A 57,260-nucleotide genomic window follows, 5' to 3' on the forward strand; every position below is an offset into this window, starting at 1 on the left:
GAGCCGACGGTGGCCACCGTCCAGGTGCAGTCGATCATTCGGCCCGGCGATCGCGCCATCGGACAGATCCAATGCCCCTTCTGCGGGGGCCTGCACCATCACGTGGTGCCGACCGCCGGCGCGGTGCTGTACACTGCGCGCTGTTCACCGGAGTCCCCCGTGCTGCAGTACGTCCTGCGCCCCGGGTGCGCCCATGAGCGCCCCACCCCTCACGGCCGGCGGGCGCTGCCACCGGTGCCCGCGAGCGCCGTACTGGAGCGCCGGCCATGAACGGCGCCGCGCTGCTCCCGCTGGCAGAACTCGAGGTGCTCTACCTCGCCCATGCCTTCCTCGACCGCGATCTCCTGGACCGGTCGCTCCAGACCGCACTCTCACCAGCGGCGGCCGGGATCCGCAAGAACTGCCTCCAGGCGCCGGCGTTCACCCGTGCCCGCGCGCGCGACTATGGCCTTTGCGCGTTGGCCTCGATCATGGGCGCGCCCGACGACGCGGTGCGCATGGCCCGCGAGGTCGACGGCGTCACCACGGCTGAACTCGCGCGCTTTCCGTTCGACGAAGTCGTCCACGCCCTCGGCGGCACGCTTCGCCAGCGCGCCACCGCCGAGGAAGCATGGGAGCGCGAGCTCCGGCGGATGCAGCCCGGGCTGCACGGTCGGAACCGCACGCCATGACCCACGACGTCCGCCATTTCCCGCACACCGACCTCGGCAACGCTGAGCGCTTCGTCGCTGCACACGGGCATGCACTCCGGTATCTGGCGGCGGGGAACAAGTGGCTGTGCTGGGACGGGAGCCGCTGGGCGTTCGATGCCACGCTCGAGGTCCAGCGCCGGGCGAAACGTGTGATCCGAGACCTCCGCGCGGACGTTGCGGCGCTCCAGGAGGGCGGGCATCGAGACGACGCGAAGGACCTGGCGAAACATGCGGCCCGATCGGAGTCGGCCGCGAGCATGCGGGCGCTGCTGGAGTGCGCCCGCGCGGAGGCGGGAATCGCCATCACGCCCGCCGCGCTGGACGTCGACCCGTGGAAGCTCTCGGTCGCGAACGGCACGCTCGACCTCCACACGGGCACGCTCCGTCCACACCGTCCAGCCGACCTCATCACCAAGCTCGTGCCCGTGGCCTTCGATCCCGCGGCGCGGTGCGACCGGTGGGAGTCGTTCGTGCTGCAGGTGATGGAGGGCAACGAGCAGTTGGTCAACTTCCTCCAGCGCGCGGTCGGCTACTCGCTCACCGGGTCGACCGAGGAACAGTGCGTCTTCTTCCTCTACGGCTCCGGCGCGAACGGCAAGAGCACGTTCCTCGAGATCCTCCGCGCGCTGCTCAACGACTATGCCTCCCAGGCCGACTTCACCACGTTCCTCGAGCGCCAGTCTGATGGCCCGCGGAACGACGTGGCCCGGCTCTTTGGCGCCCGTCTCGTCACGTCGGCGGAGGTCGGCGAAGGCAAGCGCCTCAACGAGTCCCTGGTGAAGTCGCTCACCGGGTCCGACACGGTCACCGCCCGGTTCCTGCACCAGGAGCACTTCGAGTACCGGCCCAGCTTCAAGCTCTGGCTGGCGGCCAACCACCGGCCCGTGATTCGCGGGACCGACCAGGCGATCTGGCGGCGGTTCCGCTTGGTGCCGTTCAACCTGCAACTCGAGCCCGCCCAGCGCGATCCGCACCTCGCCGAGACGCTCCGTGACGAGCTCCCCGGCATCCTCGCCTGGGCCGTGGCGGGCTGCCTCCTGTGGCAGCGAGACGGCTTGAACCCACCCGCCGAGGTCGTGGTGGCCACGGACGCCTACCGTCGCGAATCCGACACCCTGGGGGCCTTCCTCGAGGAATACTGCGAGCTCGGTGCCGAATTCGTGCAGCCGGCCTCTGAGCTCTATCGCGCCTACAAGCAGTGGACGGAAGTCGCTGGCGAATTCCAGCTGTCGCAGACCGCCTTCGGTCGGCGGCTCGAGGAACGGGGCATCACGGCTGAGAAGCGCGGAACGGGCGCCGCGCGTACGAAATGGCGCCTTGGCGTACGGCTCACCGCGACCTTCGACCGCGCCGCCCACGGTCCGCCGCGCGAGGCGTACGATCGAGACGAGAGCCTGTTCGCATGACTCCGACCGTTCGCGAAACCCCGGGGAACTGTCCCAACTGTCCCAGATGGGCGCGGTCGGCCGGCCTGGGACAGTTTGGGACAGTTGCGATTTCCAACTGTCCCACCCGTAACTCCATACCAGATAATGTATTGAAAATTGTTGGGACAGTTGGGACAGTTATTGGAGGGATATTCGCTATACGCGCGCGCATGGAAGAGAATACCGCCTGGGACAGTTCGAACTGTCCCAACTGTCCCAAACTGTCCCAACTGTCCCCGCGACGGCCGGGCCGGAGCGTAACATTTCATCACCTCGGAGGGCTCCGCCGCGCAACGCGGATCCCCGGCGCGCACCGCCACGGGGACGCTCGGCCGATGGGAAGGCACGGGCCCGAGCCTTCTGACGGTGTCGGTCGCCGCCAGGCCTCCGAGGTCCGCCGTTGATGGCCACGCCCACGCCCCGCAACACGCGGGCGGTGCGGACGGCCGCCAGGCGCCTCCACGCCGCGTTGGAGGCCGCTGGTGCCACGGTGCGCGCCGACCATAGCGCGCTCGTGATCGAGGCCCCCTGTGCCCTCCTCGCGCGGCAGGCGCGCCGGGAAATCTATGCAGCGCGCCAGGCGCTCTTTGAATTCGTCGCGCCGACCGGAAGCGCGCTGACGGGCGACGGTTTCTCCCGCGGGCCGCAGCTGCAGCAGTTCCCCGCTTCCGGCCGAGCGAGGTCCACGTGTTTCCGTAACCTCCAGGTCTTGTACGCGCCCCCCCCTGGATTCGAGGCCGATGACGAGGACGAGGTCGACGACGAGTGGGCGGCGCCACTCCCGCCGGAGTTTGGGCCATGACGTCGGCCGACTTCCTCGACCGCGAGTTGCTCGAGCGACTCTACCTCGCGCACGGCTTCGCCGACCCCGACCGGCTCGCGCGGGCGCGCATCGGGGGGCTTTCGCCCGCCGCGCGCGAGGTCCGTGAGAACTGCCTCCACGCGCCCGCGTTCGACCGAGCCTTCGCGCGCGATCATGGGCTCCGCGCGTTGGCCTCGATTATGGGCGCGCCGGGTGCGGCCGTGCAACTCGCGGCGGCCGTCGACAGCGTCCGCGCAGCGGAGCTCGCTCGCTTCCCATTCGCGGAGGTCGTCCACGCCCTCGGCGGCACGGTGCGTCACCGGGCAGAGCCCGAGGAAGCGTGGGAGCGCACGCTCCGGAGGGCGACGGCGTGAATCACCCACCCGACCGCCAATCGGGCCCCGCATCCCGACCGCTGCTGGCGCCAGAGCTCGCCACGGCGTGGCGTGCACGAGCCGCGGACCTCGAGGAGTTCAGTCGGGGATCCGCCGCCGCCTTCCGGCGGTGTGCGGACGAGCTGGAGGCCAGCCTGCGGTCGGCTGCCCTGGAAGACCTCACGCTCGCCGAGGCGGCCAAGCAGAGTGGCTATAGCGTCGATCATCTCGCGCGGTTGGTGCGGGCGGGCCGCATCCCGAATTCCGGGCGGCCCCACACGCCGCGGATCCGCCGCAGCGACCTGCCGCAGAAGGTCGGGGCCTTGCGGACCACCGGCACCGATGGCCATGCTCTGTCTCGTCGGCGGATCGCGTTGGCTGTCGCTCACCCTGATTCAGGGAGGTGACGACGTGCCACGAGCGAAACGACAGCAGGGCTGGTCTTACTCCGCAGGCAAGTGGGGCGTGAACCGGGTGCGTGCCTTCGAGCGCCCGGAGAAGGGGATGTTCGTCGAGTGGTTCGAAGCGGAACCGGCGACGGGCGGGATTCGGAAGCGGCGCCGGTTGGCGCTCGGCCGGATCACGCGGGACGAAGCCGAGGCGAAGGCTGACGCGATCGCGTTGGCGTTCCGCCGCGGTGATGACCCGGTCCCGAAGGGCCTCACCTTGCGGGCGCTGTTTGAGATGTACGAACGGGAAGTGACGGTCTCCAAGAGCGAGACGACGCAGGCGCACGACCGCCGGTGCCTGGAGATGTTGCTCCGGGCGTTCGGGGCCACACGCGAGCCGGGGACGCTCTCCCGGCGGGACCTCGACCGGTTCGTGGCCGATCGGCGGGCCGGCAGGATCGCGCCGGCTGGGGTGGCGACGCGCCGGAAGGTGCGGGACCGGCCCATCGAGCAGGACTGTTCCCTGCTCAACGCCGTGCTCAACTGGGCCACTCGCGCGGGCGACGGGAAGGGCGGTGCGCTGCTCGACCGCAATCCGCTCAAGGGGTTGGCGATCCCACGGGAGGCGAGCCCGCGGCGTCCGGTGTGTTCGGATGCGCAGTACCAGGCGATGCTCGAGGCCGCGCGGGATGTGGGGCCGTGGGCGGCGTGCTTCACGATCGTGATGCACGAGGCCGGGCACCGTGCCTCCTCGGTGCGGCAACTCCGCTGGTCGGACATCGACCTCACGGAGAAGCGCGTGCACTGGCGCGGTGAAGTGGACAAGATCCGGTTCGATCACTGGACCCCGCTCACGGACGCCGCGGCGCAGGCCCTGGCCGCAGAGCAGGCCCGGCGTGCGGCGATCGGCGCGGCCTGGGTGTTCCCTGCCCGGCGCGACGCCCGGGAGCCGCTCTCACGCGATGGAGCGGCCAACCTGTGGAAGCAGCTCGCGAAGAAGGCGGGGCTTCCGAAAGACGAGCGGTACGGCTGGCACTCGACCAGACGGGCGTTCGCGACCGACCTCAAGGGGATGCCCCTCAAGGACCTCTGTCACCTGGGCGGCTGGAAGAACCCGGCGGTGCTGTTGACCGCCTACCAGGTGGCGGACGAGGAGACGCAGCGGACGGCGCTCAAGGAGCGAAAGCCGGTGGGCGTTCGGGCCGTTTCGGGGGCAAAATGACACCTCAATTTGACACCTGGGCCCCCGAGGCCGTGAAAGCAGACTGCCCCGCTCAGCACGAAGGCCAAGCGGGGCAGGCGGTTACGACGTGGAAGGAGAACCTTACCAGCGATAGTGCGCGAACGCCTTGTTGGCGTCAGCCATGCGGTGCGTGTCTTCCTTCTTCTTCACGGCGTTGCCCTCGCCCTTCGACGCGGCGATGACTTCCGCCGCCAGCTTCTCCGCCATCGACTTCTCACCCCGCTCGCGCGAGTAGAGGATGACCCAGCGCATGGCCAGGGCGGTGCGGCGCTCGGGGCGGACTTCCACCGGCACCTGGTACGTGGCGCCGCCCACGCGCCGGCTCTTCACCTCGACCACCGGCTTCACGTTCGACAACGCCTGCTTGAACACGTTGACGCCCGGCTGTCCGGTCTTCGCCTCGACGATGTCCATCGCACCGTAGAAGATGCCCTCGGCCGTCGACTTCTTGCCCTGCAGCATCATCACGTTGATGAACTTCGATACGGTCTGACTATCGTAGCGCGCATCCGCCAGGACGTTGCGCTTCACGGCACTCTTGCGACGGCTCATGAGTTATTTCCCCGCCTTGGGCTTCTTGGTGCCGTACTTGGAACGGCTCTGGTTGCGGCCGTTCACGCCCGAAGCGTCGAGCGAGCCGCGCACGATGTGATAGCGAACGCCCGGCAGGTCCTTCACGCGGCCGCCGCGCACGAGCACGATCGAGTGCTCCTGCAGATTGTGGCCTTCGCCGGGAATGTAGGCGATGACTTCGAAGCCGTTGGTCAGGCGCACCTTCGCCACCTTGCGCAACGCGGAGTTCGGCTTCTTCGGCGTCGTCGTGTAGACGCGGGTGCACACACCGCGGCGGAACGGATTCGACTTGAGCGCCGGAGACTTCTCTTTCTTGACGACGTCGCGGCGACTCCGCCGGACGAGCTGATTGATGGTCGGCATGTACCTGAACTGTTCGTGGATCTGCTTCTACGTGGATCGCCCCGATTGGACGGCACGGAACAGAACTGGAAAGGTAGCGGGGGCTGGTGGGTAGGTCAAGCCTGCTAAGTGCCTATCCGAAAGAGGGTTACCGCCGGCGTACAGCAGCACGTGCCGCATAGTGTCTTACGATCGCGCGACGGTCGGACCCCCGCCGATCACGCGGGCGTAGTCATCGCACCCCGACGGCAGACGGCCCGCCCGGAATCACCCGGGCGGGCCGCCGGCAATCAGCACTTCACCCGCGATTGTCAGAGCTCGTCGGGCACGCTCGGACGGGACAGGGGCAACGGTTCCTCTTCCTCGATCACCGGCGCGAAAACACCGGGCAGCGTTTCGGCCATCGTCGGGAGCGCGCCGAACCCTTCCGGCTGCTCCACGTCCATCTCGACCGCTTGGTACCGGTACATGCCCGTGCCGGCCGGAATGAGGTGGCCGATGATGATGTTCTCCTTGAGACCGAGGAGGTCGTCCTTGGCCCCGCGGATGGCCGCGTCGGTGAGCACGCGCGTCGTTTCCTGGAAGCTGGCCGCCGAGATGAACGACTGCGTGGTGAGGCTGGCCTTGGTGATGCCGAGCAGGAGCGGCTCGGCCACCGACGGGTCGTCCTTCTTCTTCTTGGCGCGGTCGTTCTCGGTGCGAAAGACTTGCTTGTCCACATGCTCGCCTTCCAGGAACTGCGTGTCGCCCGGGGCAAGAATGCGGACCTTCTGCAGCATCTGGCGCACGATCACACCGATGTGCTTGTCATTGATCTTCACACCCTGCAGGCGGTACACCTCCTGCACTTCGTTGAGCAGGTATTCCTGTACGGCGCGCGGCCCCTTGATGCGCAGGATGTCGTGGGGGTTCACTGGCCCCTCGGACAGGCGGTCGCCCGCCCGCACACGGTCACCCTCGTGCACGCGGAGGTGCTTGCCCGCGGGGACTTCGTACAGATGTGCTTCCTGCGTGTCGTCCACCACCCAGTTGCCGCCCTCGACGCGCACCGGTGAGACGTAGATCTCCCGCTTGCCGCGCTTGATCTCGCCGAACCGGACGATTCCGTCGACCTCGGAGATGGTGGCCGGATCCTTCGGCCGCCGGGCCTCGAACAACTCGGCCACGCGCGGCAGACCGCCGGTGATGTCGCGGGTCTTGTAGGCCTCGCGGCCGACCTTGGCGAGGATCGTACCGCCGAAGATCTTCTGCCCGTCCTCCACGGTGAGCTGTGCGCCCACGGGGATGACATAGTCGCGGATGCGCTTCTCCTTCCCGCCCTTCTCCTGCACGATCTCGATGTGCGGGTGGAGCTTCTTCTCGCGATCTTCGGTGATCACGCGCTGGCGCAGTCCGGTGAGTTCATCGAGCTCCTCGGACACCGATTCGTCGTCGATGATGTCGACGAACTTCACGGCGCCTTCGCAGTCGGCGATGATCGGGTTGGTGTACGGGTCCCAACTGAAGATGATCTGGTCGCGCTTCACCTCATCGCCGTCGTTGACCATGAGGATGGCCCCGAGCGGCACCTGCAGCCGCGCGCCGATGCCCGTGTTCTTGTCGCCGGCCGGACGGATGATGATCTCGCCCTCGTACGACGTGACGATGCGCTGACCGTCGGGGTTGGCGACGGCGCTGAGGCGATCGCCGTACTCCGCGATACCCGCCACCTTCGACTTGCGGGCCGTCTGTTCGGCGATGCGCGAGGCCGCGCCGCCGATGTGGAAGGTGCGCAGGGTGAGCTGCGTCCCCGGCTCGCCGATGGACTGCGCGGCGATGATGCCCACGGCCTCGCCCAGGTCCACCATTTCCATGGTGGCCAGGTTGCGGCCGTAGCACATGCGGCACAGCCCGCGCTTGGCTTCGCAGGTGAGCACGGAACGGATGCGCACGGTTTCGATGCCCGCCTCTTCGATGTTGCGGGCGGTCTCCTCGTCGATCAGGGTGCCGGCCTCGACCAGCAGCGTCCGGCGGCCCGTCTCGTCGATCTCGTGCGGATCCTCGACGTCGTCGGCAGCCACGTTGCCCACGATACGCTCGGACAGCGGCTCGATGATGTCCTCGCCTTCCTTGAGCGCCGAGATCTCAAGGCCCTGGATGGTGCCGCAGTCCTCCTCGGTGATCGTCACGTCCTGCGCGACGTCCACGAGGCGGCGGGTGAGGTAGCCGGCGTCGGCCGTCTTGAGCGCCGTATCGGCCAGACCCTTGCGCGCGCCGTGGGTCGAGATGAAGTACTCGAGCACCGACAGGCCTTCACGGAAGTTCGACTTGATCGGGCTCTCGATGATTTCGCCGATGCCGCCGGTGAGTTTCTTCTGCGGCTTGGCCATGAGGCCGCGCATGCCGGCCAGCTGACGGATCTGGTCGCGCGAGCCACGGGATCCCGAGTCGAACATCATGAACACGGGGTTGAATCCGTTCTTCGAGTCCCGCATGGCGCGCACCATCGCCTCGGCCACGTCGGAATTGGCGTGGGTCCAGGTGTCGATCACTTTGTTGTAACGCTCACCGTTCGTGATGTTGCCCGTCTGGTACGCGCGCTGGAAGCGCTCCACCCGCTCTTCGGCTTCGGCGAGCAGTTCCTTCTTGGCAGCCGGGATCTGCAGATCCTCGATGCCGATGGACACCCCGCCGCGCGACGCGTTGAAGAACCCGAACTCCTTGAGCCGGTCGAGGAACGAGACCGTCGCCGCGAGCCCCGCCTTCCGGTAGCTCTCGAACACCAACTCGGAGAGCGCCTTCTTCTTCATGTCGTGGTTCTGGTATCCGAGTTCCGGCGGGACGATCGCGTTGAACAGTACGCGCCCGGCCGTCGTCTTTTCCCAGCGGGCACCGCCGGCGTCCGCCACCCAGTACAGCACCGGGGTGTGCGTGTCCATGCGGTGCACGGCGATCTCGGTCTCCACTTCGGCCACCGACGTGACGTGCCGCAGGTTCTCGGCTTTGTCAAAGTTCGCCGGCGCCTTGGTGGCGAAGTAGCACCCGAGCACGATGTCCTGGCTGGGCTCGGCCACCGGCCGGCCGTCTGACGGCTTGAGGATGTTGTTGCTCGAGAGCATGAGCAGCCGCGCCTCGAGCTGCGCCTCGAACGACAGCGGCACGTGGACGGCCATCTGGTCGCCGTCAAAGTCGGCGTTGAACGCCGCGCAGACCAGCGGATGGATGCGGATGGCCTTGCCTTCGACCAGCACCGGCTCGAACGCCTGGATGCCCAGGCGGTGCAGCGTCGGCGCGCGGTTCAGGAGCACCGGATGGTCGCGGATGATCTCCTCGAGGATCTCGTATACCTCGGGGCTCTCCCGCTCCACGATCTTCTTGGCGCGCTTGACCGTCTCGGCGATCCCCTTCTCGACGAGCTTGTGGATGATGAACGGCTTGAACAGTTCCAGGGCCATCAGCTTGGGTAGGCCGCACTGATGCAGCTTGAGCTCGGGACCGACGACGATCACCGAACGGCCCGAGTAGTCCACGCGCTTGCCGAGCAGGTTCTGGCGGAACCGGCCCTGTTTGCCCTTGAGCATGTCGGACAGCGACTTGAGCGGACGTTTGCCGCGGCCACGAATGGCCTTGGATCGGCGCCCGTTGTCGAACAGCGCGTCCACGGCCTCCTGGAGCATGCGCTTCTCGTTGCGCAGGATGACTTCGGGCGCGCGGTGCGAGATGAGCTTCTGGAGGCGGTTGTTGCGGTTGATGACGCGGCGGTACAGATCGTTGAGGTCGGACGTGGCGAAGCGTCCGCCGTCGAGCGGCACGAGCGGCCGCAGGTCGGGCGGGATCACCGGCACGACATCGAGGATCATCCATTCCGGCTTGTTGCGCACGTCGCCGGCGTCGCCCGAGTTGCGGAACGCGTCGACGATCTTGAGCCGCTTGAGCAGCATCTTCTTGCGGTGCTGCGACGACTCGTCCACCACCTGCGCGCGCAGGGTGTCGGCCAGCTTGTCGACATCGAGGCGGCGGAGCAGTTCGCGCACCGCCGGCGCGCCGATGTCGGCCAGGAACGCCCCATCCTTTTCTTCCTTGGCCTTCTGCCGAAGGAGCAGGTACTCCTCTTCGTCCAGTAGCTGGTTGACCTGGACCTCCTGCTCGCCCGGGTCGATGACGACGTAGTTCGAGTAATAGATGACCTTCTCGAGATCACGCAGGGTGATGTCGAGCAGGTTGCCCATCGGACTCGGCAGCGTCTTGAAGAACCAGATGTGGGCCACGGGCACGGCCAACTCGATGTGGCCCATGCGCTCGCGCCGCACCTTGCTGAGCGTGACCTCCACGCCGCAGCGATCGCAGATCACGCCGCGATAGCGGATGCGCTTGTACTTGCCGCAGTGGCACTCCCAGTCCTTGACCGGACCGAAGATGCGCTCGCAGAAGAGGCCGTCCTTCTCCGGCTTGAACGAGCGGTAGTTGATGGTCTCGGGCTTGGTGACCTCGCCCCATGACCACCACGCGCGCAGCCCCTGCATCTCCAGCCGCTCGCGCTCCTTGGGATCCTTCGGTCCGCGAATCTCCTCGGGCGAGGCGATACGGATATGGATGAAATCGAACGCCGATGCGCGGGTCTCGCGCACGCTCCGGAAATCAATCATCGCTTACTCCTCGCTCCCGTCATTGGACCCGCCGCCGTTCTCGGCGAAGGCATCCACACTCTGACCCATCGTCACCTTGATGCCGAGGGCCTGCAATTCCTTCACGAGCACGTTGAACGACTCGGGCGTACCGGGCTCGGGCAGGTTCTGCCCCTTCACGATCGCCTCGTACACGCGGCTCCGGCCGTTCACGTCGTCGGATTTCACCGTCAGGATCTCCTGCAGGACGTGGGCCGCCCCGTACGCTTCGAGCGCCCACACTTCCATCTCGCCGAACCGCTGGCCGCCGAACTGCGCCTTGCCGGCGAGCGGCTGTTGCGTGACCAACGAGTACGGGCCGATGCTCCGTGCGTGGATCTTGTCGTCCACCAGGTGCGACAGCTTGAGCATGTAGATCTCGCCCACGGTAACCGGCGACGTGAACGTCTCTCCGCTGCGGCCGTCGCGCACGCGCACCTTGCCGAACGGCGTGAGGCCGGCCAGCCGCATCAACTCCACGGCCGCCGCGTCGATGTCGGCTTCGGACTTCTTGCCGAGCATGCCGGCCAGCGCCGGCAACTCCTCTTCCTGCAGCAGCGCGGTCGGTTCCAGGGCCCGACGATTCTCGAGCTCCTTGAGCGCCGTCTTCAATCCCGACTTCCTGAGCGTCGTCAGGTCCTCGTGCTCCACCTCGTGATACGCCACCTGGTTCGCGATCTCGGCCCGATCGCGCTCCGCCAGCTCGGCCGCCGCGGCGGCCAGGAAGTCGCGCACCCGGTGGAACACGTCGCGGGTCCCCTGCGACATGGTCCGGCCACCGAGATCGTTGATCGTGGACTCCTGCAGCAGGTGGAAGTGCTCCTCGGCCTGCGTGCGATCGGGCTTGATATCGACGAGAATCTGCTTGACGTCGACATCGGAGATGTCGGGCGCCGGCACGCGCAGCGACAGCGCGTCGCGCGCCCACACGAGGCCGGACAGCTTGAGCAGCAGCCCGATCTCGCGCTCGTTGGCGCCCTGGAACACTGGCGTCTTGGCGTAGAAGCCCAGAATGCGGGCTGCCCAGCCAAGGTGCGTCTCCAGGATCTGGCCCACGTTCATGCGACTCGGCACGCCCAGCGGATTGAGCACGATGTCCACGGGCCGGCCGTCCGGGAGGAACGGCATGTCTTCTTCGGGAACGACGCGGGCGACGATGCCCTTGTTGCCGTGGCGCCCCGCCATCTTATCGCCCACCGATACCTTGCGCTTCTCGGCGAGGTACACCTTGACCAGCTGGATGACGCCCGGGGGCAGTTCGTCCGGCTGCAGGATGCGGTCGATGCGTTCCTCGGCCTTCTCCTCGATCTTCGCCTTCTCGTCGGTGGAGAGGTCGATCACCGCGCGGACGCGCTCGTTCGCCTTCTTGTTGTCGACGCGGAACGTCTTGAGGTCGAGGGACGAGATCTTCATCTCACGGAGCTGGGCCGCGGTGAGCTTGGTGCCCGCCGGAATGGCCTCTTCGACCGTCCCCGCCCGGAGCGCCAGCGCCACCGTCTGCCCGTCGAGCAGGTCCGCCAATTCGGCGTCCCGCACGTCGTTCACGCGCAGCTTCTCTTCGGCCTCGAGCCGGCGCACCTCGCCGATCCGCTCGCCGCGGTCCTTCTCCACCACTTGGTCTTCGATGCGCGAGAAGATCTTCACGTCGATGACCACGCCCTCCATACCCGGCGGCACCTTGAGCGACGAGTCTTTCACGTCCTTCGCCTTCTCGCCGAAGATGGCCGTGAGCAGCTTCTCTTCGGGAGAAAGCTCGGTCTCGCCCTTCGGCGTGATCTTGCCCACCAGAATGTCGCCGGGCTTCACGTGGGCGCCGATGCGAACGATACCGCGCTCGTCGAGGTCGGTGAGCGCCTCCTCGGCCACGTTCGGGATTTCCCGCGTGATCTCTTCCTGTCCGCGCTTGGTGTCGCGGACGTGCAGTTCCAGCTCGGAGATGTGGACCGACGAGTACACGTCGTCCTTCACCACGCGCTCGGAGAGCACGATGGCATCTTCGAAGTTGTGTCCGTAGAAGGGCATGAACGCCACGGTCACGTTGGCGCCGAGGGCCAGTTGCCCGCGCTCCGTACCCGCGCCATCGGCCAGGACGTCGCCCACCTTCACCTTCTGCCCGAGCTTGACGAGCGGGCGCTGGTTGATGGCCGTGTCCTGGTTGGTGCGCCAGTACTTCTTGATGCGATACCGGTCATGCTGGGTGAGCCGCGCCAGCGGACGGTCGTCGTCCGGCTTGCGGCGGTCGCCCGAGCCCGCATCGACGATGACTTCGTCGGCGGTCACGCGCGTCACCACGCCGGCCCGCTTGGCGATCACCACGGCGCCCGAATCGATCGCCACCTTCTCCTCGAGCCCGGTGCCGACCAGCGGCGTGCAGGGATTGAGGAGCGGGACGGCCTGGCGCTGCATGTTCGAACCCATCAACGCGCGGTTCGCGTCGTCGTGCTCGAGGAACGGGATGAGCGCGGCGGCGATCGAGACGAGCTGCTCGGGCGCCACGTCCATGTAATCGATGCGGTCGGGCGGAGTGAGTGGGACGTCGCCCTGCATGCGGCACAACACCAGCGGATCGACGAACGTGCGATCGGGATTCAGGCGCGCGTTGGCCTGCGCGATCACCGCGTCCTCTTCCTTGTTGGCATCGAGCCAGGCGATATCGCCGGTCACGCGCCCGTTCTTGACCACCATGTACGGCGTCTCGACGAAGCCCAGGTCGTTCACCCGCGCGTAGCAGGCGAGCGACGTGATGAGCCCGATGTTCGGGCCTTCCGGCGTCTCGATGGGGCACATGCGGCCGTACTGCGAGTAGTGCACGTCACGGACCTCGAACCCGGCGCGCTCGCGCGTCAGGCCGCCGGGACCGAGCGCCGACAAGCGGCGCTTGTGCGTCAACTCGGCCAGCGGGTTGGTCTGGTCCATGAACTGTGACAGCTGCGACGACCCGAAGAACGCCTGGATCACGGCCGAAACCGTGCGCGCGTTGACGAGGTCGTCGAGCGAGATCTTCTCCGGGTCGGTATTGATCGACATGCGCTCCTTCACGAGGCGCGCCATGCGCGACAGGCCCACCGAGAACTGGTTGGCGATCAGTTCGCCCACCGACCGGATGCGGCGGTTGCCGAGGTGGTCGATATCGTCCACATGGCCGCGGCCCTCGTGCAACTCCACCAGATACCGCACGATCGCCACGAAGTCTTCGGTGGTGAGCACGGTGTGGTTGGCGGGCGTGTTGAGGCCGAGCCGTTGGTTGATCTTGTAGCGGCCCACGCGTCCGAGGTCGTAGCGCTTGGGCGAGAAGAACAGCCGTTCGAGCGCCTGGCGGGCCGTCTCCTCGTCGGGTGCATCGCCCGGACGGAGCAACGAATAGATCTGCGACAACGCCTCTTTCTGGGCGTGTGTCGGATCCTTGGCCAGGGTGTTCTTGATGAGCGTCGACTCGGCGCGACCGGAGACGACGAACACCTGGACTTTGTTGATCTCGGCGCGGCGGATCTTCTTGATCTGCGTGTCCGACAGCGCCTGGCCGGCTTCGGCGATCACCTCGCCGTCCTCATCGACGACGTCGACGGCGAGCACGCGGCGCACGGGGCGCTCGCCGCGCTCGATGGCCTCCTGCTCGTCGCGCAGGTCGATCGCCATGTACGACGCGAACACCTTGACCTTCCTGACGTTCTGGCGGCGGAGACGGCTGTAGACCTCTTCCGTCAGCTCGTCGCCTTCCCTGACGAGCAGCACGTTCTCGGCGCGTTCGCGTTCGGCGCGTGCCTTCTTGGTGCGCGCTTTGGGCGCGTCTTCCGCGGTGGCTTCGCCCGGGAGTTCGATGTCCTCGGCGATGATGGCGCCGATGACCTCGCGCACGTCGGTGCGGCTCTCCCGCTTCTTGGTGAGGTCGAGATCGCGAACGGCAAAGAAGAGGCGCAGGATGTCCGAGTTCGAGCCGTAGCCGAATGCGCGGAGCAGGGCCGTCGCCGGGAACTTCTTCTTCTTGTCGATATGGACGTAGATCACGTCGTGGATGTCGACCGTGAACTCGACCCACGAGCCGCGGAACGGGATGATGCGGGCCGAGATGAGCCGCTGGCCATTCGGATGCGTGGCCTCCTCGAACACGACGCCGGGCGACCGGTGCAACTGGCTGACGATCACGCGTTCGGCGCCATTGATGACGAACGTGCCGAGCGGTGTGAGCAGGGGCAGCTCACCGAGATAGACCTCCTTCTCGATGATGTTGCGCGGCCGCTTGGTGTTGTCGGGGAGCGTCTCGTTGATGACCAGCTGCAGCGTCGCCTTGAGCGGCGCCGAGTAGGTCATGTCGCGCTCGATGCACTCCTCCACCGAGTACTTGGGCTCGCCGAGGTTGTAGCGCACGAACTCGAGGGAGAAGTTCTCGTGCACGTCGGCGATCGGGAACAGGTCTTTGAAGACCCGTTCGAGTCCGATGTCCTCGCGATCGTGCGAGGCGGCATCCAGCTGGAGCAGGGCGTCGAACGCCCGCGTCTGGATGTCGAGGAGATGGGGCATCTCCATCCCCGGCTCGAGCTTTCCGAAGGAAATCTGCTTAATCAATTCAGGCATGGCTCACCCGCGCAAGCGAAAAAACGACCGGGACCCCGGGGCGCGCGAAAGGGCGCGGCCGGAGCAGGCCGACAGACTGCGGAACCAACGGTTGTGTTCCTGGGATGTGAATTCACTAATGGCAGACCGGCGAAGGGAACGGGAGGGCGGGCGGGGGCGCGGCATCGGCCGCGGCCCCACCGCGACCACCTCACTTCACTTCGACGACTGCGCCCTGCTCTTCCAACTTGGCCCTGACGGTCGCGGCCTCGTCCTTCGACACCGCGCTCTTCACGGTCTGCGGCGCGCCGTCCACCAGATCCTTGGCTTCCTTGAGGCCGAGGCCGGTGAGTTCGCGCACCACCTTGATGACCTGGATCTTCTTCCCACCGGCTTCCTTGAGCACGACGTCGAACTCCGTCTGCTCTTCGGCCGCCGGCGCGGCGGCCGCGCCGCCCGCCGCGGGCGCCGCGCCCACTGGGGCGGCAGCGATCGTGACATTGAACTTCTGCTTGAAGGCCTCGATCAACTCGGACAGATCGAACACCGACATGTTGCCGATCGCATCGAGAATTTCGTCCTTGCCCATCGTCGCATTAGCCATGGTCATGCTCTCCTCGTAGTTCCCAGGGTCCCCTGGGGCGTTGGTCAGGCGATACGCCTGGGAATATTCAGGCGCCCTCGCGCTGGGTCTTCAGCGCGTCGAGCGCACCCGCGAACGTGTACAACAGGCCGTTCAGCGCGCCCACGAAGGCGGCGAGCGGCGACTGCAGGCCAGCACCCAAGTCGGCGAGCATCTGCTCGCGCGACGGGAGGGAGGCCAGCTTCTTGACCTGAGCAGCGTCGATGGCGCGACCGTCCATCAGGCCGCCCTTCACCACCGGCTTGTGGTCGTTCTCCTTGGCGAAATCGGTCAACACCTTGGCCGCGGCCAGGGCGTCCCGCCCCATGACGAGGCCCGTGGGGCCCCGCAGCGGCTGGGGGGTGAGCCCGGCCTCGTTCACGGCGCGGAGCGCCAGAGTGTTCTTGATGACGACGTACTCCACCTTCGCCCGGCGCAGCCGGCGCCGTAGCTCCGTCATGCTCTTCACGTTGAGCCCGGTGAAGTCGGTGTAGTACAGCGTCGTGGCCGTCGCCATCTTTTCCTTCAGCTCGGTGACGAGATGTTCCTTGTCGGCTCGTTTCATCGCTCGTTACCGGTAGGGAGTGGAATCGACGGTGACGCCCGGCCCCATGGTGCTCGACACCGCGACGTTGCGGACGTACACACCCTTGGACGCGGTGGGCTTGGCGCGCATGATCTGATCCATGAACGCCGTGAAGTTCTGTTCCAGCTGGTCGAGCCCGAACGAGACCTTGCCGATCGCAGCATGCACGTTGCCGGCCTTGTCGACGCGGAACTCGATTTTACCGGCCTTGGTCTCCTTGACGGCGGCTCCGATGTTGAACGTCACCGTGCCCGCCTTGGGGTTCGGCATCAGCCCGCGCGGACCGAGGATGCGTCCGAGTTGGCCGAGTTGGCCCATCTGGTCCGGGGTGGCGATCAGCACGTCGAAGTCGAGCCAGCCGTCCTTGATCTTCTGGACGTACTCGACACCGACGTAGTCGGCCCCCGCATCCTGGGCCTCCTTGGCCTTGTCACCCACCGCGATGGCGAGGACGCGCACCGTCTTGCCGGTACCCGCCGGAAGCACCACCGTGCCGCGCACCACCTGGTCGGCGTGGCGCGGATCGACGCCCAGGCGCACGGCGACTTCCACGGTCTCATCGAACTTCGCGTACGCACCGCTCTTCACCAGCTCCAGGGCCTTACGGGCCTGGTACGAAGCGTTGATGTCGCGGCGCTTGGCCGCGGTGTTGTACTGCTTGCCGTGAGTCTGCATCAGTCGGATACCTCGAGCCCCATCGAGCGCGCCGCGCCGGCGACCATCGCCATCGCAGACTCGATCGAGTCACAGTTGAGGTCCGGCATCTTGATTTCGGCAATCTTGCGAAGCTGCGCCCGGGTCACCGTGCCGACCTTATTGCGGTTCGGCTGACCGGAGCCCTTCTCGATGCCCAACTCCTTCTTCAGGAGCACCGCGGCTGGCGGCGTCTTGAGGATGAAGGTGAACGATTTGTCGGCGTAGATCGTGACTTCGACCGGCAGGATCAACCCATCCTGGCTCTGCGTGCGGGAGTTGAACTCCTTGCAGAAGGCCATGATGTTGATGCCCTGCGGGCCAAGCGCCGTTCCGACCGGAGGCGCCGGATTGGCGCGGCCGGCCGGGATCTGCAGCTTCACGAACCCGATGACTTTCTTGGCCATAGCTCTCCTTCTTGCGTTGGCCGCGACTCAGCGCGCGGCGAACTCCCACTCTTGTTTCCGACGTCGGAGTGGTGGCCGACGGACTTCCCTTCCCCCCCACGGTCTGACGGTCGGACCGCCAAACCGCCGAGCGGTCAGTACGCCTTCAGCTGCAAGTAGTCCAACTCCACCGAGGTCGGGCGCCCGAACAGCGACACCGAGACCCGCACCTTGCCCTTGTCCGCCATCACTTCCTCGACCGTCCCGTTGAAGTCGGTGAACGGCCCTTCGGTGATCGCCACCGCCTGGCCCACGAGGAAGGGGATCTCCTCCACCGGCTCCTGCGCTTCGACTTCTTCGGTGATGCCGAGCAGCCGGTTCACTTCGTCCGGACGCAGCGGCTGCGGAAAACGGTCCTGTCCCACGAATTTGATCACGCCCTGGATGGAGTTGAGGACATGCAGGGTCTCCTGGTTCATGTCCATCTCCACCAGCACGTAGCCCGGAAACAGCTTCCGCTCCACGTTGACCTTCTTGCCGTTCTTGATCTCCACCACTTCCTGCGTGGGCACGAGCGCCTGTCGAACCGGGCGCTCCACGGACTGCCGCGGGTCCTGATCGATCTTGCGCTGGATCAACGATCGCACCTTGTTCTCGTGCCCCGACGTGGTCTGAATGGCGTACCAGTGGTGCTCCATTGCTCAGCGCCCCGCGATCAGGGACGGCAGGAGCCGCACCAGCAAGCCATTGAGGACGAAGTCCATGATCGTGATCACCATCCCGATGAGGAGCACGAAGATGATGATCGAGATCGTGGCCGACCGCACCTGCGGGAAGTCGGGCCACGTGACCTTGCGCATCTCGGCAACGACGGATTGGTAGTACGCGATGCTGCCGCGGATGAACCCGACTTTCGGTTCATCCCCGGCGTGCGTCAGGTCTGCCATGGTTACTTGGTTTCCTTGTGCAGCTGGTGCTTGTTGCAACGCGGGCAGTACTTCTTCCACTCGACCCGCTCCGGATGGACGCGGCGGTTCTTCATGGTGAAGTAATTCCGGTTCTTGCACTCGCTGCACGCGAGGATGATTTTTTCGCGGGCCATATGAAAATTCTCATGTTATCCGCGGGCGCTACCCGCGGGGTGCTGCACCTGCCAGTCGACCTGCCAGAGCTCGCGATCGGGATTGAACCGATGACCTCACCCTTACCAAGGGTGTGCTCTACCAACTGAGCTACGCGAGCGACGCTGCCCTCCCCCGCCCCGCCATCGCGGGCCCCACCGAAGCCACGAGCCGCCACGACTGCTGCGGCGGCCCGCCGAACTGATCCGCATCCGTCAATTGTCCGCCGCCCGAAAGCGACCCCCCAGAGCGGGAGACGGGGCTCGAACCCGCGACATCAAGCTTGGAAGGCTTGCGCTCTACCAGCTGAGCTACTCCCGCGTTGCCCTGCGCCCCCGCCATGGCTCTGCACCGCATCCCTGATGGTGGGGGAAGGATTCGAACCTTCGAAGGCATAAGCCGGCAGATTTACAGTCTGCTCCCGTTGGCCGCTTGGGTACCCCACCGCGAAACGCGCCCACCATCGCCCGCGCGCCAGACCTCGCGTGCCACGTTCGATCGAGAGCTGACGGCGAGAGTCGAACTCGCAACCGCCTGATTACAAATCAGGTGCTCTGCCAGTTGAGCTACGTCAGCGACCGAGCCGTTCTGCGCGAGACTCGTAGAATACCAGACGGCTACGCAAGTGTCAAGCCACGATCCCATGCTGACTTATCGGCAAACGCTTGATCCCGCGCTCACCCCACCCGCTTCCACTTCGTACCCGCCGGCGTGTCCTCGATCGCGATCCCCCGGCCCACCAATTCGGCCCTGATCTGGTCGGCCTCAGCGAAGTCCCGGCGACCCCGGGCCGCCTTCCGAGCCGCCAGACGATCCTCCACCCACTCCACCAACCCCGGATCGTCCATCGCTCGGCCTGGAATCAGGTCCAATACCCCATTCATGACCTCGAACACCCGCCGCGCCTCGACCAGGGCGCCAACATCCGCCCCGCCCCGATCCAACTCGGCATTGGCCGCCGTGATGAAACTGAATACCGCTGCCATGGCCCTCGGGGCGTTCAAATCGTCGTAGATCGCCGAGGTGAACGCCACCTCGGCCGCCGCAGACGCCGCGGCCAGCGCAGGCGTCGCTCCGCTGGCCCGGCTCAAGCGTTCCGCGAAGTCACCCACCCGGCGCACCGCCTCGGCGCTGGCGTCCAGCGCCTCGTCCGACAGGTTCAACTCTTTGCGGTAGTGCGCGCTGAACATGAAGTGTCGGATCGCGGCCGCCGATACGTTGGCCTCGCGCAACCCCTGCACGGTGCTCACGTTGCCCACCCGTTTGGCCATCTTGGAACCATCCGTAAGCAGGAAGGCTCCGTGGCACCAGCAACGAGCGAAAATCTTTCCGGTGGCTGCCTCGGACTGCGCGATCTCGTCCTCGTGGTGAGGGAAGATCAGGTCCACCCCGCCCGTGTGGATGTCGAGCGTCTCGCCCAGCAGGTCCATGGCCATAGCCGAGCACTCGAGGTGCCATCCGGGGCGCCCGCGCCCCCAGGGCGAGTCCCAGGCGGCGCCAACCCGCTCGTCCTCCTCCTTGGCCGCCTTCCACAAGGCAAAGTCCTGGGCGTTCTCCTTCGCGTAGTCGTCCTGCGCCACACGTGCACCCGACTTGATCTCGCGCGTATCGAGCCGCGACAGCCGGCCGTACAGCGGAAAGCGTCCGATCGCGAAATACACCGAGCCGTCCTCCGCCTGGTACGCCACGCCAGCCATCACGAGCCGTTCGACCAACCTGATCATCTGCGGGATGTACTCCGTGGCCTTGGGATACGCCTCGGCCTCCTCGATGCGCAGATAGCGGCGGTCGGCCTGGAAGATCTCGGTGACGGGCACCGTGATGTCGCCGATCATCTTGCCCTGCTCATTGGCTCGCTTGATGATCTTGTCGTCGACGTCGGTCAGGTTCATCACCTGACGCACCTGCCAACCCCGCAAACGAAGAGCGCGCCGCAGCAGGTCATTGAACAGGAAGGTGCGGAAGTTGCCCAGGTGCGCCGGGTTGTAGACGGTGGGACCACAACTGTAGAAGCGCACCGTGTCGCCGTCGGCCGGCGCGAACACCTCGACCCGGCGGGTGAGCGTGTTGTAGAGGCGGAATTCGGGCGTGGTCATGGCGGTCTTCACAATGTAGCGGGCGGCACAACGGGGACCGGTATGGTGGGCACCTCGTCGCGCTCGAACGCCACCTGCACGCGCTGCCGCAACTCCGACGAGGCCGCGTCGAGGTCGGCAGGTCTGGTGCGCCCGGCGATGCCCAGGGTCACCGTGCCCGCTCCGAATTTCTCGATGCCCGTGACCGCGGGCGGATCGAGGAACCGGGTCTTCCAACTCGCGTCGGCCGCCAGTTCGGCGGCCACGCGGGCCAAGCTCTTGGCGGCCGTCTCGGCGCCGGCCCAGGGCACGTCGATACTCACCCCGGCACGCCGCCACGTGCGCGAGAGGTTGGTGACCTGCAGGATCTGGCCGTTGGGGATGATGTGCAGCGCGCCGGTCGCGGCGCGCACGTACACCAGGCGCAGCGTGAGGTCCTCGACCGTACCCTCGACCGTCCCGATACGCACGCCGTCGCCAAGTCCGAACTGGTGTTCGAACTGGAAGAAGAATCCCGTGACGTAGTCGCGCACGAGGCTCTGCGACCCGAACGAGATGGCGAGCCCGAGCACACCCGACACGGCGAGCAGGGGATTCGTATCAAGTCCAAAGGCACGCATGGACATGATGACCACAACAACCACCACGACCACCCGCCCCGAATTGCGGAGCAGCACCGCCAAGGTCCGCGCGCGCTGTTCGCGGGCAGGCCCCCACTCCTCGCCTTTGGCAGAGCGTGCCATGCGCTCGATGCGCGTCGCAACGATGCGCACGGCGATCCAGGCGATGCCGCCGACGACGAGCGTCGCGCCGAATTCCCTCAGCGCGCCCATGAGCGCGTCGAACGTTTGCGGGAGGTGCGTGGCGGCCTGGAGGGGGAGCAGGTTCAGGTGGGGCATTTGGTGAAGCTAGGCGACCCCCTGCGCGACGGTCAACGGATCGACGGTGCGATGCGGCGCTCGGCGACGCGGGCCGCGGGCTGCCTGTCCTCGCAGGCTCCCCACGGGCGCAGGTATCCTTCGCGAAGCTCGTGTACATGGGGGGCGAGATCCAGCACCGCTTGCGAGTCGCGGCCGGCGAGTAGCGCCGCGCCACCGGTGGCGGCGTGGCCCTCGAGCAGACGCCGCACGATGGGGCGTGCCATGGCGGCGAAGGCATCGGGCGTGCCATCGAGCAGGAGCAGCGGGTGGGGAGTGGCGAGTCCGATGGCCAGGGCAAGGCGGGCGCGCTCATCGGTGGTCAGGCTCGCCTGCTCGGCGCCCAGCCGTGCGGTAAGTCCGAGCTCGGCCAGGACGGCGGCGAGCCGGTCCGGCTCCACGGCGGGGTCGCCACAGGCGCGATTGACCACGTCACGCGCCGTTTCGAAGGGGTAGGCAGCCGGTGCTAACGCGACGATTCTCGCCCGGCGCGCCGATTCGTGCCAGTGCAACGCGCCGGCATCAGGCCGCGCGAGGCCGGCTGCGCAGCGCACGAGCGTGGTCTTGCCGGCACCGCGGGCGCCGACGATGCCGATCACCTGCCCGCCGTCCAACTCGAGGTTCACACCGCAGAGGACGCGGGCAGTGGCCGAGCAGCCCGGCATTCCGGCTGCGTAGCCCTTCTTGAGGTTGCGTGCGGTGAAGAGCATGAGCAGGGCCCGGCTGGAGTGGACGCCGGCTGGCGCCGGGTACGCTCAGTGTGTCACGCCGCGCCACCGTGGATGGCACCGGATCCGTGCCTGAGGGCACAAAAAAGAACGGGCGCGCGAAGGCGCGCCCGTCTCGGGCCGGCGGGGCCCGCTGCAGATCATCGCGGGCGGCTGCGGTGGAAGGCGTCGATTGCGTCCACGACGGGCGCGGGATCGAAGCGGACTGGATCGGTGGCCGGCAGTCCGGTGTCCCGTGCCGCGCGCGTCACGGCGGCGCGCGCCGACGCGTCGTCCAGGTCATACGTATTCAGGGCCACGCCGATCACCGGCGCGGCGCGCAGCACGACGCGTTCGTGGAGCTGGATGAATTCGGCGAGGGGCGGGATCGGCACCCATTCGTTGTGACGGATGGCGGTGCGTGTGGGCTGGGCGCACATCACCTGGGCGTGGGGCAGTGATCCGTGCAAGAGCCCGTAGGTCACGCCCGAGTAGCTGGGGTGGATGATCGACCCCTGCCCCTCGACGAGCACGATGTCGGCGTCTCGCGCCGAGTCGAGGACCAATCGCTCGGCAGCGCCGGCGATGAAGTCCGCGACGACGGCGTCCACGGAGATGCCTTTGCCGTCGATGAGGATGCCGGTCTGTCCGGTGCCGGCAAAGGCAACGCGGTGGCCCTTGCCGCGGAGTCCATCGAGGAGCTGGAGGGCAGCCGTCATCTTGCCGATGTTGCAGTCGGTGCCCACGGTGAGCACGACGGTAGCAGCCACTTCGCGCACGCGGCCGCGGGCCACGTCGAGGTCCCTGGGTGGACGACGGAGATCGTGAATCTCGGCGCCCGAGCGCGCGGCGTGGGCGGCAAGGTCGGCGTCGTCGCCAAGCATCGCGTGGAGGCCACTCCACACGTCGAGCCCGTCGTCGAGGGCGCGCAGGACGATGCCGCGCCACTCAGCGGGAAACTGTCCTCCTTGCGGTGCGATCCCGATGAGGAGCGCGTTGGGCTTGCGGGCCAGCCCTTCATCGATCGATCCGACGACGGGAATCGCGCCGCCGAAGCCGAGCACCTGCTGGGCGGTTTTGCCGCGCTGCGTGGAGTCGATCACCGCGGCCACGCGCTGCGGAGAGTAGCGGATGCAGGCGTTGGCGGTCTTGGAGCGGAGGGGATTGAACGACCCCTCGGCCAGCACGAGGAATCGGGGGTCGCGAGTCATTGGGAAAGCGGTGAGGTCAGGGGGTGGGCAGCGGTGGTTGGGGCCCAGCCGCCGAGGGCACTCGGGCGGCGAGGGGATCGACGATGAGACCTCCCTCATAGATCCCGTGCACGAGCACGCGGCGCACGAGAACCATCACGATGGCGAGCGTGGGCATTGCGATGAGGAGGCCGAGAGCGCCGAGGAGCTCGCCCATCACGAGTACACCGGTGATGCTCAGTACTGGTGGGAGGTCCACCTTCTCGGACATGACCAATGGAGCGACGACATTGCCTTCGATGAGGTGGATCACGACGCCCAGCCCGAGCACGAGCATGGCGCGGGTGCCGCCGCCCGGCGTGTTGAGCACGAACAGCGCGGGGAGTGTGGTGGACAGCAGCGTGCCGAAGAACGGCACGATCGCGGCGAGCCCGGTGAACACGCCGAACGTGAGCGCGTACGGGACGCCGAGCAGATACAGCCCGATCGCCGTGAGGATGCCGAGCAACGTCATCGTGAACAGCTGGCCGACGATGTACGCCCGGAGCGTGGCCCCCAGTTCCCCGAGGATGTGATTGACGAACGGGCGGCGCGCGGGCGGGAAGAGCGATTCCAGGATATCGGTATACGTGGTCGGGGCGACGGTGAGGTAGATCGCCATGACGACCACGGAAAAGATGCTGATCAAGGCGTGCACGCCCGCGAACAGCTTGGGCACGACGTTCTGGAGGGCGCCGGCGACCTGATCGTAGATGCCGAGCACGATGCTCTGCTGTTTGGGAGCCATCACCCCGGCGAGCGCGGGGATGCGGGCAAGCATGACGTCCAGGTTCTGCTGCCATTGATTGACGTACTGCGGCAGCAACCCCACCAACTGCTGCGTCTGCGTCACCAGCGGGGGCACGAGGATGGTGAAGAGCAGCGCGACGGCGGCGAGGCTGACGGAGAGCGCGGCCAGGAACGCGATGCGTCCCGGCACGTGCAGGCGCTGGCGGAGCGCGGCTGCCAGCGCGTCCAGATACACGGCGAGCAGGATGCCGACGAAGAGCAGCATCAACACGTCGGCCACGGATCCGACCAGCCAGAGCAGCAGGACGGTCAGGACCGTCGCGGTGAGCAGGGGCGCGTACGCGAAGCGCCGTGCGGGCTGCTCGCTCAACTCGTCTTCTTCTCTTCCGGCAACTCCTCGATGTCGGCAGGAACCGTCTCGTCGTCACCACGCCCGAGTTGTTTGGCAGGGGCGGACGATCCGGCGGGGAGCATTCCCATCTTCTGCTTGAGGGCGAGCAGTTGCTGGTCGACCGTGCCCGAAACGGCACCGCGTTCGAGCTGTTTGAACTCGCGTTGCAGTGTGTCGCCCGAGAACTCCTCGTCGATCTCGGTGGCGGCCTTGATCTGTCGCTCATTGGTTTCGATGCGCTCTTCCATGCGGCTGAACGCCTCGAACGCCGACTTCTCGGAAAGAGACGACATCGTCTCGGCAATGCGCTTCTGGGCCTGGGCCCGGCGCTGCCGCGCAATGAGCAGGTTCTTCTTGCGCTTCGCCTCCTCGATCTTGTCGTTCAGATCGCGGAGCGAGTTCTTGAGCTTCTCCGTTTCGAGCCGGTGGGCCTCCCAGGTCTGCGCGAGTTGCTGGCCGTTGTTCGCGTGCTCGGCCTGGCGGACAAGCGCCTGCTTGGCCAGATCGTCGCGGTTCTCCTGCACGGCGAGCATGGCCCGGCGCTCCCAATCCTGGGCCTGCGTGAATTCCGCATCGGCCTGGTCGCGCAGCCGCTTCTCGTCCGCGATCGCGGTGGCGACCTGTTGCTTGGCTTTGGCAAGCTGCGAGCGCATGTCGGCGAGAATCTGCGTGAGCATCTTCTCGGGATCTTCCGCTTTCGAAATCAGATCATTGATGTTCGAACGCAGCATCTGAGAGAGTCGATCGAAAATCCCCATGGGTCAGTGTGCCTCGCGGAACGCGCCGAGCTCGCGCATGTGTGACGCCAGGGCCAGGGTCATGCTCTCATAACTCGCCAGGAACTCTTCGTAGTCAAGGTGCTCCAACTCGAGCGCCTCGGTGAGCACGACTGAATCGCCCTGGATGCCGTACGATCCGTGCAGCAGGTCGCCAGCGTTCATTTCGAGCAAACGGCGGCTCAATGTGGCCAACGCCCCATTCTGCTTGGGCAAGCTCATCACTTTGACCCGCAGCAGGACTACGGGCGGGGAGTAGTGGACGACGACATCGAAATCCTGGGAGCCCCCGGGCTTCACCACCCAGAGGCCCGGCTCGACTTCGGTGTGGGTCGCCCCATCCACCTCCAGCCGGTCGAGATAGCCTTCGATTTCTTCCTTGGTCACCATCGGTGCGATCCCGTGAATGCGCTTGCCAGACCCTACGGATGGAGCCGTGCGGCGTTTCAACCGCCGTGGTCAAACTACCGCCGGGCTGGAAGGGGGGCAACGGCCGGCATGCCGGCGCGCTCTTTCTTATAGAATGCGCCAGCCACGCGACGTCAGCCGGCGTCGCGCCCGCTCGGGCTCGCGGGTGGCCAGATAGCTCGGGCTCTCCCAATCCGGCACGTGCGAGGGGCCCGACGCCGGGGCGATCAGGGGCCCCCAGAACGTCGCGCCGATCGCGAGGACTGCGTACCCCAGGTTCTCGAGCAACTGCGAGACCGCGGTTGGGTAGCGGGCGTGGTCTTCGTACACCACGTCGCGCACCCGGCGGTCGGCGAGGAGCGCCGTGGCGCCACGCAGCACCGCGGACTCGTGCCCTTCGACGTCCAGCTTCATGACCCCGACCTCCGCCGGCTGCGGCACGAACGTGTCGAGCCGTGCCAGCTGGATGCGCTGGCGTTCACCCTGCCGAGGGTCGCCAGGCCCCACCACTTCTGCGATGCCGCGGTTCCATTCGAACGACGGCGGCATGAGCAATTCGCCGTAGCCGTCGTGATCCGACAACGCGGCTGCTGAGACGTCGATCGGCGCCGCCGCGGGGTCGGCACGCCAGGCGTCGACGTTGAACGCCAGCTCCGCGCGCACGCCGGCGTTGGGCTCGAACGCGATGACCCGCCCCGCCGGTCCGACGCGTCGGGCCAGCAGCGCGGTCATCTGTCCGATGTTGGCTCCGACGTCGAGCGCCAGTTCTCCCGGGTCGGCCAGCCGCCACAGCACCTCGGCCACGGGAAGGTCGAACACGCCGAGCTGTTGAATGCTCAGACCTATGGCGTCGCCCGCGAAGCAGCGAATCGGCATGCCCCACGGCAGCCGGACGGTCACGCGATCACGACCGCGGTGGCGACGGCGCGAAAGCACCCGGCGTACGAGTTGCGACGGCCGAAACAGGTAGTGCGGCTTGGCGAGCCCGCGCACCGCCGCCGCGAGACTCACGTTCAGGCGCCCGCGCGTTTGATCTGGACCAGCCGCCCGCGCGCCAGCCGGCGCCCGGTGGGGGTTGCGGCGAGTCCGCCCCCGGCGGTCTCGCGGTACCGTACGTCCATCTCCCGGCCGATCTCACCCATGACATCGATCACTTCGTCGGCTGGGATCGCGAACTCGATGCCGGCCAGCGCCATCTCGACGGCAGCGAGTGCGATGGCAGCACCGGTGGCATTCCGGAACACGCACGGCAGCTCGACGAGGCCGCCCAGCGGGTCGCAGATCAGGCCGAGCGTGGCCTGTTGGGCGAGCGCGATCGCGTGCCCGACCTGGGCTGGCGTGCCGCCGAGCATCTCGGTTGCCGCGCCGGCCGCCATCCCGGCGGCGGCGCCGGTCTCGGCCTGGCAGCCGCCCTCGGCGCCGGAGAGCGACGCGCGTTCGGCAACGACGGCGCCGATGAGGCCAGCGGTGGCGAGCGCATTCACGACGGCGTCGTCGGGGATCCCCCGGGCCGCGGCGAGCCCCGTGAGCACCGCGGGGAGCACGCCGGCGCCGCCCGCCGTGGGGGCGGCGACGATCACGCCCATGGCCGCGTTCACCTCCTGCACAGCGAGGGCGCGCGCGAGCACGTCGCGGAACGGCGTACCGGAGAGTGGGCCGGCAGGGCCGCTGCGCAACTTGGCGGCGTCGCCGCCCACCAGTCCCGACGCCGATTTGAGGTCGCCGGCCAGGCCGCGTTCCACGGCACCGCGCATGACGACGAGCGCGCGGCGCAAGGCGTCGCGGATCTCTTCCACGGGGCGCCCCTGGTCGAGGGCCTCGGCTTCGAGGGCGACCCGGGCGAGGGACTTGCCCTGCGCCTGGGCGTCGCGGATGGCGTCAGCGATCGCTCGGTACACGTCAGGCGCTCACTTTCTCGAGGCGGTGGGCCCAGCGCACCCATGGAAACGCCCGCAAGTGGTCGCGGACCGCGACGTCGGGCGCCTCGTCGACTTCGATCACCATGAGAGCATCGCCGCCGCGGTGCTTCCGGCTCAGCCGCAGCGCGGCGATGTTGAGGCCGTCGTCGGCCAGGCGCGCGGTGATGCGGGCCACCGAGCCCCTGATATCCTCGGCGAGAAGCACGATGGTATAGCTATTACCTAATACTTCCACCGGATACCCGTCGATCTCGCCGATGCGGATGCGCCCTGCACCGAGCGAGGCACCGACCATCACGTGTTGTCGGTCGCCGCGCTCGACGGTGATGCGCGCAGAATTCGGATGGGCGTCGTCGGCCAGCGTGGTCTTCTCGAACCGGTAGTCGACGCCGTCGCGCTCGGCGATCTCGAGCGCGTCGCGGAGCCGTTCGTCGTCGGGGCGGAACCCGAGCAGCCCGCCGGCGATGGCCTTGTCGGTGCCGTGCCCCTCGCCCGTGCGCGCGAACGATCCATGTAGTTCCACGCGCGCGCGGTCGGGGGTGCCGCCCACGAGGGACCGCCCGATGAGCCCGAGCTTGCAGGCGCCCGCCGTGTGCGAGGAAGACGGCCCGACCATGACGGGGCCGATGATGTCGAGTAGAGAGACCATACGAAGGGAAGCGGTGGAGGAGTCGCCTGCCGCGGTGCGCGACACGTCGTCTAGCCGGTGCGTCGCTTCTTGGATGTACCCCGGGAACGGGAAAAGAGTGTGCGCAGGAACTGGCCGGTGTAGGACGCGTCGACCGCAGCCACGGCTTCGGGAGTGCCAACGGCCACGACCTCGCCGCCCCGCTCGCCCCCTTCGGGCCCCAGGTCCACGATCCAGTCGGCCGTCTTGATCACGTCGAGGTTGTGCTCGATGACGAGCACGGTGTTGCCGCGATCCACGAGCCGGTGGAGCACGTCGAGGAGCAGCCGCACGTCCTCGAAGTGGAGACCCGTGGTCGGCTCGTCGAGGATGTACAGGGTGCGGCCGGTGTCGCGCTTGGCGAGTTCGGTGGCGAGCTTCACGCGCTGCGCCTCGCCCCCCGAAAGTGTCGTGGCACTCTGGCCCAGGTGCACATATCCGAGCCCCACGTCATACAGGGTCTGCAACTTCTGCTGGATGCGCGGCTGGTTCTCGAAGAATTCCAGCGCATCTTCCACCGTCAGCTCGAGCACGTCGGCAATGCTCTTGCCTCGGAAGCGCACCTCGAGCGTCTCGCGATTGTAGCGCTTGCCCTTGCACACCTCGCAGGGCACGTACACATCGGGCAGGAAGTGCATCTCGATCTTCACCAGCCCGTCGCCCTGGCAGGCCTCGCAGCGGCCGCCCTTCACGTTGAACGAGAAGCGCCCCGGACCGTAGCCGCGGATCTTGGCTTCGGGCATCTCGGCGAACAACTCGCGGATCGGGGTGAACAGGCCGGTGTAGGTGGCCGGGTTGGAGCGCGGCGTCCGTCCGATCGGGCTCTGGTCGATGTCGATGACCTTGTCGATGTGTTCCAGCCCGGTGATCCGCCCGTGTTTGCCCGGGATGGTACGCGCGCGGTAGAAGTGCCGGGCCAGCGCGCGGTGCAGAATGTCCTCGACCAGCGTGGACTTACCTGAGCCCGACACTCCGGTGATGGCCACGAACAGGCCCAGTGGCAGTTCGACCGAGACGCCGCGCAGGTTATGCTCCTCGGCGTCCTCGATGCGAATCACGCGGTCGGGATCGAACGGGCGCCGGGTGGCGCGCGTCTCGATGCGCATCTCGCCGCTCAGGTACTTGCCGGTGAGCGAGCCGGGGGTGCGGATGATGTCGTCCACCGTGCCCTCGGCCACGAGGCGGCCGCCGTGCTTCCCGGCGCCGGGGCCCAGATCGATCACGTGGTCGGCGGCGCGCATCGTTTCCTCGTCGTGCTCGACGACGATGACCGTGTTGCCAAGGTCGCGCAGCTGCTCCAGCGTGGAGAGCAGGCGGGCGTTGTCGCGCTGGTGCAGGCCGATACTCGGCTCGTCCAGTATGTAGAGGACGCCGACGAGCCGCGATCCGATCTGCGTGGCGAGGCGAATGCGCTGGGCCTCGCCGCCGGACAGAGACTCGGCCGAGCGGCTGAGCGTGAGGTAGTCGAGTCCCACGTCGACCAGGAAGCGCAGGCGCTCCGACACTTCCTTGAGGATGGGGCCGGCGATTTCCGGGTCGAGGCCTGGCACTCCCTTGCGACGCAGAGCGAGGCCGTCGATGAACGTCCGCGCGGCGGCGATCGGCAGGTCGGCCACGGCGCCGATATTGTGGCCGCCAATCGTGACGGCGAGCGACTCGGGCTTGAGTCGGTAGCCGTGGCAGGATTCGCACGGCACCTCGAGCATGTATTCCTGCAAGTCGAGCCGTATGGCATCGGAGCCCGTGTCCTCGTACCGGCGCTCGACGTTGGCAATCACCCCCTCCCACTCGACCTCCGACTTACGGCCGCCCTTGTGGGCAGCGTCGCCATAGAGGAGGGCTTCGTGAACGTCGGCCGGCAGGTCGCCCCACGGCGTGTTGAGGTCGAACTTGTACTTGCGCGCCAGGGCTGGAAGAATCACCCGCCGCAGTTGGCCGGTGGGTTCGCCCCATGGGAGAATGACGCCTTCGAGGATCGAGATACGGGCGTCGCCGAGAACGAGCGCTTCGACCACGCGGCGCCGTGTGCCCAGCCCCCCGCACCCTGGGCACGCGCCATACGGTGAATTGAATGAGAACTGGCGCGGCTCGAGGTCGGGGAGCGAGGTGCCGCAGGTGGGGCAACCGTAGCGCTCGGAGAAGACCTCCGTGGTCTTGCGCCCGGGGTCGTGGACTTCGACCATGCCGTCGGCCAGCTTGAGCGCCGTCTCGATCGAGTCGGTGAGACGGGCGCGGTCGTCGGCGCGGACCGTCGTGCGGTCCACGACCACCGAGACGGTATGGTTCTGGCGGCGATTGAGTTTGGGCGGCGAGGCGATCTCGATCAGTTCGCCGTCTACGTAGGCACGAATGAACCCCTGCTTGCGCACCGACTCGAACAGTTCGCGGAACTCCCCTTTGCGCCCCTGCACCAGCGGGGCGCGGATCTCGATGCGCGCGCCGTCGGGCCACCCGAGCAAGGCGTCGGTGATCTGCGCCGCACTCTGGCGCTGCACCGGTCGCCCGCACGTCGGGCAGTGCGGCGTACCGGCGCGTGCGTAGAGCAGGCGCAGGTAGTCATAGATCTCGGTGACCGTACCGACGGTGGACCGAGGATTGTGTCCGGCGCTCTTCTGCTCGATGGAGATCGCCGGCGACAGCCCCTCGATGGAGTCGACGTCGGGCTTTTCCATCAGGCCGAGGAATTGCCGGGCGTAGGCGGACAGCGATTCCACGTAGCGTCGCTGTCCTTCGGCGTAGATGGTGTCGAAGGCCAGGGACGACTTGCCCGACCCGGACAGTCCCGTGATCACCGTCAGCCGGTCGCGTGGGATCGCGACGTCGACGTTCTGCAGATTGTGTTCCCGCGCGCCGCGGACGATCAGAGCATCTTCAGCCATAGCCAGCGAAAGCTGGCCGATCCTCCGGGGGGAGACAAGCCGGGGGGGTAGGACGTTATGTTACGGCAACTTCTCCAAACCCTCCGCCATGCCCCACACGGATGCCATTGTCGTTCTGACCACCGTCGCCTCGGACGACGAGGCGGTGCGCTTGGTGCGCGCGCTGCTCGAGCGCCGACTCATCGCCTGCGGCACCCTGGTGCCGGGGGCCCGATCGCTGTACCGCTGGCAGGGCAAGATCGCCGACGAGCGCGAAGTGCTGGTGCTCCTCAAGACGCGGTCGGCCCGGCTCGAAACCCTCCAAGTGGCGTTCGGCGAACTGCACCCGTACAAGGTGCCGGAGCTGCTCGCCCTGCCCGTGTCGGCGGGCCTGGCCAAGTATCTCGAGTGGATCAGCGGCGAGACCACGCTCGCGCTGGCCTGACGCCGTGCGGCACCGGGAGCGGCCGCGCGAACAACCGGAGATACGGTTGCCCGTGATGGAGGACGGCGAGCGCACTCCTGCGGAACGCGAGGCCCGAGCGCCGTGATCGCGGTTCGCATCGACGACGTGGCGTTCTACCACGGCGAGGCGATCGCCTGGCCGGTGGACGCCATGCTCGGTGCCACCACCCCCTTGCTGCGGCGGCTGGAACTGGCGGCCGGTACCGCCCTCGCTCGGCAGGCGCCGCTCCGCGAGCCCCTGCCCGTGGGCGCGGCGGTGGTGACCGGGGCCGGTGACCTGCACGTCGAGTTGCTGATTCACGCGGTGATCGTGAGTCCAGAGGAGCGGGCGTCGCGCGACTCGGTGCGGCGGGCCCTGGCGAGCGCGCTGCAACGCGCGGCGGACTTTCGGATCGACGAACTCGCGGTCGTGCCATTCGGCATCGGTGCAGGGAATCTCGACCTGGAGGAGAGCGCGGTGGTGATGGCGGAGGTCATGCGGCAGCATCTGGCGCGCGCGGCGCATCCGCGGTCGATCATCGTGATCGTGGAGAATGATGCCGAAGAAGCGGCGTGGCGCGCCGCGATCGCGCGGGAGGCGCCATGAGCCGGCGCGCCTGGACGGCGGTCGTGGTGCTCGTGCTCTGGAGCGGCGGCTTCGCGGCACTCATTCGCCAGCAGTACTTCCAGCCCAACGTGGAACGGCTCGCGGAAGCAGCGCTCAGAGTCAACCCGGGCGCGGTGTTCTACGCCGTGCTCCAGGGCGGCCGGCAGATCGGGTTCGCGTCGTCCACCATCGACACGGTGACGGGCGGCATCACGTCCACCGACTACCTCGTGGCCGACCTGGCCGCCGGGGGCGCAGTGCACCGGGTGCAGGCCCGTACGACCATCGAGGTGTCGCGTACGCTGCGGGTGCGACGGTTCGAGGTGGACGTGGAATCCGACTCGGCGCCCTTTCACGCGGGCGGCCGGGTGGACGGCGACTCGGTCGTGATCTACGCGCGCTCGACGAATGGCGCGGCGCCGGCCGATTCGCAGCGCGTACGCATCGGCGGCCCCGTCCTGCTCCCCGCGCTGGTGCCGCTGGCCATCGCCCTCGGCGAGGAGCCCAAGGTGGGCAAGTCGTACGTGCTGCCGGTATTCGATCCGACCACGATGGCGCCGCAAGACGCCCGCGTGCGGATCGCGGCCGAGACCACGTTCGTGGTCAACGACAGCTCGGTGCTCGATTCGACCACGATGCGCTGGCGCGGCGTGACCCCCGACACACTCCGGGCGTGGCGCCTGGCCACGGACGCGACGCACGGCGTGAACGGGTGGGTGGACGACCAGGGACGTCTGGTCGAGACCACGGAGATGGGATTCCGGCTCGAACGACGTCCATATGAAGTTGCATATGAAAACTGGCGTCTGGCGCAGGCGGACAGCGGGGCGCCGCCCACCGCCGACCGCGACATTCTCGAGACGACGGCGATCGCCGCGCATCTCCGGGTGACGCGGCAACTGCCGCGCCTGCGGGTACGCCTGCGCGGCGCCGACCTCGCGGGGTTCGACCTGGACGGCGGCCGGCAGACGCTGCGCGGCGACACGCTCACCATCGTGCGCGAGGATCCGGACAGCCTGGCCGGCCGATCCTTCATGGGCGCGCCCCGCCCGCCCGAGGTGCTGCGCGCGCTCGAGCCCGAGCCGCTGGTGGAGTCGCGCAACCCCGAGATCCGCGCCCTGGCCGACCGGTTGCGCGGACAGGCTCGCGACCCGCGGGTGGTGGCCGAGCGCATCGATCGGTGGGTGCACGACTCGCTCCGCAAGCGGATCACCTTCGGCGTGCCGGACGCCCTCCAGGTACTGCACGCGCGGAGCGGCGACTGCAACGAACACACCCAACTGTATCTGGCGCTGGCCCGGGCGGCCGGCATTCCTGCCCGTGCCGCCGCCGGGCTGGCCTACGTCGACGGCAAGTTCTACTACCACGCGTGGCCCGAGGTCTACCTGGGACGGTGGGTGGCCGTCGATCCGACGTTCGGCGAGTTTCCGGCTGACGCGGCACATCTGCGGTTCGTGGTGGGCGGACTCGCGCGCCAGGCGGAGTTGATTCATCTGATCGGGGTGCTGCGCATCGACGTGCTCGCCCCGGCCCGCACCCGAGCGCCGTGACCGGGCTCACCCGTCCTCCGCTCCTTCCACTTCGCCCTTCGCCATGATCCGACTCCACCACCTGACCAAACGCTACGGCACCTTCACGGCGGTTGATGCCATCGACCTCGACGTACCGCGCGGCGAGCTGTTCGGATTCCTGGGCCCCAACGGGGCGGGCAAGACGACGACGCTCCGGATGATCGCCGGCATCCTCCGGCCCACGGGGGGCATCGTGGAGATCGGCGGCGTGGATATCGCCAAGGACCCGATCGCCGCCAAGATGATGCTCGGATTCATTCCTGACCGGCCGTTCATCTACGAGAAGCTCACAGGCGCCGAATTCATGCGGTTCGTCGCCGGGCTCTACAACCAGGAGGGACCCGAGGTGGAGCACCGGACGCGCGAGTTGCTCGCGCTGTTCGACCTCGACGAGTGGCAGGACGAACTCGTCGAGAGCTACAGCCACGGCATGCGGCAGAAGCTGATCATCTCGAGTGCGTTCGTGCACCGCGCCGAAGTGATCGTGGTGGACGAACCCATGGTGGGGCTCGACCCCAAGGCAGCCCGCATTCTCAAGGACCTGTTCCGCGAGTATACGCGCCGGGGCAACACGATCATGATGTCCACGCACACGCTCGAGGTGGCCGAGGCGCTGTGTGACCGTATCGCCATCGTCCAGGCGGGGCGCATCCGGGCCTGCGGCACGATGGCTGAGCTGCGTCAGACGGCGGAAGGCGGCGCGGAGGGGCTGGAGCAGATCTTTCTCAAGCTCACCGGCGAGAACGCCGCCCGCGAGTTGGTCGAGGTGCTCAATGCCTGACGGCCGCGCGGCCGCCGCGGCGCGCGCCGTCGCCGACCCGTCGCTCGTTCACCTCCTGGCGCCGAAGTGGCTCACCGCCCGGGCACGCCTGCTCTCCAGCGAGCGGGGGCGCGGCGCACGATTCGCCGTGCTCGCGGGGTTCGGCGCGCTGTTCTGGGCGTTCGTGTACTTCGTACTCTATCGGCTGCTGCGCTACTTTCGCGGGGTCGCGGAGATCGGGCCACTGCTCGCCGGCAAATTGCTCGGGCTCATCCTGATCGGATTCTTCTCGATCCTCGTGCTGTCCAACGTCATCACGGCACTTTCGAGTTTCTTTCTGGCGCGCGACCTCGATCTGCTGGTCTCCGGACCCGTGGATTGGCTCAAACTGTACCTGGCCAAGCTGCTCGAGACGACCGTGAACTCCAGCTGGATGGTGGTCCTGCTCGCCATTCCGATGTTCGCCGCCTACGGACACGTATACGAGGGCGGCTGGTGGTTCCCGTTGGTGAGCGCGGCCGTATTCGTCCCGTTTCTGATCATCCCGGCGGTGATCGGGTCGGCGGTCACGCTGTTGCTCGTGAACGTCTTCCCGGCGCGGCGTACGCGCGACATCCTGAGCGTCATCGCCGTGTTCGCGGCGGGCGGCATCGTGCTGCTGCTCCGCCTCGTCCGTCCCGAACGCCTGGCGCGCCCCGAAGGATTTCGCTCGCTCGTCGATTTCGTGACCGTCCTGCGTGCGCCCACGTCCCCGATGTTCCCGAGCGAGTGGGCTGCGCGCGGGGTCATGAGTTGGCTGCAATACCGCCTCGAGTACCTCCCGTTCTATCTCCTGTGGACGACCGCCGCGGCCGCCGTGGTGGTCGGCGCCGTGTTGCACCGCATGTTGTATCTCAAGGGATACAGCAAGGCGCAGGAGAGCGGCGCCCACTGGGTGCGCGGCACCGTACTCCGGCGCATCGGTGCGTTCGTGTTCCGGCCCCTCTCGGTGCTCAGGCGCGAACTGGTGCTCAAGGAACTGCGGCTCTTCTTTCGCGATACGACCCAGTGGTCGCAGCTGATTCTGCTCGCCGTCCTGGTGGTGGTATACGTGTTCAACATCAAGTACCTCCCGCTGCGCGGCAACGGGATGACGTTCTTCCTCATCAACATCGTCCCCTTCCTGAACCTGGTACTCGCGGGATTCGTGCTCGCGTCGATCGCCGCGCGGTTCATCTTCCCGGCCGTGAGCTTGGAAGGCCGCACCCTGTGGCTCCTCCGGTCGAGCCCGATGCAGGTGCGCGATCTGCTGTGGGCCAAGTTCTGGGTGGGCACGATGCCCCTGCTCGTGCTCGCGCTCGCCATCGTGGCCGTCACCGACTACCTGCTCGACGTGAGCCAATTCATGTTGACCGTCTCGGTACTCACCATTGCCATGATGACGTTTGCCGTGGCCGGGATGGCCCTCGGGTTCGGAACGATGTTCCCGCAATTCGAGACCGAGAACGCGGCGCAGATCCCCACGTCGTTCGGCGGCCTGTTGTTCATGATGGCGTCCGTGGCGATGATCGGCGGCGTGGTGATCCTCGAAGCGCGCCCGGTGTATGCCTACCTGCTGGCGCGCATGTCGAACGCCAACCCGAACCCGCTGGACCTCTGGCTCGGCTTCGGCGGTGCGGGGCTCCTGTGCGCGGCCTGCACATTGGTGCCCATTCAGATTGCGTTGAGACGCCTCGCGGCCGTCGAGCGTTAGCCCCGAATTCACGGGGCTCGGCGGCCGGCCCAAATCAAGGTGACGATCGCACCGGCCCCCGGGTCTTTGTGATCACCAAACACCGTGGCGCCGACGAGCACTGCGGCAAGCATGACGCTCCGGCCGACCCGGACGGGCGTTGGAACGGGGTCCCCCAATTGAGGAGGTTCAGGATGATTCGCATGCGTTGGCTCGCCCTCGCACTCGTGGCCTGCATGGCCACGACCGTGCGTGCGCAGGGCACACAGGATACCGCCAAGACGAAGACGACGATGACCAAGAAGGCCGCCACGCACAAGGTGGCCCGAAAGATGACGGTATCGAAGAGCGCCACGAAGACGACCAAGAGCGCGATGGTCATGAAGCCCGCGGCCAAGGCGCCCAAGGCGAGCACGTCCACCAAGGCCGAGTCCAGCACCGCCAAGGCGCACACGAAGAGCGCCCGGACGATGCGGAAGCCGAAGGCGAAACCCGACTCCGCGAAGAAGGGTGGCTGATTACCGCCAGCCTGCTACTGACCAAGCCCCGGTACGTCGCTGACGTGCCGGGGTTTCGTCATCAGGGCGCCCCGTCAGGGAGTCGCGCCCCACACTGAGCGCAGAACCGGGCGTTGACGAGCAGAGGCGCGCCGCACGTCGGACACCCGGGAGTTGGCGGCTCCCCGGCCGGCAGCCGCACCGCATCCATCGCTTCATCTTCGGCGAAGAAGAGTGGATAGAGCACGACCGCCAGCGCGACGAGCGCGAGCAGCGTGCCGACGAGCAGCGGGATGCTCATGCGTCCGCGTCCCGCGTGGACGGCCGGCCGGCTGGCGTCGTTCGGGGCCAGAGCGCCAGTACGCCGCCGAGGACCACGAGCCCGCCCCCGATCCACGCCCAGACGGCCAGCGGCACGAAGGTGATGCGCACCTGCGCCTCGTCAGCCGACGCGGCGAGCAGCACGGCCCGTGCATCGAGCGTCGGTGAACTCCGCACGCCAACCCGCGTGATCGGCGCGTACAGCGAATCGCCCAGGGCGTCGCGGTATTGCCACTGCTCGGCAACGAGCAGCCCCTGTCGGATCCCGTCGCGCGACGCGTCGAGCGACAACGCCACCACGTCGTGATCGGCCGTGCTGTAGCGCGACGTCCCCTGGCTCACGAACCGCCACACGTGCCCGAAGGGGTCGGCGACCTGCGCCTCCTGCCCCGTGGCGAGGGTCATGTCGCGCGCTCCCGAAAACGCACCCGCGGCGAGCGCGACCACGAGCACGAGGGCCGCCGCGTGCGCCACGAACTCGCCAACGCGCCGCCGCCTGGGTCCGGCGGCGGAGGGCTCGACGGTGACCGTCGGTGCACGGCTGGCAATGGACCACACCGCCGCAGCGGCGCACACGACGCCGCCACCCACCCACGCCGCGCGGAAGGCGGGCGCCCCGCCACTCGCCGCGAGGGCGTACGCACCGGCCAGCGCCCCCAACGCGACCAGCGCCGACAGGATGCTATTCCATTTTACCAATAGTCCCCTGGCGGGCGTCCGTGCGAGGGTGTGGAGCAGCCCCGTGGCCACCACCCACACGCCGAGCGCCACCCCCTCGCCCGACGACCACCCCCAGCCTCCGGTGGGCGACGCGGCCGCCGACCCGCGCGCGCCCAGCAGCAGGCCACCCGCCAGGCACGTCCATCCGGCGAGCGCCCACCGGCGGGCGGACGAGGCCCACGCCGCATCGAGCCGGCGCGCCAGCAGTCCGCCCATGGTGAGTACGAACGGCATGCTCAGCGCCACATAGCCCAGTATGAGCAAAGGCTGGTGGAGGACCATCACCGGCTGCAACAGCCGCGGGTCGAGCCCCCGGCCGTCCGGGGCGCGCCACGACAGGCGCTCGTACGGATTGGCCTGCACGCACACGACGAGCAGCACGAACAGCAGCAGCGTCGCGGACACGCCGGCCGTCCACGGACCGCGCGAGCGGTCCCGCGTCGCGCCACCCGGCGCGAGCAGCGCCACACACCCTGCCAGGGCGAGCGCCCACACAAGCATCGCGCCGGCCGGACCGCTCCACAGCGCGGAGACGGCATAGGCCTGCGGCAGCGCGAGGTTGGTGTGCATGGCCACGTAGGCGAGCGAGAAATCGCGCTCGATCAGTGCGGTGACGACGCCGCTCGTGGCAACGACCAGGGCCGCGAATGCCACGTAGAGCGCGCGCCGCCCACTGGCCGCGAGGTCCCGGCGCTGCAGGGCGCCTCCGGCAAATGACACGACCGCTCCCCACGCCGCCATCAGCAGCGCGACCCAGAGCGAGAGCTCGCCGACCAGGATCACGCGGGGACGGTCCCGGCCGGGAATTGAACGCGCCGCATCACCGGCCCTCGCCCGCGGAATCGCGTGCCCAGGCCACGGCGGCGCGCATGGCGCGGGCCCATCCTGTGCGCCATGTGTCGACGTCGGACCGTGCGCGCGACGGATGAAACGTCGTCACGTCCTGGCTTGCGTAGAATGCGCCCGCGTCGCGCCACACGCCGCCCGCGATGCCGGCCAGACCGGCGGCGCCGAGCGCCGTCGTCTCCACGTTCCGCGGCCGCTCCACATCCACGCCCAGTACGTCGGCCTGGAACTGCATGAGCCAGTCGTTCTGCGTCGCGCCGCCATCCACGCGCAACCGGTCGAACGCGGTGCCCGACACCTCGACCATGCGGTCCACCACGTCGGCCGTTCCGTAGGCCATCGCTTCGAGTGCGGCGCGCGCCAGATGCGCGCGCCCCGTGCCGCGCGTGAGCCCGACGATCGTCCCGCGCGCGTGCGGCTCCCACTCCGGCGCCCCGAGCCCCACCAGGGCGGGCACGAAGTAGACGCCGTCGTTGGAATCGAGCGACGCCGCGAGCGCCGCGGTGTCCGCTGCGTGCGAGACCACACCCAGCCCGTCGCGCAACCACTGCACCGCCGCGCCAGCCACGAAGATCGCCGCTTCGAGCGCGTACGCCGGCCCCCCCCGGGCGTCGCACGCGATCGTCGTGAGAATGCCGGCGGGAGCCGCCGGACGTTCGGTGCCCGCATGCAGCAGCAGGAAGGCCCCCGTTCCATACGTGTTCTTACCGAGCCCGGGCGTCCAGCACCCCTGCCCGAACAGGGCCGCCTGTTGGTCCCCCGCCACCCCGAGCACGGGAATCTCGGCGCCGAAGAACTCGGCCCGGGCAGTCCCGAAGTCGCCGCTGGAGCAGCGCACCTCTGGCAGCCAGGCGCGCGGGATGCCGAACAGCGCGCACAACTCGTCGCTCCAGGCGCGGGCGTCGATGTCATAGAGCATCGTCCGGGACGCGTTCGTATGATCGGTGGCGTGCACCGCCCCGGCGGTGAGCTTCCACACCAGCCAACTGTCCACCGTTCCGGCGGCCAGGGCGGCGGCCGGATACCGGTCGAGCAACCGCGCCTCGCGCAGCAGCCATTCGAGCTTGGTCGCCGAGAAGTAGGGATCGAGCACCAACCCCGTCCGCGCGCGGATCCATTCGCCTCGCGGCGCCAGTTCGACGCAGCGCGCGGCGGTGCGACGATCCTGCCATACGATAGCCCGATGCACCGGGCGGCCCGTGGCGCGCTCCCACACGACGACCGTCTCGCGCTGGTTGGTGATGCCGATGGCGTCGGGCGTCACGCCGGCCGCGGCGATCGCTTCACGCCCCGCTTCGACCGTCCGATCGAGCAGTTCCTGCGCGTCGTGTTCCACCCACCCCGGTCTCGGAAAATACTGCGTGATCTCGCGGTAGCCGCGCCCGGCAACGCGTCCGTCGGCGGCGATCACCAGGCAGGTCACCCCGGTCGTCCCCTCGTCGATGGCCAGCACGTGCTTCATGGCGCGCGGAAGTCGAAGGGTGGACGGTGCACGCCGCGATCGCTGACGATGGCCGTGATCAACTCGGCGGGGGTGACGTCGAACGCCGGATTGTACACCGGAATCGTGGCCGGCGCCGTGAGCGCGCCGAACCCGCGCCGCACCTCGTCGGGATCCCGCTGCTCGATCACGATGGCGTCGCCGGTGGGTGTCGACGGGTCGAAGGTGGACGTCGGTGCCGCCACATAGAACGGAACGCCATGGTGACGCGCCGCGAGGGCCAGCGCATACGTGCCGATCTTGTTGGCCACGTCGCCGTTGGCCGCGATCCGGTCGGCCCCGACGATGCACAGATCGATGTCTCCGCGGCGCATCACCGAGGGTGCGGCGCCGTCGGTGATGAGCACCACATCGATGCCCGCGCGCTGCAGCTCCCAGGCAGTGAGGCGGCTGCCCTGCAGCAGCGGGCGCGTCTCGTCCACGAACACCCGCACGCGGTCGCCACGCTCCGCAGCCAGGTACACACCGGCCAGCGCGGTGCCGATGCCGCCGGTGGCGAGCGCGCCCGCGTTGCAGTGCGTGGCCACGCGCGCGTCGACCGGAAAGAGCGACAGCGCATGGACGCCGATGCGGCGGCACATCGCGCGGTCCTCTTCGAGAATCGCCGTCGCTTCGTCTCTCAGCGCCGTGCGGAGGACGGCGCCGGCTCGCCCTCCGTGTGCGGCAACGACGAGCATCCGCGCCAGAGCCCACTCCAGGTTCACAGCCGTCGGACGCGTGGCGTGGAGCGCGGCCGCGATCTGGCCCGCCCGCTCGCCGCGGGTCGCCGCGTCGGCGTCCACGACGTCCCCCATGGCCAGGGCGAACGCCATGGCCGCCGCGATCCCGATCGCCGGCGCGCCGCGCACCGCCAGCGTCCGGATGGCCGCACACGCCTCGTCCAGCGTGCGCAATTCGCGTTCGACGAGCCGCTCGGGGAGCGCTCGCTGATCGATGATCCACACGCTGCGGTGGTCGGGCCCCCACCGCACGGCCTCCAGCGTCGACATGCGGGGAATGTACGCCCGCGCCGCACGGCGCGGCATGGCCGCCGGGGTCGCCTCCAGCCCTCGGCGGCGGTCCGGGGCGGCGCGCGTTAAATTCGATGGCATCCTCTTCCCTCCCCCATGTCCGATCCCGTGCTGCTGTTCGACGTCGCGGACCACATCGCGACGATCACCGTCAACCGGCCCGACAAGCTCAACGCACTCGACGACGCGACGATCGCGGCCCTGGGCAGCGCCGTGGACCAGGTGCGGGCGCGCGAAGACATCGCCGGCGCCATTCTCACCGGCGCGGGCCGGGCCTTCGTGGCCGGCGCCGATATTGCCGAACTCAAGCAGAAGACCCCGATGGAAGCGCACGGACTGTCCCGCCGGGGCGGGGCGATCTTCCGCCACATCGAGAAACTTGGCAAGCCCGTGATCGCTGCCGTGAACGGCTATGCACTCGGCGGCGGATGCGAGCTCGCCATGGCGTGCCACGTGCGCATCGCCTCGGAGCATGCCAAGTTCGGCCAACCCGAAGTCAAACTGGGCCTCATCCCTGGCTACGGCGGCACTCAGCGGCTGCCGCGGCTCGTGGGCACGGGCCGCGCGCTCCAACTCCTCCTGACCGGCGACACCATCGACGCGGCCGAGGCATTCCGCATCGGACTGGCCAATGCCGTGGTACCAGCCGCTCAACTGCTCGACGCCGCGCGGGCGATGCTCCGGCAGATGCTCGCCAACGGGCCGCTCGCGCTCGCCCGCTGCATCGACGTCGTGCACCGCGGGGCGGACATTCCGCTCGACGAGGCGTTGGCCCTGGAGTCGGCGCAGTTCGGGCTGCTCACCGCGTCTGATGACATGCGCGAAGGCACCGCGGCGTTTCTCGAGAAGCGCCCGCCGCGTTTTACCGGACGGTGACGGCCGCTGCGATCCGCCTGGCGTCGCTCGCCCTGCGCGATTTCCGCAACATCGAGCGCCTCGATCTCGCGGTGCCGGACGAGGGGTTGGTCGTGGTAGGTGAGAACGGCCAGGGCAAGACGAATTTGCTCGAGGCAGCCTACTACCTGCAGCTCCTTCGGAGTGTGCGCGGCGCCCGTGACGTGGACGTCGTGCGCTTCGGGGCTGCCGGCTTCTACCTCGAAGGGCGGGTGCACGGCGGCCGGACGATTGCCGTGGGGTTCGAACGCGCGTCGCGGCGCAAGCGGGTGACCCTGGACGGCGCCGCCGCCGGCCGACTGAGCGACGCCATCGGCGCGCTGCCCTCCGTCATGGTCTCCCCGGCCGACGTGGAGTTGGTGGGCGGGGCGCCGGTGGCGCGCCGTCGTTACCTGGACATCCTGCTCGCCCTCACGTCGCGCCCGTACCTCACGGCGTTGCAGACGTACCGTGGCGCCCTCGTTCGGCGAAACGCGGCACTGCGCGACGCGGCGCGCACCGGGCGGGCCGACGCGCGCGTGACGGTGTGGAACACCCCATTGGCCGAGGCAGGCGGCGTGCTCTGGCGCCAACGTGCGGAGTGGGTGGACCGCGTGGCCATTCCGTATCGGACACTGTGCGCGGCGATCGGTGAGTGCGGCACCGCCACGCTACGCTACGCGAGCGCGCTCGACGCGCGGGCCGACCCGGCCTCGGCGATCGCCGAGGCGCTGGAATCCCGGCTGGCCCTCGACCTCCGACGCGGCATGACGCAGGCGGGCCCGCACCGCGACGACCTCGTGCTCACGCTCGACGGGCGCGACCTGCGCACCTTCGGCTCGGCGGGGCAGCAGCGATCGGCGGCGATCGCGCTGCGGATGCTCGAATGGGAGACGCTGCGCGCGGCATGCGACGCGGCGCCGCTGCTCTTACTGGACGATCCGTTCGCGGAACTGGACGTCCGGCGAGCGGCGCGCATTCTGGACCTGCTGTCCGACGCCGGCGTGGGGCAGGCCGTACTCACCGTACCGCGCGAGACCGACATCCCGGCGGAATTCACGCGGCTCGAGCGGGTGCGGGTGGAGGCGGGAATGATCCGCGTGGGGCGGGCGGCATGACCGAGCGGAAGCGCGGAAAGCCGACGCCGCTGGCCGAGGTATTGCCCGGGGTCATGGGCCAGTCCGGGCTCAGGGCGCGTCTCGATCAGGCAGGGGTGATTCTCAACTGGCCGCGCATCGTGGGCAAGGAGATCGCGAAGGTCACGCAGCCAATCTCGGTCGACCGACGGGGGGTATTGTTGGTGGCCGTGACCACCAACGCGTGGATGAACGAACTGGCGATGATGGAGCCGGAACTGCTGCGCGTGATCAATGAAGAATCGGGGGCGAAGAAGGTGGAGCGCATCCGCTGGCGGCTTGTGCGCTAAGCGATTGTGGGGTGGCGACTTAAAAGCATATTCCACAGTTGCGAAATCGTGCGAAAATGATTAGCTTTCCCAGGTTGGAGGTGCCCGGTTTTTTCGGGATTTATTCGGGACGTTTTTTCGCGCCACGTCGAGGTGCCATGAGCACATCCGCCGATCAATCCGGGTCGAAGTACGATGCCGGCCAGATTCAGGTTCTGAAGGGACTGGAAGCGGTGCGCAAGCGCCCCGGCATGTACATCGGTTCGACCTCGGAGCGTGGCCTGCACCATCTGGTGTACGAGGTGGTGGACAACTCGATCGACGAAGCGTTGGCGGGGTACGCCGATGCCATCGCGGTGACGATTCACGCCGACAATTCCGTGACCGTGGTGGACAACGGCCGCGGCATCCCGGTGGATATCCATCCGACCGAGAAAATTCCCGGCGTCGAGTTGGCGATGACCGTGCTGCACGCCGGCGGCAAGTTCGACAAGAGTTCGTATAAGGTGTCGGGTGGTCTGCACGGCGTGGGCGTATCGGTGGTGAATGCGCTCAGCGAGGAGCTCAAGGTGTGGGTGAAACGCGACGGGAAGGAGTACTACATGGACTTCCACCGCGGCGACACCCAGACCCGGCTCAAGACGTTGCGCGACGTGCCGAAGCAAGAGACGGGCACGGTGGTGTGGTTCAAGCCCGACGCCCAGATCTTCACGGAACTCGTCTACCGCTACGACCTGCTGGCGCTGCGATTGCGCGAGCTGTCGTTCCTCAACAAGGGCGTCGTGATCACGCTCAAGGACGAGCGCCCGGGACAGGAGCGCGACGAGACCTTCCACGCCAAGGGCGGGCTCAAGGAGTTCGTGCAACATCTGAACGCGGCGCGCAAGAATCTGCACCCCGAGGTGCTGTACCTCGAAACGACCAAGGACGACATCGGGATCGAACTGGCGTTGCAGTACAACGACGGCTACAACGACACGACGTTCTCGTTCGTGAACAACATCAACACCCACGAGGGCGGCACGCACCTCACGGGGTTCAAGTCGGCGCTCACGCGCGTCATCAACTCGTACGCGCAGAAGGGCAATTTCTTGAAGAAGGCCGACTTCACGCTGTCGGGCGAGGATGTGCGCGAGGGCCTCACCGCGGTGCTCTCCGTCAAGGTGCGCGAACCGCAGTTCGAAGGGCAGACCAAGACCAAGCTCGGCAACTCCGAAGTGGAGAGCGCCGTGAAGGCGGCGGTGGGCGAATGGCTGGGCAGCTATCTCGACGAGCATCCACGCACGGCCAACATCGTGATCGAGAAGGCCGTGTCGGCCGCGCGGGCCCGCGAAGCGGCACGCAAGGCCCGCGACCTCACGCGGCGCAAGTCGGCGCTCGACGTGGGAAACCTGCCCGGCAAGCTGGCCGACTGTTCACTCACCGATCCGGCGCTCTGCGAACTCTATCTCGTCGAAGGCGACTCGGCCGGCGGTTCGGCCAAGCAAGGCCGCAAACGCGAGTTCCAGGCCATCCTGCCGTTGCGCGGCAAGATCATCAATGTGGAGAAGGCGCGCATCGACAAGGTGCTGTCCAACGAGGAGATCCGGACGATCATCACCGCCGTGGGCGCGGGGATCAAGGAAGAGTTCACGCTCGAGACGGCGCGCTACCACAAGATCATCATCATGACCGACGCCGATGTGGACGGCGCGCACATCCGGACGCTCCTCCTCACGTTCTTCTTCCGCCAGATGCCCGAACTGATCGAGGCCGGGTTCATCTACATCGCACAGCCGCCGCTCTACCGCGTGGCCAAGGGCAAGGAGGAGTACTACGCGTTCGACGAGAAGGAGCGCGACGAATTGGTCAAGCGGCTCAGCAACGGCGAGGGCAAGGGCTCGGTCAACCTCCAGCGCTACAAGGGTCTGGGCGAGATGAACGCCGACCAGTTGTTCGACACGACGATGGACCCCGAAAAGCGCACGCTGCTCAAGGTGAACATCGACGATGCCGTACAGGCCGACCGCATGTTCCAGACGCTGATGGGTGACGAGGTGGAACCGCGGCGCATATTCATCGAGGCCAACGCGCGATTCGCGAGCAATCTGGATATTTGAGGATGGGATTGTCGGGCCGATCGTTCAATTAAATGATTTGTGCAGTAAAAATGAAAACGCCGTCCTGCCGAAGTGGCAATGTCGGCGTGAGCGTTTGATCAAACAGTTTGTGCAGTAGAATCGTATGCGCTGTTTCGGCAGTGGCGGCCACAAGTGTTTAGCGGGAGGTCTACTCGGCCGAGAGCGTGGCCGCGAGATCCCCTGCCGTCACGAGGTCTACGATCGGCGACACCGCAGCTATTTCACTGAAAGCGCTCCGTCCAAGACTTGCGCGGAGTCCGGCCAAGCCTCACCGCCTGACCACGACGTCGGCGTCGTCACCGCTTCCTCCCGGCCTGCCGTCCGCCCCATACGACATCAGCGCGTAGCCCTCGGCGCCCGCGTTGTCCACGCGACGGTAGACGTACGCGCTCCCCCATGGATCGGTTGGGATGTGCGTCAGGATGTACGGTCCCCACCAGTCGTCGGACGTCGGCGGCACCGTGGGCGGCATCAACAGGGCGTCGAGTCCCTGCCCGGAGGTGGGATACGCCCCGGTGTCGTGCCGGTATGTCTCCAGGGCGGCACCAATCACCTTCATGTCCGATTGCGCCGTCTCCCGAGGGGGGCGATGCGCGCGGAACCATTGCGGCGCGACGAACGTCGCGGCGATCCCAATGGCCAGCATACCGGCCAGCACTTCGAGAATGCTCGGCCTCCACCTGTGCCGCCGCACGCTATTCGACCTTCATGCAGTCAGTCGTGCGCCCAACGCCCGGTGGCCACGCATATTCCTCGCTGACTTGCGATGGGCCCAAATCGAACGCCCCGACCATTGCGGCCTTGGTGGGCCGCGGCAACGGAATTCCCGTCTGCACCCACAGCGCGAATCCGCAATAGTCCCACCCGTATCCCACGAGCCCGCCATAGAGGCTCGTCCGGAGGTTGCGGACCACCCGGAGGTCGCCCGTGTCGAGGTGCACTTCGACCGAGTCGAAGTAGAACGCGGGTCGACCCGACTTCCGGGCGTAGTCGTCGATCCATCGCGACAGCAGGCGCATGTACATCAGTTCCGTCACCCGGGGCGCGACGTCGATCCGGGGCGTGGCTCGGATCGCGTGCAGGCGCCACCCCAGCCCGATCGCGAACACAGCCACTGCGGCGAGACCAATGACCGCTCTGCGCGTGACCCGCCTCGTTGGCACCGTTTACGCCTGCCGCATGACGTCCATCGGGTTCGTGCGCGCCGCGCGCCGCGCCGGAACCATCGTCGCCACGATTGCAGGGACCAGAAGCGCGACCGCCGCGACGACATACGTGGTCGCGTCGTGGACGCCGACGCCGTAGAGCAGTGAGCCGAGGAGGCGGGCCGCGGCCCACGCTCCGGCGAGTCCGAGCAGCAGGCCGATGGTTGCCGCGTACACTAGCTCGCGTGAGGCAAGCGCGGCGAGATCGCGTCCGGTTGCGCCGAGGGCCGCGCGGATCCCGAACTCGACCCTTCGTTGCGCCACGGAGTACGCGATCACCCCGTACACCCCCACGACCGCCAGCACGAGGGCCAGACCGCCAAACAGCGCGATCAGCGCCGTGTCGGTGCGCGGTACAGCCACCGATTGACGCACCACGTCATCCAGCGTCCGGGCGTCGTATACCGGTTGCGACGGATCCACGGCGTGGACGCCGTCGCGGAGTCGCGCCAGCAGCGCGGCCGGCGGCAATGCGCCGCGCGCCACGAGCACGACGGACGCCGGCGGCGCGACCTCGATCGGTATGTAGACCTGCGGCCCCGGAGGTCGATTCAATCCAAAGAACCGCACGTTCGCCACGACGCCGATGACCGCCATCTTCGCCGTGCGTCCACTCCACGAGATCCAGCGGCCCAGTGGATCGACTCCCGGCCACAGGCTGTCGGCGAGCGCCTGATTGATGATTGCCGTGCGCGGCGCACCGCCGTTCACGTCGAGCGAATCGTCGCCGGCTCTGAACGTCCGCCCGCGGAGGAGTGGAATCCCCATCGCCCTGAAGTAGTCGCTCGACACCACCAGATAGGTCGCCGTGCGCGGGCGTTCCGTTTTCGGCCGCTCCGGCACGCCCTCAGCGGCGATGCCGAGTCCCATCGCATTCGGCGCATCGAGCGGCAGGGCCGCCGTGGCAGCCACCGCCTGGACGCCGGGGGCGGCGCTGATCCGCTCGAGCATCGAGGCAATGCGTTGCCGCCGGATGGCGGCCGACGGCCCCGGCGAGCCGAAATCAAGTTGGAGCGTCGCCGCATGCGCAGCGTCGAACCCGGTGCGCACCGCGGTCAGACGCTGGAAGCTGCGGAGCATCAAGCCCGCGCCCACCAGCAACATCACCGTTAGGGCCAGCTCGGCAACGAGGAGCACGCGACGCGGACCCTTCCGTCCTTGTCCGAGGGTGCCGGTCGTGCCGCCCCCGCGCACCGACGCCGCGAGGTCGTTGCGCGACGTGGTCACCGCGGGCCAGAGCCCGAATCCGATGCCCGTCACCAACGCCAGACCGGCGGCGAAAACCAGGACACGGAGATCGAGCTCGGGCGGAGCGAGCCCCGCCAGCGTGGGCGGCATCACGGTCGAGAGGAGTCGAAACAGCGCGGGCGCGATGGCCACGCCGGTCGCCGTTCCCGCCAGGGACAGCACCACCGCCTCGGTGAGCAGTTGCCGGATGACCCGCCCGCGACTGGCGCCGAGGATGGCGCGCAGCGCAATTTCGCGGCGCCGCACCGCGGCTTGCGACAAGAGCAGGTTGGTCACGTTCACGCAGCCGATCAGGAGCAGGAGGCCCGTGGCCCCGAGCAGGATGAGCAGCGTCACGCGACGGTCTCCCACGAGCGACTCCTGCATTGGGACCGCGGTCTGATACCATCGCGTCTGCTCCTTCTGTATTGCGTCCTTCATCCACGCCGGCGGCTGGGTTCGTTGATCGGCGTGCCAGAGAGAGTAGAGCCGAGCGTTTGCCTCGTCCACCGACACACCCGGCGCCAGCCGCGCGATGGTGTGCGGTTGGGGCGGGAGCCCGCGCGAGAAGCTGATCACCGCCGGCGGGGACGGGATGGGGATCGGCACCCAGAGGTCGCTCCGGTCGGGGAAGGTGAACCCCGCCCGCATCACGCCGATGACGGTGAACGGATTGCCGTCCAGCGAGATGACGCTGTCGAGCATGTCGCGACTGCCGAAGTGGGATTGCCAGAATCCGTACGAGAGTACGGCGAGCGGCGGTCCGCCAACGCGTGCCTCGGAATCGGAAAACACTCGGCCGACGACCGCAGCCGCGCCCAGCAGGTTGAACAGACCCGCCGACGCGTGACCGACGGTCACGCGTGCGGGACGGACCGCATCAATCAGGTTGGCCGTCGTGCTGAAATACGCCGCGACCCCGGAGATCAGCCCGGGCATCGCGCGCATGTTCTCCCATGTGGGATGCGATTCGGCGCGCGCGGGACCGGTCGCATCGCGGTACGTCGAAGGCACCCCCACCGACGGCATCAGCACGAGTTGCCCCGCATCTTTGAACGGAAGCGGCCTGAACATGGCAGCATCCACGGCGCTGAACATCGCGGTCGTCGCGCCGACCCCGAGCGCGAGCACGACGAGGACCGTGGCGGTGAAGCCCGGCTGCTGGCGAAGCCGGCGGAGCGCGTACTGGACATCCTGTCCGACATTCCCGACCGCTTCAACGCGGAAGCGCCGCTTGAGGCGGCGTCCGTCGTCTCGCCTGAGCCGCGCCCGGATCGCCTCCACGTCCCCGAACCGCAGCCGCACGATCTCCGCGATCTCCTCCGGCGGCTTCCCTGCGGCACGCAGATCGTGCTCAAGCCGCGCGAGGTGATCGGCCAGTTCGTCGTTCACGTCGGCTTCCGCGCTCGGGCCGAAAAACCGCAGGTACCGCCGCCACATTGGCTCCCGCTTCCGCATCGCTCAGCCCTCCGCAGGCGCCGCCGACGGACCGGGCGCGCTCAGCGCGGCACCCATCGCCTGCGCGAAGCGCGCCCAGGCAGCGGTCTCATGCCGCAACTCCTTCCGTCCTTCCGTCGTGATCGTGTAGAACCGAGCCCGTCGGTTGTTTTCAGATAGGCCCCAATCGGCCTCGATCAATCCGCGCTCCTCGAGGCGATGGAGCGCCGGATAGAGCGTCCCTTCTTCGACCTTGAGCGCCTCGCCCGTGGCGCCTTCGATCCAGCGGGCGACCCCGTATCCGTGGATCGGCCCCCAGCTCACCGCGCGCAGGATCAAGACATCCATCGTGCCGCGGAGAATGTCCACCGGTCCGCCCATCGTACCCTCCCTAGGGTTTCTACAGGGCACGATAGTCGTCGGTCCAGTAGAAATGCAAGGGGACCACCTTGGCCTGCACAACCCGCGGGGGCGCGGCCACGGACGCTTGACGCCACGTTACGCGACCAGCATCGGGGTTGTGGCACCGTCAAAATTACTGCACGCGCCTTTCAATCAAGTGCCTGGCCGGACAGGGGTGTCGGGCCGAGCATTTGATTAAACACCGTGTGCAGTTGCTCTGAAGTCGGCCACGCACGCAGCTGACAAACTGGCGCCCCCCCCCCCCCCCGCGCTGCATGTCGAGATTGTTCCGGCCCGGGCGATTCGTAGCGCGCCTATTGATGGTTGTGGCGCGACGCTCGCGAATTGGTCAATTGCGACCGAACTCGTGCAGTCTAGGGAGTCCGGACTACGAGCGTCACGGAGTCGGTTGGCGGAACCGCACCAACCGGTGCGAACTGCAGTACGCGCAACACGCTGTCGGCGGCAAAGACGGCAAGGGGAGCGCCCACCACGGGCGGCGACGGATCCTCGAGCATCTTGGCTACCACCCACACCGACAGGGTCTCACCCGCGGCGGCAGGCGGTGGTCCCCAGCGGACGAGGACCATCGGTTCGTCGCCCCACTGTGGGTCTGGGGCGATCGCAGTTGATGCGCCAGCGTTGGCGTCGGCCGGACGAAGACGCACATCTAAGCGGTACGCCGACGGCCAAGGCTGCGGCGGCTGTGCGAGCGAGACGAGGACCCGCGCGCAGCCGTAGTTGCCAAACTCATAGGTCTGTGGGCAGGCGTCCGGGGGGAGTCGATCAGCCACCGTTGTGCTCCGGCACCCGACGGTGCCAAGCAAAATGAGTGCACAGTAAGCAGCGAAGCGCGACATACCGGGTTCCCTTGGGGTAGAGTACTCGACCCAGTATACCGATTCGCTTGCGATCGCCCCATCGGGAGCCCCCTGACGTCCGGTTCCTTTCGGTCGCTCGCGTGTGATGCGAGGGGACGGCTGGAGCGATGGCCGACGCCCGCGACGCGACAGTCGCCGTGTCACCGCAGGACCGGGTTCCCACCAGGCCGCGCAGGCCATTCTCGTTCGCTGATCGCCTGCGACCGGTTGTCATTTCGGCAGGGGCGCAGGTTGTCAACGTTACTGCACAGGCCATTCAATTAAATGATTGCCCCGACATGGGAAGGTAGCGGACGAAGAGCGCAGAGGTCCTCGGGTCAGCCCGGGCTCTTCATGTCGTCAGCGCCCCCCCCCCGCATCCGGTCCGCCGATCGCCCCTACGCGCCGCTCCATCGCCCGCTGCTCGAGTTTTTCCACGGGAAGCGCGACGAGCAGATCGATGCGCCGGCTCAACAGCTGATACGTCTCGCGGAAGGCACGCTGGCGCGCCTCATCGTCTTCCACGGCCGCAGGATCCGGCATCCCCCAGTGCGCGAACGTCGGATGGCCCGGAAAAACCGGGCACGCCTCCCTGGCGTTGTCGCACACCGTGATCACCACGTCCCACGGTTCGTGTTGGATCTCGTCGATCGTCTTGGGGCGCGCGGTCGTCCAGTCGATCCCGTGCTCGCGCAGCACGTCGATCGCCCCACGGTTCACAACGGGCGCCGGTTTCGTGCCGGCGCTGCCCACGCGGAACCGGCCACCTCCCTTCGCCGTCAACAGCGCCTCGGCGATCTGACTGCGCGCTGAGTTGCCGGTACACAGAAAGAGAACACCGAGCGTATGTGTCGCCGTCATGCTGCCGCCACCTGAGGGAAGTATCGCCGCCGCGCCCAGAGCGCGACGTAGACGAGTCCGACCAGTGCCGGCACTTCGATGAGCGGTCCCACGACCGCCGCCAGCGCTTCGCCCGAGCCGATGCCGAACGTCGCCACCGCTACCGCGATCGCGAGTTCAAAATTGTTGCCGGCCGCGGTGAACGACAGCGCTGCCGTCTCCTCGTAGCTGAACCCCAACTTCATCGACACGACGAAGGCGAGCCCGAACATCACGGTGAAGTACGCCACCAGGGGCAGCGCGATGCGCGCCACATCCATTGGCAGGCGCACGATACGATCGCCCTGCATGGCGAACATGAGCACGATCGTGTAGAGCAGTCCGACGAGTGCCGTGGGCCCGATGCGGCGGATGAACACTCCATCGTACCACGCGGCCCCGCGACGCGCGACGAGCACGCGGCGTGTGAGATACCCACCGAGCAGCGGCACGCCGAGGAAGATTCCCACGCTCTTCGCGATGGCGCCCATCGAGACGTTGAGCGCTGCCGTGTCAGCGCCGAACCACCGCGGTACCACCGCCAGAAACAGATACCCGAGCAGCGAGTACGTGAGAATCTGGAACACCGAGTTCAACGCCACGAGTACGGCCGCCAACTCCCCCGATCCACAGGCGAGCGCGTTCCAGATCAGGACCATCGCAATGCAGCGCGCCAACCCGATCATGATCAGCCCATTGCGGTAATGCGGCAGATCGGGCAGCAAGAGCCACGCCAGCGCGAACATGACGATCGGCCCCGCCACCCAGTTGAGAGCCAGCGAGGTGCCGAGCAGCCGCCGGTCCGCCATGTGCGCGCCGATCGATTCGTAGCGCACCTTGGCAAGCACGGGATACATCATCCACAGAAGGCCCAGACCGATCGGCACCGAGACGCCCGCCAACTGCACGCGGTCCAGCAGGGCGCCGAGGTCGGGGAAGATCCGTCCGAGCAGCAGCCCCGCGCCCATCGCCGCAAAGATCCAGAGCGGGAGGAAACGGTCGAGCGTGGACAGCCGGCGAGAGACCGGGCCGGGGAGCGTGCCGGCCTCAGCCATGCGCATTCACCGCGCGCACCATCGCGACCGCCGACGCCGGACACGCGTCCTTGAACTCCGCCGTGGCGCGCACGGCTTCGGGGACCGCGTCACGCGCCACCGGCTCGAAGCCGAAGCTCGGGAAGTACCGCTCCGCCGTGGTGGTCAGCAGATAGAGCGCGTGCGTGCCGGCGGCGTCCGACGCGGCGATGAGCCGCATGACGAGGGCGCGGCCCACCCCGCGGCTTCTCCACTCCGTCCTCACCGCCACCGACCGCAGCAGCGCATTGTCGCAGCAGTCTTCCAACCCGCCCACGCCGATGATCGCACCGTCCGATTCGGCGACGATGAACCCAGACGCCGGGCGTCCGAGCGCCTCGCGTACGCCGACCACCGGCAGCTGCGAGGCGGCGAGCAGCCCCTCCACCGCGTCCGCGTCGTCCGGTCGCGCTTCGCGCAGGGCGAACGGCGCCGGCTTGGTGGCTCGCACGAATGCCGCCCCCACCCGCCCCGCCACCTCGGCGGCCACGCGTTCCACGTCGAGGCCGGTGTTGACGAGAAATGCGCGAGCATCCTCGACCTCGTATACGCGCGTCATCTCCACGCTCGGCGACGCGAACCCCGCATCGCTCAGCAGCGAAACGAACTCGTCGTCCTGCAACGCGCCGGCCACGCAGCCCACCCACAGTTCCATGCTGCGCTTCACGTCGGGCGGAAGTTCGCCGCGCACGACCACGTCCGAGACGGCGAATCGTCCGCCGGGTTTGAGCACCCGGAACGCCTCGCGGATCACGCGCCGCTTGTCGCCCGACAGATTGATCACGCAGTTGGAGATGATCACGTCCACCGACTCGCTGGGAAGCGGGATCTCCTCGATGCGCCCGCGCAGGAACTCGACGTTCGTGACCCCCGCGTCGCGCGCGTTGCGCCGCGCCAGTTCCAGCATCTCGTCCGTCATGTCGAGGCCGTATGCCTTGCCGGTAGGACCCACCCGGCGCGCCGAGAGCAGCACGTCGATCCCGCCGCCGGACCCGAGATCGAGCACCACCTCGCCCGCGCGCAACTCGGCGAGCGCCGTCGGGTTCCCGCAGCCGAGCGAAGCGAGCACTGCCGCCTCGGGAAGTTCGTCGGTCTCACCCAGCACGTAGAGGCCGGCCGTGATCGGGTCCACGGTTCCGTCGAAGGCGGCGCCCCCGCAGCACGAGTTCACGGGCCCGCAGCAGCTCGCGGCGGCGCCAGCGGTGGCGAGCACGCGCTGCGCCGCCGCGCCGTACTTCTCGCGCACCGTGGCGGTGAGGGCGTCGGCCGTCGTCGTGGCCGTGTGCGTCGCCGCGGGTTCCTCGTTGCAGCAGTCGGGGCCGCAGCACGCGGCGCCGGCATCAGCCTTGGTGACGATCGGCAGAATGGGCATGGGGTCCTCAGTCATCAATAATGGTTGATATATTCGGCGCAGCGGCGGCGGTCGTCGGCATTCGGCTGGTCAGCCGCAGCAGCGGCCGCGCCGCAGCATGGGGAGCCGGCCGCGCCGCGGCTCCAGCGTCACGGACACCGCGTGGACCTCGGCCACCGTCGCGGGCTCGATGGTGTAGTACGACCAGCGGCCCTCTTTGCGGTCGGTCACCAGTCCCGCGTCCTTGAGTACGCGCAGGTGGAACGAGAGGCGCGACTGCGCGGCGCCGAGTTGGTCCTGCAACTCGCATACGCACCGCTCCCCATCTCGCAGCATGTCCATCACGGCGAGGCGCGTGGGATCGGAGAGCGCGTGAAAGAGCTGCGCGGCCCGAGCGAGGTCGAGAACGGCGGCGGTGGCCATGCCCGCAATTATATCAACTGAAATTGATTAGTCAACTCCCCACCGAGGAGGTCGACCAGCGGGCCGCGGGACCTGCCGTATGTTGCGCCGTCGGACGGGCCGACCAACCGTGCCTCACCGCGCGCCGAGCGGTTTCGGTATATCGCCGTCGCGCGCGATCTCGAGCAGTTGCTTGCCGATCACGTGGTGGGTGGCGAGCACGGCGAGCGTCACGCCGCCGAGCGAAATCCAGGTCACGTGCGTGAGGGCGGGGTCCATGCCACCCGTTGGCGTGCGGCGGCTGATGTAGGCGACCACGACATACAACGCGATGATGGCGCCGCACACGGCGTAGGCTCCGAGTCCGAGCAGGCGGGCGATCGTTTTCGGCATCGACGGCGTCTCCGGTGGTGGCGTGAGGGTCGGTGTTGAAATTTGCGACGGCGGGGGCGCGGCGTCGAGAGCCCGGCGTCAGTACGGCACGACGACGGCGTGCGGAGCGCCCGCGCTATCACGGTCCACGTAGGCGCGGAACCAGTGCCGGTCGCCGAAGCGTGGGCGCAGAACATCGTTCCGGTCGCCGAGGTCGGCCGCGTAGATCACGTCGCCGGCCAGCCGTTGGTCGGGGCCGATCGAGTCGAGCAGGAGGCCGACCCCGAACGGCAGGCCGCCGTAGCGCGCGTCCGCGGAGAGTTGCTCCTTGCAGTCGGGCGTGAGCGACAGAACCGACGAGATGTGAATGGTGGGATCGAGCGCGCGGACGGGCGCCGGGCCCGGCGCGTACGTCGCGATGCGGGCGGCGGCCGCCGCGGCGCGCTCGGCGGGGGGCTGCGTGGTGTCGGCCTCGGCGAATTGCACCGCCGCGAGGATGGAGCAGGCATCGCCGTGCGCCAGGGCTTCGGCGGCCGCGGTGCGCGTGAATCCCACGCCCCACAGCCGGCGCGCGAGGCGGCCGCTGAACGGCTCGTGGACGAACACCACGGCGTGATGCGCGCCCGCCGCACGCGCCGCCGCGGCGAGATCTACCTTGAAAGTCGTGCGGGCGTCACGCACCTCGGTGACCAGACCCGCGGCGCCGTAGGGCGGCATGGGCACGAGCCACGCCACGGCCAGACATGTGAGCACGACGAGCGGCGCGGCGTGCCGCCAATAGCCGCCCCAGCGCTCGGCCACGAGAAACGGCGCGCGGGCAAGGAAGACGATGACCACGGGGATGGCGGTGTAGAGAAACCGCGGCCCCAGGAACTCGCCGTCGTGCCAGTACAGGGCATACGCCACGACTTGGGCACCGAACAGGCCGAGCAGCAGCCCATCCCACCGGGAGGTGCGCCGCATCGATAGGAGGCCCGCGATCGCGACGAGCAGCGCCGGCAGCGGCCACGCCACGACGTAGCTGTTCAACTCGCTCAGGTACTTGGCGGTGAGGACGAGCGCCCGGATCGGAGTGTGCGCCACCCCCTGCGGATCGACGTGGAAGCCCAGACGGGTGGCCGGCCCCCACATGACTTCATAAGCAAAATGGAATATTCCGCCGGTGGTAGCCCAATTGGCGTAGAGCAGCGGTGCGACGCCCGCCGCACCGGCCAGCGCCTGAACCGCCAGGTCCCGCCACCGGCGGGGTGACCGACCGATGACCGTCAGTTGGAACACGCCGACCGACGCCGATGCGACCAGCGCGTCGAGCGGTCGGATCGTGGCCATGGCGCCAAGCGCGAAGCCCATGCCGGCAGCGATGACCATGCCGCGCCCCGGTGTGACCGCACGCTCCCACTCGGTAAGCGCGGCCAGCACCGCCACGGCGAGCAGCAGTACGGGTACGTGGTTCATGTAGCTGGCGGACATGAGCAGGGTCACGGGGCTGAGCGCGAACAGCACGGCCACGGCCCGGCCCTGCGTCTCCCCGTAGGCACGCCGCGCGAAGTGATAGAGCAGAGCGGCGGTGAGGCCTCCGAGCAATGGATCGAGCAACCACGGGACGCGGATCAGGTATGCCACGGCGAGGACCAGCGGCCCGCCGATCGGGAATTGTGAATACCACTTGCCCGTGTCGATCACGTTGTCGACGGCAAAGAACTCCGCGTTCGGGTCGGCGGGGAGCGCCAGGTGGCCGTGGAGCAGAATGCGGGCGTGCCAGAGTTGGGCGATCTCGTCGGCCGTGGTGGGCGCGAAGTGAAAGGCGTAGGAGGCGAGGAGGGTGCTCAGCGCAGCGAACGCGGCGCCGATCAGCACCGCGAAGGCGAGCGGCGGCGGCCGGCGGAGCCACGCCGCGAGCCGGAACGGAAGGGCACGCAGCCAGGGAAGTGGGAGCGCGGCGAGGGCCAGCACAGGCCCCACGGTGAGGAGCGCGGCGCCGCTCCAGAAACGCAGATTCTCGCGCCACAGACCGCCGTCGGGAACGATCATGGGCAGCGGAAAGACGCCCACGAGGAACAGCCCCAGCACGGCGACAACGGCCAGCCGCGGGATCTGCTGGCGGTCGGGCCCGCGGCCCCCGCTCACCGTTCGCTCCCTTTGCGTTCGGCCACGTATACGTTGGCATCGCGCGCGTGCATGGCCGGCGCGACCGGCCCGAAATGCGCGGTGTCCACCATGCCCACGGCGATGGCCCAGGACACGGTCTGGTCGTAGCGCGCGTTCAACACGATGATCTCGCGCATGGTCGCGCTGTCGGGCGTGGAAAGGAGCGCCGTGTCGACGCCGGCGCGGAGGAGATAGTACTGCAGCGGGGCGTTCGACGGAATCCACGCGAGCACGCGATCGCCGGGCTGCGCCCGAGTGGCGAGGGCGTTGGCCACAGGCTGCGCGCCGGCGAAGACGCCGGTGTCGGTGGATTGGCCGACGGCATCGGTCGCGAGTCCCCAGGCGACGCCGGCAAATGCCGCGACGGCGGCGATCAC

The 57,260-nt window shown here is 67.9% G+C and carries 54 protein-coding genes and 4 tRNA genes (1 of these 58 running past the window's edge); 16 read left to right on the top strand and 42 right to left on the bottom strand.

The genetic code is table 11. The features are described 5' to 3' along the window. The 6 genes from VNF92_00155 to VNF92_00180 form a co-directional block, all read left to right on the top strand. On the top strand, positions 1-270 hold a 270-nt coding region (locus VNF92_00155), incomplete at its 5' end, for a hypothetical protein (GenBank protein ID HVA56282.1). Further along, the gene (locus tag VNF92_00160; GenBank protein ID HVA56283.1) at positions 267-671 is read left to right on the top strand and encodes a hypothetical protein; all 405 of its coding nucleotides are present in this window, start codon (positions 267-269) and stop codon (positions 669-671) included. The genes VNF92_00155 and VNF92_00160, both read left to right, overlap by 4 nt. Next, entirely contained in the window at positions 668-2,098 is a 1,431-nt protein-coding gene (locus VNF92_00165) for a phage/plasmid primase, P4 family (protein ID HVA56284.1), read from the top strand. Before VNF92_00160 ends, VNF92_00165 begins: the two co-directional genes overlap by 4 nt. A gap of 424 nt (positions 2,099-2,522) precedes the next feature. Continuing rightward, complete coding sequence (locus VNF92_00170; GenBank protein ID HVA56285.1) at positions 2,523-2,921, top strand: hypothetical protein; 399 nt, start codon at positions 2,523-2,525, stop codon at positions 2,919-2,921. Then, the gene (locus tag VNF92_00175) at positions 2,918-3,295 is read left to right on the top strand and encodes a hypothetical protein (protein ID HVA56286.1); all 378 of its coding nucleotides are present in this window, start codon (positions 2,918-2,920) and stop codon (positions 3,293-3,295) included. The genes VNF92_00170 and VNF92_00175 overlap by 4 nt, the downstream gene beginning before the upstream one ends. 348 nt (positions 3,296-3,643) lie before the next feature. Next, a complete protein-coding gene (locus tag VNF92_00180; protein ID HVA56287.1) occupies positions 3,644-4,906 on the top strand; it encodes a tyrosine-type recombinase/integrase in 1,263 nt (420 codons plus the stop codon). A 102-nt stretch (positions 4,907-5,008) separates the two neighbouring features. Here the strand turns inward: VNF92_00180 and rpsG are convergent, their stop codons facing one another. The 26 genes from rpsG to uvrA form a co-directional block, all read right to left on the bottom strand. Further along, a complete protein-coding gene (rpsG, locus tag VNF92_00185) occupies positions 5,009-5,479 on the bottom strand; it encodes a 30S ribosomal protein S7 (protein HVA56288.1) in 471 nt (156 codons plus the stop codon). Between the two features lie 3 nt (positions 5,480-5,482). Beyond that, on the bottom strand, positions 5,483-5,863 hold the full coding sequence (rpsL, locus tag VNF92_00190) for a 30S ribosomal protein S12 (protein HVA56289.1): 381 nt from the start codon (positions 5,861-5,863) through the stop codon (positions 5,483-5,485). Between the two features lie 290 nt (positions 5,864-6,153). Beyond that, positions 6,154-10,467: a DNA-directed RNA polymerase subunit beta' gene (gene rpoC / locus VNF92_00195; GenBank protein ID HVA56290.1), complete on the bottom strand. Its 4,314-nt coding sequence runs from the start codon at positions 10,465-10,467 to the stop codon at positions 6,154-6,156. A gap of 3 nt (positions 10,468-10,470) precedes the next feature. Continuing rightward, positions 10,471-15,057, bottom strand: a complete 4,587-nt coding sequence (gene rpoB / locus VNF92_00200; protein ID HVA56291.1) for a DNA-directed RNA polymerase subunit beta — start codon at positions 15,055-15,057, stop codon at positions 10,471-10,473. A 190-nt stretch (positions 15,058-15,247) separates the two neighbouring features. Continuing rightward, positions 15,248-15,625, bottom strand: coding sequence for a 50S ribosomal protein L7/L12 (gene rplL / locus VNF92_00205; protein ID HVA56292.1), 378 nt, complete (start codon positions 15,623-15,625; stop codon positions 15,248-15,250). An 82-nt stretch (positions 15,626-15,707) separates the two neighbouring features. Beyond that, entirely contained in the window at positions 15,708-16,223 is a 516-nt protein-coding gene (gene rplJ / locus VNF92_00210) for a 50S ribosomal protein L10 (GenBank protein HVA56293.1), read from the bottom strand. Positions 16,224-16,229: 6 nt separating this feature from the next. Next, entirely contained in the window at positions 16,230-16,919 is a 690-nt protein-coding gene (rplA, locus tag VNF92_00215; GenBank protein HVA56294.1) for a 50S ribosomal protein L1, read from the bottom strand. Continuing rightward, complete coding sequence (gene rplK / locus VNF92_00220; protein HVA56295.1) at positions 16,919-17,344, bottom strand: 50S ribosomal protein L11; 426 nt, start codon at positions 17,342-17,344, stop codon at positions 16,919-16,921. Before rplK ends, rplA begins: the two co-directional genes overlap by 1 nt. 134 nt (positions 17,345-17,478) lie before the next feature. Continuing rightward, the gene (gene nusG, locus VNF92_00225) at positions 17,479-18,021 is read right to left on the bottom strand and encodes a transcription termination/antitermination protein NusG (GenBank protein ID HVA56296.1); all 543 of its coding nucleotides are present in this window, start codon (positions 18,019-18,021) and stop codon (positions 17,479-17,481) included. A 3-nt stretch (positions 18,022-18,024) separates the two neighbouring features. Continuing rightward, positions 18,025-18,270 carry a preprotein translocase subunit SecE gene (secE, locus tag VNF92_00230; GenBank protein HVA56297.1) on the bottom strand — a complete coding sequence of 82 codons (246 nt, stop codon included), beginning with the start codon at positions 18,268-18,270 and terminating at the stop codon, positions 18,025-18,027. 2 nt (positions 18,271-18,272) lie between these two features. Beyond that, positions 18,273-18,425 (bottom strand): 50S ribosomal protein L33, encoded by a 153-nt coding sequence (rpmG, locus tag VNF92_00235; protein HVA56298.1) that lies wholly within the window; start codon positions 18,423-18,425, stop codon positions 18,273-18,275. A gap of 67 nt (positions 18,426-18,492) precedes the next feature. Continuing rightward, positions 18,493-18,565: transfer RNA gene (locus tag VNF92_00240), tRNA-Thr, on the bottom strand. Between the two features lie 127 nt (positions 18,566-18,692). After that, a tRNA-Gly gene (locus VNF92_00245) sits at positions 18,693-18,765 on the bottom strand. A 42-nt stretch (positions 18,766-18,807) separates the two neighbouring features. Next, positions 18,808-18,890: transfer RNA gene (locus VNF92_00250), tRNA-Tyr, on the bottom strand. Positions 18,891-18,947: 57 nt separating this feature from the next. Beyond that, positions 18,948-19,020 (bottom strand) — tRNA-Thr (locus VNF92_00255). A gap of 101 nt (positions 19,021-19,121) precedes the next feature. Beyond that, complete coding sequence (gene cysS, locus VNF92_00260) at positions 19,122-20,540, bottom strand: cysteine--tRNA ligase (protein HVA56299.1); 1,419 nt, start codon at positions 20,538-20,540, stop codon at positions 19,122-19,124. Between the two features lie 8 nt (positions 20,541-20,548). Then, a complete protein-coding gene (locus tag VNF92_00265; GenBank protein HVA56300.1) occupies positions 20,549-21,418 on the bottom strand; it encodes a mechanosensitive ion channel family protein in 870 nt (289 codons plus the stop codon). Positions 21,419-21,450: 32 nt separating this feature from the next. Further along, positions 21,451-22,146, bottom strand: coding sequence for an ATP-binding cassette domain-containing protein (locus VNF92_00270; GenBank protein HVA56301.1), 696 nt, complete (start codon positions 22,144-22,146; stop codon positions 21,451-21,453). Between the two features lie 158 nt (positions 22,147-22,304). Further along, the gene (locus VNF92_00275) at positions 22,305-23,354 is read right to left on the bottom strand and encodes a DUF1611 domain-containing protein (protein HVA56302.1); all 1,050 of its coding nucleotides are present in this window, start codon (positions 23,352-23,354) and stop codon (positions 22,305-22,307) included. Positions 23,355-23,370: 16 nt separating this feature from the next. Then, positions 23,371-24,492: an AI-2E family transporter gene (locus VNF92_00280; protein HVA56303.1), complete on the bottom strand. Its 1,122-nt coding sequence runs from the start codon at positions 24,490-24,492 to the stop codon at positions 23,371-23,373. Next, positions 24,489-25,271, bottom strand: coding sequence for a PspA/IM30 family protein (locus VNF92_00285; protein HVA56304.1), 783 nt, complete (start codon positions 25,269-25,271; stop codon positions 24,489-24,491). The genes VNF92_00280 and VNF92_00285 overlap by 4 nt, the downstream gene beginning before the upstream one ends. Before the next feature lie 3 nt (positions 25,272-25,274). After that, complete coding sequence (locus tag VNF92_00290) at positions 25,275-25,679, bottom strand: YbjN domain-containing protein (GenBank protein HVA56305.1); 405 nt, start codon at positions 25,677-25,679, stop codon at positions 25,275-25,277. Positions 25,680-25,805: 126 nt separating this feature from the next. After that, positions 25,806-26,708: an FkbM family methyltransferase gene (locus VNF92_00295; GenBank protein ID HVA56306.1), complete on the bottom strand. Its 903-nt coding sequence runs from the start codon at positions 26,706-26,708 to the stop codon at positions 25,806-25,808. Between the two features lie 2 nt (positions 26,709-26,710). Continuing rightward, positions 26,711-27,595, bottom strand: a complete 885-nt coding sequence (gene sdaAA, locus VNF92_00300) for an L-serine ammonia-lyase, iron-sulfur-dependent, subunit alpha (protein ID HVA56307.1) — start codon at positions 27,593-27,595, stop codon at positions 26,711-26,713. A gap of 1 nt (position 27,596) precedes the next feature. Then, complete coding sequence (gene sdaAB / locus VNF92_00305) at positions 27,597-28,265, bottom strand: L-serine ammonia-lyase, iron-sulfur-dependent subunit beta (GenBank protein ID HVA56308.1); 669 nt, start codon at positions 28,263-28,265, stop codon at positions 27,597-27,599. Between the two features lie 50 nt (positions 28,266-28,315). Further along, the gene (gene uvrA, locus VNF92_00310) at positions 28,316-31,162 is read right to left on the bottom strand and encodes an excinuclease ABC subunit UvrA (GenBank protein ID HVA56309.1); all 2,847 of its coding nucleotides are present in this window, start codon (positions 31,160-31,162) and stop codon (positions 28,316-28,318) included. A gap of 88 nt (positions 31,163-31,250) precedes the next feature. Here uvrA and cutA point away from each other — a divergent pair, with 88 nt between their 5' ends. The 6 genes from cutA (at position 31,251) to VNF92_00340 (ending at position 36,752) form a co-directional block, all read left to right on the top strand. Further along, positions 31,251-31,586: a divalent-cation tolerance protein CutA gene (gene cutA / locus VNF92_00315; GenBank protein HVA56310.1), complete on the top strand. Its 336-nt coding sequence runs from the start codon at positions 31,251-31,253 to the stop codon at positions 31,584-31,586. Between the two features lie 102 nt (positions 31,587-31,688). Further along, positions 31,689-32,192 (top strand): macro domain-containing protein, encoded by a 504-nt coding sequence (locus VNF92_00320; GenBank protein HVA56311.1) that lies wholly within the window; start codon positions 31,689-31,691, stop codon positions 32,190-32,192. After that, positions 32,189-33,742, top strand: coding sequence for a transglutaminase-like domain-containing protein (locus tag VNF92_00325; protein ID HVA56312.1), 1,554 nt, complete (start codon positions 32,189-32,191; stop codon positions 33,740-33,742). Before VNF92_00320 ends, VNF92_00325 begins: the two co-directional genes overlap by 4 nt. A 43-nt stretch (positions 33,743-33,785) precedes the next feature. Beyond that, positions 33,786-34,544, top strand: coding sequence for an ABC transporter ATP-binding protein (locus tag VNF92_00330; protein ID HVA56313.1), 759 nt, complete (start codon positions 33,786-33,788; stop codon positions 34,542-34,544). Beyond that, positions 34,537-36,255, top strand: coding sequence for a hypothetical protein (locus tag VNF92_00335; protein ID HVA56314.1), 1,719 nt, complete (start codon positions 34,537-34,539; stop codon positions 36,253-36,255). The genes VNF92_00330 and VNF92_00335 overlap by 8 nt, the downstream gene beginning before the upstream one ends. A gap of 173 nt (positions 36,256-36,428) precedes the next feature. After that, positions 36,429-36,752 carry a hypothetical protein gene (locus VNF92_00340; GenBank protein ID HVA56315.1) on the top strand — a complete coding sequence of 108 codons (324 nt, stop codon included), beginning with the start codon at positions 36,429-36,431 and terminating at the stop codon, positions 36,750-36,752. A 61-nt stretch (positions 36,753-36,813) separates the two neighbouring features. On the opposite strand, the gene VNF92_00345 is transcribed toward VNF92_00340, so the two are convergent. From VNF92_00345 to mtnA, 4 genes are read right to left on the bottom strand one after another with little or no spacing between them, the layout of a single operon-like run. Beyond that, positions 36,814-37,032 carry a zinc ribbon domain-containing protein gene (locus tag VNF92_00345; protein ID HVA56316.1) on the bottom strand — a complete coding sequence of 73 codons (219 nt, stop codon included), beginning with the start codon at positions 37,030-37,032 and terminating at the stop codon, positions 36,814-36,816. Continuing rightward, positions 37,029-38,555 (bottom strand): cytochrome c biogenesis protein CcsA, encoded by a 1,527-nt coding sequence (gene ccsA, locus VNF92_00350; protein HVA56317.1) that lies wholly within the window; start codon positions 38,553-38,555, stop codon positions 37,029-37,031. Before ccsA ends, VNF92_00345 begins: the two co-directional genes overlap by 4 nt. 37 nt (positions 38,556-38,592) lie before the next feature. Then, the gene (gene glpK, locus VNF92_00355; protein ID HVA56318.1) at positions 38,593-40,080 is read right to left on the bottom strand and encodes a glycerol kinase GlpK; all 1,488 of its coding nucleotides are present in this window, start codon (positions 40,078-40,080) and stop codon (positions 38,593-38,595) included. After that, entirely contained in the window at positions 40,077-41,108 is a 1,032-nt protein-coding gene (gene mtnA / locus VNF92_00360; protein ID HVA56319.1) for an S-methyl-5-thioribose-1-phosphate isomerase, read from the bottom strand. Before mtnA ends, glpK begins: the two co-directional genes overlap by 4 nt. Before the next feature lie 117 nt (positions 41,109-41,225). On the opposite strand from mtnA, the gene VNF92_00365 reads away from it, so the two are divergent. The 4 genes from VNF92_00365 (at position 41,226) to gyrB (ending at position 45,506) form a co-directional block, all read left to right on the top strand. Further along, positions 41,226-42,005, top strand: coding sequence for an enoyl-CoA hydratase-related protein (locus VNF92_00365; GenBank protein ID HVA56320.1), 780 nt, complete (start codon positions 41,226-41,228; stop codon positions 42,003-42,005). Continuing rightward, on the top strand, positions 42,002-43,120 hold the full coding sequence (gene recF, locus VNF92_00370; GenBank protein HVA56321.1) for a DNA replication and repair protein RecF: 1,119 nt from the start codon (positions 42,002-42,004) through the stop codon (positions 43,118-43,120). The genes VNF92_00365 and recF overlap by 4 nt, the downstream gene beginning before the upstream one ends. Continuing rightward, positions 43,117-43,428 (top strand): DUF721 domain-containing protein, encoded by a 312-nt coding sequence (locus tag VNF92_00375; GenBank protein ID HVA56322.1) that lies wholly within the window; start codon positions 43,117-43,119, stop codon positions 43,426-43,428. Before recF ends, VNF92_00375 begins: the two co-directional genes overlap by 4 nt. A gap of 137 nt (positions 43,429-43,565) precedes the next feature. Next, the gene (gyrB, locus tag VNF92_00380) at positions 43,566-45,506 is read left to right on the top strand and encodes a DNA topoisomerase (ATP-hydrolyzing) subunit B (protein HVA56323.1); all 1,941 of its coding nucleotides are present in this window, start codon (positions 43,566-43,568) and stop codon (positions 45,504-45,506) included. A gap of 289 nt (positions 45,507-45,795) precedes the next feature. Here gyrB and gspG read toward each other — a convergent pair whose 3' ends face one another. From gspG to VNF92_00440, 12 genes are all read right to left on the bottom strand, one after another. Further along, on the bottom strand, positions 45,796-46,221 hold the full coding sequence (gene gspG / locus VNF92_00385) for a type II secretion system major pseudopilin GspG (GenBank protein HVA56324.1): 426 nt from the start codon (positions 46,219-46,221) through the stop codon (positions 45,796-45,798). Position 46,222: 1 nt separating this feature from the next. Continuing rightward, positions 46,223-46,642, bottom strand: a complete 420-nt coding sequence (locus VNF92_00390; protein HVA56325.1) for a hypothetical protein — start codon at positions 46,640-46,642, stop codon at positions 46,223-46,225. Positions 46,643-46,693: 51 nt separating this feature from the next. Continuing rightward, positions 46,694-49,417, bottom strand: coding sequence for an ABC transporter permease (locus VNF92_00395; GenBank protein HVA56326.1), 2,724 nt, complete (start codon positions 49,415-49,417; stop codon positions 46,694-46,696). A gap of 3 nt (positions 49,418-49,420) precedes the next feature. Next, complete coding sequence (locus VNF92_00400; GenBank protein HVA56327.1) at positions 49,421-49,777, bottom strand: PadR family transcriptional regulator; 357 nt, start codon at positions 49,775-49,777, stop codon at positions 49,421-49,423. 395 nt (positions 49,778-50,172) lie between these two features. Next, on the bottom strand, positions 50,173-50,388 hold the full coding sequence (locus VNF92_00405) for a hypothetical protein (GenBank protein HVA56328.1): 216 nt from the start codon (positions 50,386-50,388) through the stop codon (positions 50,173-50,175). Positions 50,389-51,018: 630 nt separating this feature from the next. Further along, positions 51,019-51,519: an arsenate reductase ArsC gene (locus tag VNF92_00410; protein HVA56329.1), complete on the bottom strand. Its 501-nt coding sequence runs from the start codon at positions 51,517-51,519 to the stop codon at positions 51,019-51,021. After that, positions 51,516-52,592, bottom strand: coding sequence for an ACR3 family arsenite efflux transporter (arsB, locus tag VNF92_00415; GenBank protein HVA56330.1), 1,077 nt, complete (start codon positions 52,590-52,592; stop codon positions 51,516-51,518). Before arsB ends, VNF92_00410 begins: the two co-directional genes overlap by 4 nt. Next, entirely contained in the window at positions 52,585-53,982 is a 1,398-nt protein-coding gene (gene arsN2, locus VNF92_00420; GenBank protein HVA56331.1) for an arsenic resistance N-acetyltransferase ArsN2, read from the bottom strand. Before arsN2 ends, arsB begins: the two co-directional genes overlap by 8 nt. Before the next feature lie 69 nt (positions 53,983-54,051). Then, on the bottom strand, positions 54,052-54,384 hold the full coding sequence (locus VNF92_00425; protein ID HVA56332.1) for a metalloregulator ArsR/SmtB family transcription factor: 333 nt from the start codon (positions 54,382-54,384) through the stop codon (positions 54,052-54,054). A gap of 114 nt (positions 54,385-54,498) precedes the next feature. Beyond that, on the bottom strand, positions 54,499-54,756 hold the full coding sequence (locus tag VNF92_00430; GenBank protein HVA56333.1) for a hypothetical protein: 258 nt from the start codon (positions 54,754-54,756) through the stop codon (positions 54,499-54,501). A 78-nt stretch (positions 54,757-54,834) separates the two neighbouring features. Then, on the bottom strand, positions 54,835-56,862 hold the full coding sequence (locus VNF92_00435; protein HVA56334.1) for a hypothetical protein: 2,028 nt from the start codon (positions 56,860-56,862) through the stop codon (positions 54,835-54,837). Next, on the bottom strand, positions 56,859-57,260 hold the 3' portion of the coding sequence (locus VNF92_00440; protein ID HVA56335.1) for a hypothetical protein. Its footprint extends 1,077 nt past the window's final position; the window shows 402 of its 1,479 coding nt (coding positions 1,078-1,479); the start codon falls outside the window, past its right edge — the gene reads right to left on this strand; the stop codon is at positions 56,859-56,861. Before VNF92_00440 ends, VNF92_00435 begins: the two co-directional genes overlap by 4 nt.

The organism is Gemmatimonadaceae bacterium, from assembly GCA_035533015.1.
Classification (GTDB): Bacteria; Gemmatimonadota; Gemmatimonadetes; order Gemmatimonadales; family Gemmatimonadaceae; genus JAGWRI01.

What these genes read in the sequence shown, in the direction of transcription:
- uvrA (HVA56309.1), bottom strand. Translation starts at nt 31,162, where the DNA reads ATGGCTGAAGATGCTCTGATCGTCCGCGGCGCGCGGGAACACAATCTG.
- rpsG (HVA56288.1), bottom strand. Translation starts at nt 5,479, where the DNA reads ATGAGCCGTCGCAAGAGTGCCGTGAAGCGCAACGTCCTGGCGGATGCG.
- secE (HVA56297.1), bottom strand. Translation starts at nt 18,270, where the DNA reads ATGGCAGACCTGACGCACGCCGGGGATGAACCGAAAGTCGGGTTCATC.
- sdaAB (HVA56308.1), bottom strand. Translation starts at nt 28,265, where the DNA reads ATGGTCTCTCTACTCGACATCATCGGCCCCGTCATGGTCGGGCCGTCT.
- arsB (HVA56330.1), bottom strand. Translation starts at nt 52,592, where the DNA reads ATGGCTGAGGCCGGCACGCTCCCCGGCCCGGTCTCTCGCCGGCTGTCC.
- VNF92_00175 (HVA56286.1), top strand. Translation starts at nt 2,918, where the DNA reads ATGACGTCGGCCGACTTCCTCGACCGCGAGTTGCTCGAGCGACTCTAC.
- glpK (HVA56318.1), bottom strand. Translation starts at nt 40,080, where the DNA reads ATGAAGCACGTGCTGGCCATCGACGAGGGGACGACCGGGGTGACCTGC.
- VNF92_00365 (HVA56320.1), top strand. Translation starts at nt 41,226, where the DNA reads ATGTCCGATCCCGTGCTGCTGTTCGACGTCGCGGACCACATCGCGACG.
- VNF92_00330 (HVA56313.1), top strand. Translation starts at nt 33,786, where the DNA reads ATGATCCGACTCCACCACCTGACCAAACGCTACGGCACCTTCACGGCG.
- VNF92_00400 (HVA56327.1), bottom strand. Translation starts at nt 49,777, where the DNA reads ATGGGCGGACCGGTGGACATTCTCCGCGGCACGATGGATGTCTTGATC.
- VNF92_00425 (HVA56332.1), bottom strand. Translation starts at nt 54,384, where the DNA reads ATGGCCACCGCCGCCGTTCTCGACCTCGCTCGGGCCGCGCAGCTCTTT.
- VNF92_00340 (HVA56315.1), top strand. Translation starts at nt 36,429, where the DNA reads ATGATTCGCATGCGTTGGCTCGCCCTCGCACTCGTGGCCTGCATGGCC.
- rplJ (HVA56293.1), bottom strand. Translation starts at nt 16,223, where the DNA reads ATGAAACGAGCCGACAAGGAACATCTCGTCACCGAGCTGAAGGAAAAG.
- cysS (HVA56299.1), bottom strand. Translation starts at nt 20,540, where the DNA reads ATGACCACGCCCGAATTCCGCCTCTACAACACGCTCACCCGCCGGGTC.
- rplL (HVA56292.1), bottom strand. Translation starts at nt 15,625, where the DNA reads ATGGGCAAGGACGAAATTCTCGATGCGATCGGCAACATGTCGGTGTTC.
- rpoB (HVA56291.1), bottom strand. Translation starts at nt 15,057, where the DNA reads ATGCCTGAATTGATTAAGCAGATTTCCTTCGGAAAGCTCGAGCCGGGG.
- VNF92_00170 (HVA56285.1), top strand. Translation starts at nt 2,523, where the DNA reads ATGGCCACGCCCACGCCCCGCAACACGCGGGCGGTGCGGACGGCCGCC.
- VNF92_00335 (HVA56314.1), top strand. Translation starts at nt 34,537, where the DNA reads ATGCCTGACGGCCGCGCGGCCGCCGCGGCGCGCGCCGTCGCCGACCCG.
- VNF92_00345 (HVA56316.1), bottom strand. Translation starts at nt 37,032, where the DNA reads ATGAGCATCCCGCTGCTCGTCGGCACGCTGCTCGCGCTCGTCGCGCTG.
- VNF92_00405 (HVA56328.1), bottom strand. Translation starts at nt 50,388, where the DNA reads ATGGTCCTCGTCCGCTGGGGACCACCGCCTGCCGCCGCGGGTGAGACC.
- rpmG (HVA56298.1), bottom strand. Translation starts at nt 18,425, where the DNA reads ATGGCCCGCGAAAAAATCATCCTCGCGTGCAGCGAGTGCAAGAACCGG.
- VNF92_00180 (HVA56287.1), top strand. Translation starts at nt 3,644, where the DNA reads ATGCTCTGTCTCGTCGGCGGATCGCGTTGGCTGTCGCTCACCCTGATT.
- rpoC (HVA56290.1), bottom strand. Translation starts at nt 10,467, where the DNA reads ATGATTGATTTCCGGAGCGTGCGCGAGACCCGCGCATCGGCGTTCGAT.
- arsN2 (HVA56331.1), bottom strand. Translation starts at nt 53,982, where the DNA reads ATGCCCATTCTGCCGATCGTCACCAAGGCTGATGCCGGCGCCGCGTGC.
- rpsL (HVA56289.1), bottom strand. Translation starts at nt 5,863, where the DNA reads ATGCCGACCATCAATCAGCTCGTCCGGCGGAGTCGCCGCGACGTCGTC.
- VNF92_00165 (HVA56284.1), top strand. Translation starts at nt 668, where the DNA reads ATGACCCACGACGTCCGCCATTTCCCGCACACCGACCTCGGCAACGCT.
- gyrB (HVA56323.1), top strand. Translation starts at nt 43,566, where the DNA reads ATGAGCACATCCGCCGATCAATCCGGGTCGAAGTACGATGCCGGCCAG.
- VNF92_00395 (HVA56326.1), bottom strand. Translation starts at nt 49,417, where the DNA reads ATGCGGAAGCGGGAGCCAATGTGGCGGCGGTACCTGCGGTTTTTCGGC.
- cutA (HVA56310.1), top strand. Translation starts at nt 31,251, where the DNA reads ATGCCCCACACGGATGCCATTGTCGTTCTGACCACCGTCGCCTCGGAC.
- VNF92_00430 (HVA56333.1), bottom strand. Translation starts at nt 54,756, where the DNA reads ATGCCGAAAACGATCGCCCGCCTGCTCGGACTCGGAGCCTACGCCGTG.
- VNF92_00275 (HVA56302.1), bottom strand. Translation starts at nt 23,354, where the DNA reads ATGACTCGCGACCCCCGATTCCTCGTGCTGGCCGAGGGGTCGTTCAAT.
- VNF92_00160 (HVA56283.1), top strand. Translation starts at nt 267, where the DNA reads ATGAACGGCGCCGCGCTGCTCCCGCTGGCAGAACTCGAGGTGCTCTAC.
- VNF92_00270 (HVA56301.1), bottom strand. Translation starts at nt 22,146, where the DNA reads ATGCTCTTCACCGCACGCAACCTCAAGAAGGGCTACGCAGCCGGAATG.
- VNF92_00265 (HVA56300.1), bottom strand. Translation starts at nt 21,418, where the DNA reads ATGCCCCACCTGAACCTGCTCCCCCTCCAGGCCGCCACGCACCTCCCG.
- VNF92_00410 (HVA56329.1), bottom strand. Translation starts at nt 51,519, where the DNA reads ATGACGGCGACACATACGCTCGGTGTTCTCTTTCTGTGTACCGGCAAC.
- VNF92_00375 (HVA56322.1), top strand. Translation starts at nt 43,117, where the DNA reads ATGACCGAGCGGAAGCGCGGAAAGCCGACGCCGCTGGCCGAGGTATTG.
- rplA (HVA56294.1), bottom strand. Translation starts at nt 16,919, where the DNA reads ATGCAGACTCACGGCAAGCAGTACAACACCGCGGCCAAGCGCCGCGAC.
- VNF92_00290 (HVA56305.1), bottom strand. Translation starts at nt 25,679, where the DNA reads ATGGTGACCAAGGAAGAAATCGAAGGCTATCTCGACCGGCTGGAGGTG.
- rplK (HVA56295.1), bottom strand. Translation starts at nt 17,344, where the DNA reads ATGGCCAAGAAAGTCATCGGGTTCGTGAAGCTGCAGATCCCGGCCGGC.
- nusG (HVA56296.1), bottom strand. Translation starts at nt 18,021, where the DNA reads ATGGAGCACCACTGGTACGCCATTCAGACCACGTCGGGGCACGAGAAC.
- VNF92_00285 (HVA56304.1), bottom strand. Translation starts at nt 25,271, where the DNA reads ATGGGGATTTTCGATCGACTCTCTCAGATGCTGCGTTCGAACATCAAT.
- VNF92_00325 (HVA56312.1), top strand. Translation starts at nt 32,189, where the DNA reads ATGAGCCGGCGCGCCTGGACGGCGGTCGTGGTGCTCGTGCTCTGGAGC.
- mtnA (HVA56319.1), bottom strand. Translation starts at nt 41,108, where the DNA reads ATGTCGACGCTGGAGGCCGTGCGGTGGGGGCCCGACCACCGCAGCGTG.